We start from the raw sequence: 57671 nt of genomic DNA on the forward strand, positions 1-57671 counted from the left end.
TCCTGAGAGCCCTGAGATCGGTTACTTCACCTGCCACAACCGTTTTCCGGAAAACTTTTGGCAGCCAGCGCTGCAAAACCATGCCAATGGCGCTCAGACCGTCAAAGCGGTTTACATGTTGGCAAAAGATCCGTCTGATCATCACGAGTTCTTGGGTGGTTTCACTGGCCAGCGGGAGATGCGGGCAACCAGCCTTGGCCTTGAACTTGAAACAGCACGTGGTCAGGTCGTGGTTCTTAATCCGCGCGCCTACAGGTCCTTGATCGGGGACAAGGCCGCCGATGCTGTGTCAGGCGACCTTCCGCAAATCGCAGCGCTCGAAGTCGGCTGCAAAGGTTTGAAAACGCGCCAAATTGTGCCTGCAAATGATTTGTTTGGCCTGACGCTTATCTTAAGCCCGACTGACTGATTTTCACTTCTCAGACCGCCCCTGCCATGCAGAGGTGACTCTCACCAGCACCAGTCACGTCTTCGCGACAGCCCTTGTTGAAACTCTAAGTCGCAATATATCCGATTAAGAACGCGGTCGGTTTCGTCTCGCGATATGGATCTCGGAGCGTGTGTTTGTCATGATCAAGATGCGGTTTGAGGCTTTGGCGCCAAAGATTGCCATTGCCGCACTTTCGGCGATTGTGTTGGCTGGCTGCTCGCCGACCGCCAATACTGGCGGAAGCCCCAGTGGCTTTTCTAATGGAACGTATATTGAGCCGCCGCCCCGGCAAGTCGGACGCGGACAATCCGGTGGTGGGCGATAACACGCACTTATCGGTCCATTTCCCGTGCCGAAACTTGTAACGGTTACCTGATAGCTATCTACTCTGTGGCTGCTTGGTTCAGGAGTGATCGCATCTGTCAGATGAATTGAACGGATAGTATCTGATGAGACCTGAAAAACTTAAATATGCATCCCGGTTTCTCGTTCCGATGCTTTTAACCGGTGCTGTCTTGGTGGGATGTTCTCCAACCACAAACAGTGGTCAAAGCTCGACCGGAGAAGTCGGGACTTTCACGAATGGAAAATACAATGCCCCGCCGCCTCGATTTGTCGGTAGCGGGATGGGGGGCGGGCGCTGATCTCCGTAGGGCGGTCCGCTGTGCCCCTTGAAAACACGCTCAATTGACTTCAAATAATAGCTACCGGCTCAAGCTCAAGTTGAGTGATGAGATTTGTGCCTCTTGCCGGATGACTTGGATGGACGTTGTCTCATGAATGCTAATCGGTCGAAAAGGTCACTCCGTGTTCTTGCCCCGACGCTTCTGATCGGTGCGGCATTGGTTGGATGTTCCCCGACAACGGGCGGCGGAACTGGCGCAACGCCTGGCGAGCCTGGTACATATGTCGGCGGCAAATATATTGAGCCGCCGCCTCGGCGAGTCGGGCGCGGTGGTGGCCGCTGAGCCGAACATCATGCGAGAGGTGTTCCCAGTATGGACGCTTTCGTGTGCGTTGGCGTAAGCTGAGAAATTCCTTTGCCGGTTCATTCGATCGGCCTCTTTATTACAACGATTCTGCAGATACTCAGGTCTTCGCTCGGGTGGTTCGTTGAAAATACCCCAGCGGCTTCCGGACCTTGCGCACTGTGAAAGTTGAATAATCGCTTGTTGAAACGGGAACTCCTTTTATAGTGAATGGCAAATCACTGGTCTGGCCGGATCGGCCATCACGTGGGAGCCTACCCTTATGTTTTTTGAGCGTTTTAGCCTCAAAACCCGTTTCGCCGCTGCACCGATGTTAGCTGCTGCTGTCCTCGCAGGATGTTCTGATAACAGCGCAAATCAACAGGCTGAAGCACCACCGCCTCCGGCAGTGACTGTTGCGAAGATCGAAAAAACCGACATTCGACAGAGCGCGCGCTTTGTGGGTCAGGTCGCCGCTGTCGATCAGGTTGACCTGGTTGCCCGTGTGAGTGGGTTCCTTGAAAACAAGGCCGTGCCGGATGGGTCGGTCGTCAAAAAGGGCGATCAGCTTTTCACGATTGAGAAAGCGCAGTACGAGGCATCATTGTTGAAGGCCAAGGCAGATGTTGCCAGCGCCAAGGCTGATGCGGCGCTGAAGGCCGCTGACGAAAAGCGCGACAAGGATCTTTTTGAAAAAGGCCATGTTTCGGAAGCTGCTTACGAAGCGACACTGGCTCAGAAAGAGCAAGCCGAAGCCTTGGTCGAGGCCGCTGAATCCGCTCAGAAACAAGCCGAGCTAAACCTTAGCTATACGGATGTCTCTGCGCCATTCCCCGGCCAGATGGGCAAGACGACCTACAGTGTGGGCGAAGTGGTTGGACCCAACACCCAGCCGCTTGCCAAGCTCATTCGACTTGCACCGGTCTACGTGAATTTCTCCGTGAGCGAGTCTGAGTATCTCAATGCTGTAAAGAACCACGGCATCAACCCGTCTGACATTGATGCGAGCAAGTCTCCTGATATCAAGCTGATCCTGCCGAACGGTCAGCAATATGAGGAAGTTGGCAAAATCGTTTATATCGACAACGCAGTCGACCCAACCACCGGGACGATCGCTTTCCGCGGCCAGTTTGCCAACGAAGACATCCGCCTGCTGGCTGGGACCTATGTCACCGTCATTCTTGAGGCTCCCGAAACAGAAACAGCCCTTGTGGTGCCGCAATCTGCAATCCAGCGGGATCAGCAGGGCGATTTTGCGCTTCAGGTCGCCGACGACAAGACCGTGAAGCAGGTCTATCTGGATCTGGGTCAGCAGGTCGACACGAACTTCGTTGTTAAAAAGGGCCTCGATGAGGGCGCCGAAGTGATTGTCGAAGGGCTGCAGAAAGTCCGCCCGGGCGTTGAGGTCGATCCGGTTCTTGCCTCACAGCCGGCGGAGAGCAGCTAAATGTTTTCACGCTTTTTTATCTACCGGCCGAAGTTCGCGCTGGTCATTTCCATTGTGATTACGCTCGCCGGCTTGTTGGGATATGTGTCTCTGCCGGTTGAGCAGTTTCCAAATATTACCCCTCCGGTGGTGAATGTTGCTGCCACCTATACCGGCGCGAACGCCGAGGTTTTGGAAGAAACGGTTGCCGCGCCGATTGAGGCGCAGGTGAACGGCGTTGACGACATGATCTACATGCAGTCAACCAGCAACGACAGCGGCAATTATTCACTTAATGTCACCTTTGCCGTCGGAACAGACCCGGATATCGCTACGGTCAACGTGCAGAACCGGGTCAGCCAGGCGACCAGCCAATTGCCATCTGAAGTGACGCAAAACGGGGTCACAGTGCAAAAGGCCAGCACGAACATGCTGCTGGTTGTCACGCTTTATTCCCCGAATGGCACCTATGACGAGCTGTTTCTGTCGAACTACGCTTCGATTTACATGAAGGATTCGCTTGCGCGCGTGCAGGGTGTCGGCCGCGCGGATGTGATGACGGATTTTGCCTATGCGATGCGCATCTGGCTGGATCCGGATCGGCTTGCCAGCCTTGGCATGACACCGACAGATTTCATCAACGCGGTTCGTGATCAGAACATTCAGGTGGCAGCGGGCCAGATCGGGGCGCCGCCCGTGCCGGCGGGGCAGCAGTTCCAGTACACGATCAAGGCGGAAGGCCGTTTGGCGGAAGCCGAGCAATTCGAACAAATCGTGCTGCGGACCGGTTCCGATGGCGCGGTCGTGACGATCGGGGATGTGGCCCGCGTGGAGCGCGGCGCACAGTTCTACAATGCAAGCGGTCAGTTCAATGGTCAGCCATCGACGGTTCTGGCGATTTACCAGGCACCGGGCGCGAATGCGCTCGCCGTTGCAGATGCTGTGAAAGCACGTCTTGAGTCGCTCTCGGAAAACTTCCCGGAGGATGTTGAATATGGCGTGCCGTTCGACACCACGGATTTCGTGCAGCAGTCTTTGAACGACGTGATTTCTACCCTGTTCCTGACCTTCCTGCTGGTTGTGTCGGTTGTGTTTATCTTCTTGGGGAATTGGCGGGCGACGATCATCCCGACCGTAGCCATCCCGGTCTCTCTCATCGGAACATTTGGTGTTCTTCTGGCGCTCGGAATGTCGCTGAACACAATCTCCTTGTTCGCACTCGTTCTGGCGATCGGGATCGTGGTGGATGACGCGATCGTCGTCGTTGAGAACGTAGAACGCATCATTGCCGATGAGGGGCTTGGACCGAAGGAAGCTACCGCCAAAGCGATGTTGCAGATCACCGGACCGGTTGTTGCAACCACGCTTGTTCTGCTTGCAGTGTTCGTGCCGACTATTTTTATGCCCGGGATTACTGGACAGCTCTATTCGCAGTTCGCGGTCACCATCTCCGTTTCGGTGATCATATCCTCGATCAACGCTTTGACGCTGTCACCGGCGCTCTGTGGCCTGATCCTGAAGGCACGGTCCGGTCCGCCCAAGGGAATCATGGGCATCTTTGACCGCGGGATCATGTCAATCCGTGATGGCTACACAGCGATTGTGCGGCGCTTGGTGCGTGTTGCTGTCCTGTCGCTCGTGGTGGTCGCAGGTGCGGTGGCCATGATCATGACGCTCGGCAGTACCTTGCCGCAGGGCTTCTTGCCGCTGGAAGATCAGGGTTACCTGATGGTCGATGTTCAGCTGCCGGATGGCGCAGCACTTGGACGGACAGAGGGTGTCACCCAGCAAGTCGTGGATTTGGCGACCAAGACGCCTGGCGTTGAGAACATCGTCCTCGTGAACGGATACTCAATCCTCAACGGGGCCACCTCCTCGAATTCCGCTCTTGTTATTGCGACGATGACCGGGTGGGATGAGCGCCAGGAACCAGGTCTCGATATTAATTCGATTTTGGGCAAGTTCTGGGCGGAATTCTCAACAATTCCCGGCGCAAACATCATCGCATTTAACCCGCCGCCGATTCCGGGACTTGGAACCACCGGCGGTGTTCAGGCGATGCTGCAACAGACCGCGGGCGGTAGTCCGCAGGATCTGGCATCCGCCGTCGGCTCGATGGTCTATTCGGCCAACCAGAACCCGGCGATTGCACGGGCTTACTCAACCTTCCGTGCAAACGTTCCGCAGGTCTTTGTCGATCTTGATCGTGAGAAGGCCAAAACGCTTCAGGTGAACGTGTCGGATGTGTTTACAACGCTTCAGGCCTATCTTGGCTCGTTCTATATCAACGACTTCAACATTTTCGGCCGCGTCTACAAGGTCATGATCCAGGCGGAGGGACAGTTCCGCGACCGTGTGGATGACATTGGCAATCTCTATGTCCGCTCAGCCGACGGAACCATGGTGCCTTTGCGCAGTTTGGTGACAACGGAAAATGTGCTCGGGCCGCAGATCCTGACCCGCTACAATATGTTCCGCTCCGCGGCCCTTATGGCCGATCCAGCGCCCGGCGCTTCGACGGGTGTCGTGATAAATGCCGTTGAGCAAGCGGCAGTGGAAGCGATGCCTCCCGGGTATGCTTATGAATGGACGGGCACGGCGCTGCAGCAGCAAGGCTCTGGCTCGATCGTGATGTTCATTCTCCTGCTCTCGGTCATTTTCACCTATCTCTTCCTGGTGGCTCAGTATGAGAGTTGGACGATGCCCGTGGCGATCCTGATGTCGGTGACATTCGCGCTTCTTGGTGCGTTGGTGGCCGTGGCCGTGACCGGTGGGGATGTGAACCTCTATACCCAGATTGGTATGATCATGTTGATCGGTCTTGGGGCGAAGAATGCGATCCTGATCGTTGAGTTCGCGATCGAACAACGTGAAAGCGGCATGTCGATCAAGGACGCGGCCATTGAGGCGGCGCATTTGCGGTTCCGCGCCGTTATGATGACGGCTTTGTCGTTCCTTCTCGGGGTCGTTCCATTGATGACCGCATCGAGCGCAGGCGCGGCCAGTCAGAAAGCCATCGGCTTTGCCGTCTTTGGCGGGATGTTCTTCGCGACGACTATCGGCGTCATGCTCATTCCGGTTCTTTATGCAAGCCTCCAGAGCATGCGCGAGACGGTCAAAGGGTGGTTTGGGTCCAAGCCGCCGCAGGCGCCGTCTGAGGGCGGTGAGACAGGGGCTCAGCCGGCGTAAACAGCGCATCAAACAGTTATAATAACAAAAGGCTCCGGAGCGTTTCGGAGCCTTTTTATTTCAGACATTGGTGCGCGCCGCTTGCATCTGATCAACAACGCTCGGGATCAAATACTGATTCCTGCGTGTTGTCTTTTGAAAGGCCAGAATCATCTCTTTAGTGGAACCAGCTGACCGCGATTTTGGAACGCAACGCGGTCTGTGCCAGGATGCTGCGGAGGGAAGTTTTGTTGCGGGACCCCGAAAAGACTGGCGTCCGTATTAGATCCGTCTAAATGATTTGGCGCAGGAGGTTGAGACACCTCGGATTGCACTTTTAGCGGGATCTGATAATTACCGTTAAAGAAATTTGGTGAGCCGACAGGGGTTCGAACCCTGGACCTACTGATTAAAAGTCAGTTGCTCTACCAGCTGAGCTATCGGCTCTCACCAAAACCGACGTTTTATGGTGCCGCGTTTGCGCCGCATCTCGTCGGTGGCGCTGTGTTTATGCCGTCACCGAACACAATGCAAGAGGCAATTTTGATTTTTTCTACAGGACTGTAAAAAATGCGGGGAGGGGTGTGGGTAGAATGATCATTCCACGTCAAAACTGATTAGGGAAAGGTATCAGATAGGCTTGTAAAGTATATCGGTATTGATGGTGAACATACGCTGTTCTGTGTTTCGATGATTACATAATCACGACTTCATTTGATTCATATTTATGAAAATATTTTCTTTTCTACTGCGAAAACTGTCATCTAGCGGCGTGTTCTTTAGTGCTGTAGCTTGATGTCAACATTGAGAGGCTACATGTACACAAATAATAATGAGACGCAGATGAGCTCGATCGAGTTTGATTTCGTTAAAGGCCATATTGCGGCGACTATGACGTTGATTCATGCATTGATTGATCAAGGAGCGCTCGATCGGGAGCGTCTGGACAGTTTTTTTGCCGCTTTTGTAAAAGATCTACCAAATGACCGGGAAACGCTCAGCTTACGTTTGATTATTGATCAGTGGCGTGAGGGGCTTCGAAATGGCGAGTCAGAAGATTCTCTGAAGGGCCAGATATTTGCGGTGATCGACGGCGGACGCATCAACTGAGGCGGCGCACGCCGGGGGCCTGGTTTTAGCGGGCTCAATTCCTCCCCAAGCAAACAGTTTTGATGTCGCGTTTTGCGGTTCCATATGTAGCCGGGACGCGGCTCACACGACAAACATGGCCGGGAAATACAACCTCGGTGTCGAACGGCTGTTGCCTTATCTGGCCGCGGCTTCATCTCTTTGGTATGGGTGCAGTTACAGCATCAGTATTTGGAAGAGGTGAAGTGTGCTACGGTATCAGACACTGGCGCGTGCGTGTGCATTAGGCAAGAAGGTCATGGCCGTGATCGCGCAAATCCCGAGCAACCGCCGTTTCATTACCGTTGCAAGCTTTTGCTGTATTGCTTTGACCGCACCGGCCGCTGCAAAGGACCAAGTGTTTCTTACATTGGCCACAGGCGGAGTGACCGGTGTCTACCATCCGGCGGGCACAGCGATCTGCCGGGCCGTCAACAAAAGCCGGTCTGAGCACGGCGTGCGGTGTGCTGCTGAAGCTGGCCGCGGATCGGTTGGGAGCCTCAAACAACTTCGAGATCGCGATGTTGAATTCGCGATCGTTCAGGCCGATTGGCAACACCATGCTTATTTGGGAACGTCCGTATTTGCAGAATACGGTCCCATGGATGATTTGAGGGTTGTTGCCGGACTGCATACCGAAATGGCAGCCATCGTTGTACGAGCAGATTCTGGTTTCATGGAACTCTCTGACCTGAAAGGACAACGCATCAACATCGGTCCGGAGGGCTCAGGGTCTGCCGCGACCTGGGGGCAGTTATCGCAACACCTTCCCTGGTCGGAGGAAGATCGCACAGCGATTACCCAAGAAGATCTCTCCGGGCTGGGTGAAGCGCTGTGCTCAGGCGAAATCGACGCATATTTTGTTGTGATTGGTCATCCAGCGGGCGTAATTGAAGAAACACAAGAGGTGTGCCCGGTTCAGTTTATTGAGATCGGTACCGGCATCTCAGAGCAGATGGTGGCTGATGCTGCCTATTATCGCGCCGCCGAGATCCCTTCAGGAGCTTATGGAGAGCACAATGCGATTGAAACCATCGGGACGCGCGCATTGCTCGTCACTGTCGAGCAAATGCCTGCTCATGCTGTTTCAACCGTCCTAACATCTCTGGTGTCGGACATTGAGCGATTCAGAACGGTCCATCCAGCTCTCACAGATCTGGATGGAGCCCAACTTGTTGAAGCGAAAACGGAAGCACCGCTACATCTTGGCGCAGTGCAATTTTATCAAGATCAAGGCTATTTGCCCTGAAACGTCTGTACCCAAAGAACAAGCGGTTAACATAACCGCTCGCCAAATGGTGACCAGGGCGTGTTTGTGTCGGCAGCTTGAGCCGGATAAAAGACACCCATTGGAATAAGACCGCTTCGGCCCACAGGGAATATATTCTGGAATGATCCAAGACGTCACCATCATCGGCGCCCTCCTTGCCGGGGTCCTATCTTTCGTGTCTCCATGCGTTCTGCCGCTTGTGCCGCCCTATCTCGGATATCTCGCCGGGGTCTCACTGGATCAGTTGACGGGTGAAGACGACACTGACGAGGCTGCCTCGCGGCGTGTTTTCTTCAGCGCCCTGGTTTTTGTGCTCGGCTTCTCGACGGTCTTCGTTCTCCTCGGCGCCACCGCAAGCTTCCTGGGTCAATTCATACGTATGTATCTGGATTATCTTGGATATATCGCCGGGGCAGCCATCATCGTGATGGGTTTGCACTTCCTTGGCGTGTTCAAGATCGGTTTTCTTTACAAGGAGGCCCGCGTGCATGTGGACCAGAAACCCGCAGGCCCGATGGGCGCTTATGTCATTGGACTTGCGTTCGGATTTGGCTGGACACCTTGTGTTGGGCCTATCCTGGCTGCAATCCTGTTTGTTGCCGGCGCCAAGGATACGGTGCTGCAGGGAACGGTTCTTCTGACCGCCTATGCCATGGGCCTCGGGATTCCGTTTCTGATCGCGGCGTTGTTTGCCAAGCCCTTCCTGCGGTTCATGAAGCGCTTCCGCAAGCACATGGGCACCGTTGAAAAGGCCATGGGTGGCGTTCTCGTCCTGACAGGGATTATGTTCCTGACCGGGCAGATGGCCGTTTTTTCGTACTGGCTTCTGGAAACATTCCCGGCGTTCCAATACATCGGCTAACTGCCGAGGCGCGGTTGGACGGTGGCAGCTTTAGAAGGTCTGTTGCGGGAAGTCGGCCGCAGAGACCATCGGGGCTCCGTTATAGAGCGAAGGCTGACAGACGTTGGTCACGTCAAGAAGGTAATAACAAGCAGCTGCTGCATCTGCAGCGTTTCCAAACGGCCCAATCAGGAGTGAGACGCCGCCTTCAGCAGCGCGTTCCTTTATGAGCGGCCGAAGATCCTGCATGCGTTCGTCATTCTGTTCCCGGAAGTTCGACCAGGCATTTGCGGCTTCGGCAAGCGAAGCATAGTGGCCGACAATGGCACCGAAATCACTCCGCTTGAGCGTGCTTGATCCGCCGCCACGCAGAGTTCCGACGCCATCGGATGGAACAATGATCTTGGGCCGCAAACTTGTTCCTGCAGGAGTGCTGTCGAAGTCCTCTTGAGGCAGCAGGGTGTCTGCCTGCGGAATGGATCCCGTCGTTATCGGAGTTGTCTCTGCCGAAGGGAGTTGAACGATTTTTACCGGAGCTTGGGAGGCAATCGGCGGTTCATAGGCTGGTTTTGCTTGCCCGGAATGGATGGTTATCCTCCGGGAAGGCGGGCGCCGTTTACTTTGCTGGTCTGCAGGTTCTAGGGCTTCAAGCGCAGCGGTTTGGGTGTTCTTCGTCGCATGTGGTTTTGGCAGAGGAGCCATCGGACGTTTGATCTCCGACGCATCCGCAAGATCAGGAACACTTGGGTCCTTCATGAAGGATGCCGTTGTCGAAGGGGTCTGGGTTTCTTGCGCAGGGATCGCGGCTACTGGTCGCGACAGTTCCGCTTCAAGTGCAGCAATGCGGCGGGAATAGCCGTCATTCTGCTCGCTCATCGTGCTCAGTCGGCGGCGCAAGCGGGCAATCTGATCCTGCAATACAGAAATCTGGCTCTGATCCAACGTCGATGGTTCTGGAGATGCTGATTGCGCAGGCGTATGAAGCACTTCGACAGCGTTCGGGCTCGTGTAGGACCGGATGGATGCCGTGGATCCGACGTCTCCTGCTGGCGGCAGCGGCAAACCTGCGACCCGTGTTCCAGCTGGCGCAAAGCCGGATGTGGATGATCCGAATTTGTAAGACGCCATGCCAATGGAGCCCATCACAATCGCGGCGAAAGCCCAAGACAGCACACCGACACGCGATGGCGTGAAGGTGTCGCGGATGTTTTCCCGCACCGGTTTTTTGGCCCTGGCCGCCTGCAACTGTCCTGTTCCCCGATTCTCGCTTCGAATCCTTCGAAAGGTAGTTCATTTGGCGCTGAATATGGTTAATGAAACGGTAATATGCGCTGTAGGCCCTTCAGATCTTTCAATGTTCTGTGGATCGGGGCATATAGGGGCCAAAGTGACTGGGCGCGCCGCCCAAGTTGAGTGAATTGAGGCGTTTATGACATTGCGAAGCTGCCATTCCGTGGTGCTGGCTGCCGGGCTTGGGACCCGCATGAAATCGGACTTGCCAAAGGTGATGCATCCAGTTGGCGGCTTGCCGATTGTCGGCCATGTTTTAAAGGTCCTCAGCCAGACCGGCTCGAGCCGACTGTCTGTTGTGACTGGTCCCGACATGCCGGAACTTGAAAAACTCGTTGGCAAACTGGCCCCCGAAGCGCGGTGTTTTGTGCAAACGGATCGCCTTGGCACAGCCCATGCGGCACTTGCCGCTTCCACTGCTTTGGAGGATGCCGCCGACGATGTTTTGGTGCTTCTTGGAGATGCTCCGCTCGTCACGTCGGAAACAATCAGCAACGTCCGCCAATCGCTGTCTGAAGGTGCAGACCTGGTTGTGGTCGGATTTGAGGCTGAGAATCCGTTTGGGTACGGCCGGATGCTCATGAAAGACGGGCGGCTTTTGGCCATCCGGGAAGAAAAGGAAGCCAGCGATGAAGAGCGGAAAATTGCCTTCTGTAACTCCGGTATCATGGGCTTTGCTGGCCGTCATGCACTCGAATTGATGCGCGCGATTGGCAATGACAACGCGAAGGGTGAATTCTACCTGACCGATGCGGTTGAAGTCGCCAATGCCAAAGGTTTGAAGGTCGTCGCTGTTGCAGGTACGGAAGCGGAAACCCAAGGCATCAATACACGGTCCCAGCTTGCCGCCTGTGAGGCTGATTTTCAGGCACGAAAGCGCGCCGAAGTTCTGGAAAGCGGTGTTACGCTTCTTGCGCCCGAAACAGTCTTCTTGTCCCACGACACGGTCATTGAACCGGACGTCATCGTAGAGCAAAACGTTGTTTTTGGACCCGGTGTGACAGTCCGGTCCGGTGCACAGATCCGGGCGTTCAGTCATTTGGAAGGTGCCGAGGTCGGGAACAGCGCAGTTGTTGGACCTTACGCGCGTTTGCGCCCCGGCACGGTGCTTGGAAAAGATGTGCGGGTGGGCAATTTCGTTGAAGCCAAGAACGCAAAATTTGGAGACGGGGCCAAAGCCAATCATCTCAGCTATGTCGGTGATGCAAGCATCGGCGCGGCAACCAACATCGGGGCAGGGACAATCACCTGCAACTACGATGGCTTCTTGAAGCACCGGACCGAGATTGGGGCCGGCTCGTTTGTTGGTTCGAACTCTACCCTTGTTGCGCCAGTCACGCTTGGCGATGGCGCATTTGTTGCGGCGGGTAGCGTCATTACAAAGGACGTTGGCGCTGACGCAATGGCCTTCGGACGGACCCGCCAGCAATCCAAGGACGGGATGGCCAAGGTTCTCAGGGACAAGCTGAAAAAGGCGAAGGATCAGAAATCCTGACAAGCTGCCATTCCAACCGGGATTGTCACTTTCTGAAATAAGCTTTGATTTCAATTTGCCACGCCGCCTCGTCTAAACCGGGGCGGACGATTTGGTTTGGGTAATGTGAGGAACATAACTGCATGTGCGGGATTGTTGGCATTTTGGGCGGGGTTGCAGCGGCGCCGAGGCTTGTGGATTCGCTCAAGAGGCTGGAATACCGCGGTTATGATTCTGCCGGCGTTGCAACGCTCGTTGGCGGTGAACTTCAGCGCCGCCGTGCGGAAGGAAAGCTGCGTAACCTCGAAGCCGCGCTTGAAAAGACGCCGCTGGTAGGCTCCAGTGGCATTGGTCATACGCGTTGGGCGACGCACGGGGCACCGACGGTCGGCAACGCCCATCCGCATCAAGCAGGTAGCGTTGCGGTTGTCCATAACGGCATCATCGAAAATTATCTCGACTTGCGTGATGAGATCACCGCGGCCGGTGCGGTCCTTGACACGGAGACCGACACGGAAGTGGTTGCGCATCTTTTGAATTTCGAGATCGCAAAGGGCGTTTCGCCGAAGGACGCGGTGGCCGCAGTCCTTCCCCGTCTCAATGGAGCGTTCGCACTCGCCATTCTGTTTGCCGGTGAAGACGATCTTCTGATTGGTGCCCGCAAGGGATCCCCGCTGGCTGTTGGTCATGGCGACGGTGAAATGTTCCTCGGCTCTGACGCAATTGCCCTGTCGCCGTTTACCGACCGGATCACATATCTGGATGAGGGCGACTGGGCTGTCCTGACCCGGACGTCCTGCGAGATTTTTGATGCCGCCAATCAACCCGTGTCACGGCCGGAGGCGCGCTCATCTGTCACCGCTGCGCTGATGGACAAGGGCAATTACAAGCACTTCATGGCCAAGGAAATCCATGAGCAGCCGGAAGTGCTTGGTCATACCCTGTCCCGATATCTGGATTACGGCGCGCTGTCTGCCAAGGTGGCGGGCGCTGATAAAATGAAGTTCAAGGACTTGTCCCGTCTGGTCATTTCCGCCTGCGGTACAGCATATCTTGCCGGTCTTGTCTCAAAATACTGGTTTGAGAAATACGCAAGGCTGCCGGTCGACATCGATATTGCGAGCGAGTTCCGCTACCGCGAAACGCCGATGAGCGACAAGGACAGTGCGCTGTTCATTTCCCAATCCGGAGAGACCGCCGATACGCTTGCCTCGCTCCGGTATTGCAAGGAGCAGGGGGCTGCCATCGGCGCTGTCGTCAATGTGCCGGAAAGCACGATTGCCCGCGAAGCAGATGTGGTGTTTCAGACGATCGCGGGTCCCGAAATCGGCGTTGCTTCAACGAAGGCGTTCACTTGCCAGCTGGCTGTTTTGGCCGCACTTGCCCTGCAGGCCGGACGGGAACGCGGTGTCTTGTCTGCAGAAGACGAGAAAAGGCTTGTGGCGGAACTCACCGAAGTTCCTAGCCTTGCGCTAAAGGCGCTTGACAGCGAACAGGCGATCGAAAAACAGTCGCAACCGCTGTCCCAGGCGACGAACGCGCTGTATCTCGGCCGGTCGACCAGCTTCCCGCTTGCGCTCGAGGGGGCGCTGAAGCTGAAGGAACTCTCCTACATTCATGCGGAGGGATATGCGGCTGGTGAACTGAAGCACGGTCCCATCGCGTTGATCGACGAGAACATTCCGGTTTTCGTTATCGCGCCCTATGATCGGATTTTTGAGAAGACCGTCTCGAATATGCAGGAAGTCGCCGCCCGTGGTGGCCGCATTATTCTCATTACCGATGAAAAGGGCGCCGCAGAAAGTGGAAACGCTGCGCAGGACACAGTCATTCTACCGGAAATGTCGGATATCGTTGCGCCTATCATCTACGCCCTGCCGGTTCAGATGATTGCGTATCATACGGCCGTTTTCATGGGCACTGATGTCGATCAGCCGCGCAACCTTGCCAAGTCGGTCACGGTCGAATGACCATGCCGGATGCGGATAAGTCAGTCATCGTTCTGTTTGAGGAACAGCACCGCCAGGATGTCATCGCGCTTTGGAAAAAATGCGGTCTGGTGCGCGCTTGGAATGATCCGGAGAAGGACATTGACCGGTGTCTCAGTGTGGACGCCAGCCGTTTGTTTGTGTTGATCAAGGACCAGACAGTCATTGGCTCGGTGATGACCGGTTACGATGGCCATCGTGGCGCGGTTTATTATTTGAGTGTCGATCCCGCACACCAAGGCGGCGGATATGGACGCAAACTCATGCAGCAGTGCGAAGACTATCTGACCGGCCTTGGCTGCCCTAAGATCAATTTGTTCGTACGTAAAGACAACGACGCCGTGCACAGGTTCTATGGGGACATGGATTATGCGCTTGAAACGTCGGCAGCCTTCGGAAAGCGTCTGATTCCGGACGACTGATGCACGCCGATGGCTCGCGATGAGCGTTACATCGAGTCCGCGCCCTGGTCCTTGGGAGCTGGGCCAGACGGACGGGACACAACATAGATCGCGCATCCGATCATACCCACCGCGACTATAGCTGCGAGCCAGAGTTGTGGTGCAGTGCCCCAATAAAACAGAGCGTACCCAAAGCACATTCCAGCTATGGCATAGAGTTTGGCATTCAAGGGGATGGCGCCGTGTTCGCGCCAGGAAATGACCGGCGGTCCGAAGACTGGATGATCGAGGATCTTTTTTTCCAGCCGTGGGGAGGATCTTGCAAAACAAGCGGCTGCAAGAATGAAGAAAATCGTGCTGGGCAGAATCGGCAAGAACGCCCCAACGATGCCCACCGCGACGCAAGCCAGTCCGAGTATGATGAACGTGGTGCGGTGCAATCGTGCCTCCGATTCCGGCAGAAACTGCGGTCAAAGCCGAAAATTAATTCAAGCGCAGGATACCGCGCTGCGATAAAGATACTTATCTAGCTGGTGGCTGGATGCAAAATGGAAACTCACAAACGATGTTCAGGTTCCGCTCATGAGCAAGCACAAACATAATGCAGATGATGAGCATTTGGTAGCCCACCGCCCTAATGCCGCAACGCGTGTCCGGAACTATTTTCTGACAGGTCTCGTGATCACCGGCCCGATCGGCATCACGTTGTGGCTGACCTGGACGTTCATCAAGTGGGTCGACAGCTGGGTCAAACCCTTTGTCCCGCGGGTCTACAATCCGGAGACCTATCTGCCCTTCTCGATACCTGGTTTCGGTCTGATCGTTGCAGTGGTTGTTCTGACGATCGTGGGGTTCCTGGCAGCCAATTTCCTGGGCCGCAGTTTGATCTCTTTCGGCGAACGCCTCGTCGATAGAATGCCTCTTGTTCGCAATATTTACAGTGGCTTAAAACAAATATTTCAGACGGTACTTGATCAGCGTGGGACGAGTTTCAACAAGGCTGCCTTGATTGAATATCCACGGAAGGGCCTGTGGGCGATTGTGTTTATCTCCACAGACACCAAGGGCGAAGTCTCCTCACAGCTGAAGAACATGGCAGATACCGTCTCTGTTTTCCTGCCCACAACGCCAAACCCGACATCCGGTTTCTTGCTGTTCGTTCCCAAGGAAGATGTCATCGAACTGAACATGAGCGTTGAAGATGCTGCCAAGCTGGTCATTTCGGCCGGGCTTGTGAGCCCGGATTATCCCGAATATGTGGAAGACCTGGTGGTCGATCCGAAACAGGCGGAGCGTTTGAAAAAGGTCGAAAAAGTCTAAGAGACCAGTCTCTACGGCTATTCCGGAACAGACACCGGCCAACACTCCGAGAGCTTTCCAAGAGGTATGCCATTCGGCTAGGGTGAGGACCCGCTTTATGTTCCTCCCGGACAGTATCGAATGCCCTTTGTTGATGACCTGATTGCCTTCTCAGCGCAGCCTTCTGCCGGTTTGCCGGCATCGTCAGTCCAGTTGGCGAAGTTCTCCCTGCTGGATTGGTTGGTTTGCGGCAGGGCCGGGGTGGAAGAACCGGTGGCGCAAAAACTCCGCGCGTTTGGCACCAGCGAAGGGGGTGTTGCAGCGTCCTCTACATTTGGCGGTCCCAAGATGCCGCCAAGAATGGCCGCGCTCGTCAATGGCGCTGCAAGCCATGCGCTCGATTATGACGACACCCATTTCGCCCATGTGGGTCATCTGTCCGTCGGGATTTTTCCGGCAGCCTTGGCGGCCGCAGAAGAGGTCGATGCCAGCGCTGCAGATATGATCGCGGCCTTTACCATTGGTGCGGAGGTGGCGATCCGCATCGGTCTTGTTTTGGGCGCGCGCCACTACAACACCGGGTTTCATCAGACCGCGACCGCCGGAGCTTTTGGCGCAACGATTTCCGCCGGGCGCCTTTATGGCCTGTCACCGGAGCAGATGCGGGCGGCCATTGGCCTGTGCGCGACCCGCGCTTCCGGCCTGAAATCGCAGTTCGGCACCATGGGCAAGCCCTATAATGCGGGTATTGCCGTGTCCAACGGTGTGGAATGTGCGCAATTGGCAGCGCTCGGCCTGACGTCTTGCGATGACGGCTTGATGGGACCGCAAGGATTTGCGGAAACGCATCACGCCGGGTTGCCGCTGGAAACTGCGGACTGGGACGGCCTTGCGGGCGGAAAGCTGTTGTTTGCGGACAACAAATACAAACTTCATGCCTGTTGTCATGGATTGCATGCCATGATCGAGGCGGTGTTGTTGGCAAAGGAAACTGGCGTAACCTTTGACGATGTTACTGAATTTGTATTGAGAACCAATCCGCGGTGGCTGAAGGTTTGTGACATCAAGCAGCCGCGCACGGGGCTTGAGGTCAAGTTCAGTTACGCCTGGCTTGCCGGCATGACCCTGCGCGCTGATGCGACCGGCGCTCCTAGCCTCTATACAGATGACCTTTCTCAAGACGCGGAGCTCTCAGCTTTTGCGGAAAAGGTTTCGGTGATCGGTGATGATGCTCTGACTGATCTCCAAGCCGAAGGTGTTTTGACGCTGAAATCCGGTGAAACCCGTCCAGTCTCCTTTGATCTCGCAGCGCCGCTGCCAATGGAAACCCTGGAAGGCAAATTACGGTGCAAGGCGCAGGCTTGCCTCGGTCAAGAAGGCGCTGACATCTGGTCAATTCTGGACCAGTTGGACCAGATGAATGCGCGTGAGATAGGAAGACTTGTCTCCGGTTAACCCGCCCGCAGCAATTGGATCGCGGCATCGCGGCCGAAGAGATAGAGCAGGCAGCGCAGCGCCTCGCCGCGTTTTGATTTCAGTTCCGGATCCGTTTCAAGAATGAGCCGCGCATCGTCGCGGGCAACTTCCATCAAATCGGCATGGTCCTCCGCCCGGGCAATCCGGAAACCCGGTGTCCCCGATTGACGGGTGCCGAGAATTTCCCCGCCGCCGCGCAGACGCAGATCTTCTTCCGCGATCAGAAAGCCATCGTTGGTCTCGCGCATGATGTTGAGACGCGCACCGGCAGTTTCCCCGAGCGGCCCCTTGTAAAGCAACACACAAGAGGACGGCTTGTCGCCGCGACCGACCCGGCCGCGCAGCTGGTGAAGCTGGGCGAGACCAAAACGCTCGGCATGTTCGATGACGATGATCGTGGCATCTGGAACATCAACGCCGACCTCGATCACGGTAGTGGCGACGAGAACCCGGGTGCGGCCGGATTTGAAATCGTTCATCGCCGCGTCTTTTTCGTCCGCGCTCATCCGCCCATGCACCAGCGAGACCCGTTGGCCAAGCGCATGTTCCAAGACCCGGTGCCGGTCTTCCACGGCCGCCAGATCAATTTTTTCTGATTCCTCGACCAGCGGGCACACCCAATAGACCTTCTGGCCCTCCCGGGTCGCAGCGCCCACGCGTCCGATGATCTCATCGAGCCGGTCCAGTGATACGGACACGGTCTTGATCGGCTTTCGCCCAGCCGGCTTGCCGAGAAGTTTGGAGACATCCATGTCGCCGAAGCATGTCAGAACGAGTGTGCGCGGAATTGGGGTCGCTGTCATGACCAGCACATCGACGCCCCGTCCCTTTGAGGACAGCGCCAGACGCTGGTGCACACCGAACCGGTGCTGTTCGTCGACCACCACCATCCCGAGGTCCTTGAACGTCACTGAGCCTTGGAACAACGCGTGTGTGCCAACCACCAAGTCGATCTCGCCCGCATCCAGCTTTTCCTGAAGCAGGCGACGTTCCTTTTGCGTGTCCTTTCCGGTCATGAGCGCCAGCCGGATCCCGGCCTTCTCGCAAATCGGTGCCATGGACGCATAATGCTGACGGGCCAGGATTTCGGTCGGTGCCATGAGGCCGCCCTGGGCGCCGGTCTGGATCACTTGGGCCAAGGTTGCCAGCGCAACAACAGTTTTACCGGCTCCAACATCGCCCTGCAGAAGACGCAGCATGCGGGTGGGTTGGGCGAGATCCGCATTGATGTCCTTGATCGCCTCTTTCTGGCTGTCGGTCAGCTCAAAGGGCAGGGCGTTGATGACGGCCGCCTGCAATCTGCCGTCCGGTTTGCGTTCAATCCCCCCGAGCGTGCGCATGTTGGCCCGCACCAGCGCAAGCGCGAGCTGACTGGCGAGCAGTTCGTCATAGGCGACCCGCTGCATGTATGGGGATTGCGGCTCGACATCCTGCCGTTCTTTCGGGGCATGCAGGGTCTTTAGCGCTTCGGCGAAATCCGGCCATCCGGTTTGGTGGAGATACGGCTCATTCAGCCACTCCGGCAAATGCGGGATTTTTTCGCACGCCGCTTTCATGGCTTTTTGCAGCGTCTTGGAGGCAAGGCCAGCGGTTAGCGGATAGATCGGCTCGATCGGCGGCATTTGATCGGCTTCCTCCGGAGAGACCGAGTAATCCGGATGCACCATCTGAGGCCGGTCATTGAACCACTCCACCTTGCCGGAAACGATCCGGCGTTCGCCTTCCGGAAAGGTTTTTAGAAGCCAGTCCTGACGGGAATGGAAAAAGACGAAAGTGATCTGGCCTGACTCGTCATAGGCGGAAATGCGGTAAGGCGCCTTGGAATGCCGCGGCGGAGCAGAATGCCGCCCGATGGTGACATCCAGCGTGACAATGTCGCCGTTTTCCGAATAGGCGATTCCCGGTTTATGCCGCCGGTCGATCAGGCTGTGCGGAATGTGAAACAACAGATCGGCTACCGTCGCCTCCCGGTCCGGCTGACCGCCGACCAGTCCCGCGACCAGTTTGGCGATTTTCGGACCGATCCCGGGCAGCGTGGAGACGGGAGCAAACAGCGGATCAAGGACCGGGGGACGCATGGAAGGTGTCGTACCTTTGTCAGACGGCGGCGAAGCGGGCGGGCCCTGTTCTGCCATGAAGATTGGCCTCAGTGCAACAATTGGAACATTCTGTGAACTTGGCCGCTGACATCCCGCAAGTTGGGCGCTATATAGTCGCCAGTTTTCATTTGATCCGGTAAGGTGACAGGCCATGCGTCTGTCTTTTCTTCTGGTTCCAGATCCGAAGGTTATCCATGTCCGATCATCCGAGTGCGACCAATGACAATGAAACTGGCAGCCGGGATGCGCGGCGCAAGAAGATCCTGTTTCGTTGCTGGCACCGGGGCATGAAGGAAATGGATCTTCTGCTTGGCGGGTTTGCCAACGCCAAGATTGATGACCTCAATGAAGACGAGCTGCGTGAGCTGGAGCATCTTCTGACCGCGCACGATCAGGATCTTTATGCCTGGATGACGGGTCGCAAGCCGTTGCCGGCAGAATGGGACGGCCCGCTCTACCGCCGGATCATTGCCTATCATGAAGCCGCTGGACCGGCCGGCTTTGTAAAATAAGAATAAAAGGACGGTTTTCGTGTTCGACAGCCTGTTGAAGGACCAGGCCAATGTGACATTGGCTGGCGTGCCCGATGGTGCGGAAAGCTATGCGCTCGCGCGCTTGCTGGCAGAAACACCCGCCCATGGGCTGGCGCTGGTATTTGTCGCCCGGGACGCAACGCGCATGGCGATGATCAGCGAGGCGCTCGGGTACTTTGATCCAGCAGCCGAGATCATTCAGCTGCCGGCCTGGGACTGTCTGCCCTATGACCGTGTTTCACCCAATCCGGCGATCAGTGCACGCCGTCTTCTGGCGCTTGGCCAGCTCGCGCGCGGGATCGAGGAGGGGCGGAAAGTTCTTCTCGTCACCACCTTGAATGCTGCCGTTCAGCGGATCCCGGAACGGGCGTTCATGGCCGAGCAGACCTTGTCCATGGCACCGGGCAATCAGGTCGACATGGCCGCGATTTCCAAATGGCTGGAGATGAATGGATTCTCCCGCACGCCAACCGTGCGCGAAACCGGCGAATACGCGGTGCGCGGCGGTATTGTCGATCTTTTTGCGCCCGGTGAAGAAGAACCGGTCCGGCTTGATTTCTTTGGCGACACACTCGAATCAATCCGCTCTTTCAATCCGGAAACCCAGCGGACCTCCAAACAGCTGAAACGCCTCGATCTCGTCCCGATGAGCGAGGTGGTTCTGTCTGAGGAAAGCATCTCCCGGTTCCGCCGCTCCTATCTGGCAAGCTTTGGCGCCGCGAGCCGCGACGATGTGCTCTACCAGTCCATCAGTGACGGGCGCCGTTATGCGGGAATGGAACACTGGTTGCCTTTGTTTCATGACAAGCTGGAAACGCTGTTTGATTTCATTGGCGATACTCCGGTCGTGCTGGATGCCAGCAGCGCGGATGCCGTGCGTGAGCGGCTTGACCAGGTTGCTGAACACTACAAGGCCCGTGAGGAAGCCCGCGAGATGGGATCGGGTGCCGGCACAGTGCCTTACATGCCTGTGCCACCAGAAAAGCTGTATTTCACCCAGGACGAATGGATGGCAGCGCTTGCGGACCGGGCGACGGCAACGCTTGATCCGTTCACGCCGCCGCCGGGCAGCGGCAAGACGGTGATCGAACTTGGCGGCCGCCAGGGGCGGAGTTTTGCAGCAGAGCGGACGGCCGGTGACGTCAATATTTTTGACGCTCTGACGACCCATGTCCGAGAGCTTCAAAAAAGTGGCAAGCGCACTGTCATCGCCTGCTGGTCGGACGGGTCTCGGGACCGTCTCGGTCAGATCCTCGGTGATCACGGTCTCGGCGCGGTTCAAAATGTCGAGACGCTGGACGAAACTGAAAAGCTTCCAGCCAAAACCTCTGCACTGTGTGTTCTGGGCATCGAGCACGGGTTCGAACTCTCTGATATCGCACTTATCGGAGAGCAGGACATTCTGGGTGACCGGCTTGTGCGCAAATCCCGCCGCAAGTCCAAGGGCGCCAATGTCATCACCGAGGCGACCGGATTGTCGGAAGGTGATCTCGTGGTTCATGTGGAGCACGGTATCGGACGGTTCATCGGTCTCAAGACCGTTGAGGCGATCGGCGCGCCGCACGACTGCCTGGAATTGCAATATGCTGGCGGAGACAAGCTCTATCTGCCGGTTGAAAACATCGAGCTTCTGTCCCGCTACGGCTCTGAGGATCAGGAAGCGCAGCTCGACAAGCTCGGTGGTGGGGCTTGGCAGGCGCGCAAGGCCAAGCTCAAGAAACGCATCCTCGAGATCGCCGACGGGTTGATCAAGACGGCGGCGGAGCGGGCACTTAAGACGGCACCGGTGGTGGAAACGCCGGAAGGGGTCTACGACGAATTCGCCACCAAGTTCCCTTACGAGGAAACGGACGATCAGCTGAACGCCATTGACTCCGTCTTTGAGGATCTGGCCTCCGGGCGGCCGATGGATCGGCTTGTGTGCGGTGATGTCGGGTTCGGCAAGACGGAAGTGGCGCTGCGCGCCGCGTTCCTTGCCGCCATGTCCGGCCGGCAGGTCGCTGTTGTTGTGCCAACCACACTGCTTGCCCGGCAGCACTTCAAGACGTTTTCGGAGCGCTTTCACGGGCTGCCGATCAATGTCGCCCATGCCTCGCGCCTTGTGCCCACCAAACAGCTGACCCAGACCAAGAAGGGCATCGCCGATGGATCCGTCGACATCGTTGTCGGCACCCATGCACTGCTTGGAAAATCCATCCAGTTTCGTGATCTTGGACTGCTGATCATCGATGAAGAGCAGCACTTCGGGGTGAAGCACAAGGAACGGCTGAAGGAGCTGAAGTCGGACATCCACGTTCTGACCCTGTCCGCAACGCCGATCCCGCGCACCCTGCAGCTGGCTTTGACCGGCGTGCGGGAGCTGTCGCTGATCGCAACGCCGCCCGTAGACCGGCTGGCAGTCCGGACTTTCGTCTCTCCGTTCGATCCGCTGGTGGTCCGCGAAGCCTTGCTGCGGGAACACTATCGCGGCGGCCAGAGCTTTTACGTTTGTCCGCGTCTCTCGGACATTGCCGAGCGCAAGGACTTCCTGGAAGAAGCCGTCCCGGAGCTGAAGGTCGCTGTTGCGCATGGGCAAATGCCGCCGGGTGAGCTGGAAGACGTCATGAACGCCTTCTATGAGGGCAAATACAATGTTTTGCTATCGACGACGATCGTGGAATCCGGTCTTGATATTCCGACCGCAAACACGCTGATCGTGCACCGTGCCGACATGTTCGGGCTTGCCCAGCTTTACCAGCTGCGCGGTCGGGTTGGCCGGTCGAAAACGCGCGCCTATGCGCTCTTTACCGTTCCGGCGAACAAGACGCTGACGCCCACCGCCGAACGGCGCCTGAAAGTCCTGCAATCCCTGGAAACGCTCGGTGCCGGGTTCCAGCTGGCCAGCCATGATCTGGACATTCGTGGAGCGGGTAATCTTCTGGGCGATGAACAATCCGGGCACATCAAGGAGGTCGGCTTCGAGCTCTATCAGCAGATGCTGGAAGAGGCGGTTGCCAAGCTGAAAGACGGCGGCGCGGATTTCGGCGAGGAACAGTGGTCGCCGCAAATCAACATCGGAACGCCCGTCCTGATCCCGGAAGACTACGTCGGCGATTTGCAGCTGCGCTTGCAGCTTTACCGGCGTCTTGGTGATGTGACCGAAGCGCAAGAGATCGACGCCTTTGGCGCTGAACTGATCGACCGCTTCGGCCCGATGCCGGAAGAGGTCCAGCATCTCCTCAAGATCGTCTACATCAAGGGACTGTGCCGCAAGGCAAATGTCGAGAAAGTGGATGCTGGTCCGAAAGGCGTCGTTGTGTCCTTCCGCAACAGTGAGTTCGCGAACCCGGCAGGCCTTGTGTCCTACATCGCGGAGCAGGGTGTGCTTGCCAAGATCAGGCCGGATCAGAAAGTGGTTCTGACCCGCGACTGGGAAAACACCGACAAACGTTTAAAGGGCACAGCCACGATCCTGACCAAACTGGCACGCCTAGCAGCGGCTTGAGAAAACGGATATTGCGGCACTATGTCCGCAGCGTTCTTCTGAAGAGCTGATATGGTCGCAGCCTCAACAACTTCAAGCGGAGTTCGTCAGATGAGTGCCGCCGCCAGCCTTCCCTTGGACAGTCACCTTAACGCCTATCACGCCTCAAAAGACTTCATGGACGTCTACAGCGGGGATTTGACTGGACGCCCGGATCTTATCGAGTGCGATATCCGGGTTCTTGCCAAGCACATGACCACGATCGATATGCCCTGGGCGCAGGGTTTGTTGAAGCTTCGTGATCGGCTTGCGAAAACGGTAAATCTCAAGTCCACCGACGATTTGGCGAGCGAAGCACCGCTGAAACCGCTCAATGAAGTTGGGTCGGGAGACCGGATCGCGTTCTTCAAAGTCTATGAAGTGCGGGAGAACGAAATTCTTCTTGGCGAGGACGACTGGCATCAGGATTTCCGACTTTCAGTTTTTAGGCAGGTGAAACCAGACCCAAAGGTTTTCGTTTCAACGTGCTGCAAGCGGCACAATCTATTCGGCTATGCCTATCTCGCGGCTATCCTGCCGGCGCACAAGATGCTCGTGAAACAGAGCATTGACAACGCGTTGGATCGGCCGTTGGTGCACTGACCTAAGGCGATTTAAAGCCTGCTGCGTTATGAAACGTCGTCCCAACCTTCTTCGCCGATCAGTGGCACGAAAGTGACTTCGCCCAGTGTTTCGGATGAGAAATCCGTCTCGGACTGCCGCGTGATCCGCAACAGGTGTTGATGGTGGCGGGACGGACCGATTGGGATCACCAGCCGCCCCCCGATCGTAAGCTGGTTTTTGAGAGTGCCGGGCAGGGCCGGGCTGCCGGCTGCGACCATGATGGCGTCGAAGGGGGCTGCTTGCGGATATCCAAGGGTGCCGTCGCCGCAATGGATTTCGACTGTCGGATAACCTGCGCGGATCAGATTGGTCTTTGCAAACTCCGCAAGCTCAGACTTGCGTTCGATACCAATGACCTTCGCGCCCATCTCGGCCATCACGGCGGCTGCGTATCCCGAGCCCGTACCGATATCGAGAACGCGCGACCTTGCTTCGACTTTTAGGGGCTCACACATCAGAGCGACGACATATGGTTGAGAAATCGTCTGCCCCAATCCGATTGGAAGCGGGTGATCCTCATAGGCGCGGTGACGACTTTCAATCGGCACAAACAGATCCCTCGGGACCTTTAACATAGCCGCTAGGACCGCTGCATCAGATATGCCGCGCGAACGAATTTGCCGATCCACCATAGTCGCGCGTTCTTTGTGATCGTCTCTCATAGTTCCATTCTTCAGGAACCGGGGATGGTTGCAAGTTTAAGAACTGCATCAAGACTCTATTAAGTCTGAATCGCCATAGTAGCCGAACAAAGAGGCCACCAGTTTTAGCGTTCAAGGTCCCAAGAGTGCCCCGAGCAGCCACACGTCAGCGAAAACAATCCTTCCTGCGCCGTCTGATCACCCCTGCGCTTGCTATTGCAGCGCTAGGCTATTTCGGCTTTCATGCCATGAATGGTGAATTGGGTGTGGTCGGCCGTGCCATGATCGAGCGCCAGGTTGCCGAACTTGAGGGCGAATTGCAGCTTCTTGTCGCCGAGCGCCAGGAACTTGCAGCCCGGGTCGGTCTGCTGCGGCCGGAAAGCCTCGATCCGGACATGCTGGATGAGCGAGCCCGGCTCTACCTTAATCTGGTGCATCCAGATGAGCTGGTCGTGCTGAAACCGCAAGCTGTGGCGCAATAAACCAAAAATCAGTTGAATTCTGAGACTTAACCAATATTTGGTTATTCAAAAAATAATTCCAATAAATCATAGATATAGCACCTCATCGCACTGCGAGATTGCCATGTTGGATTGCCCTTTCATCCGGGATACGTTTCTGTAACCTGTCTTAGGGGAAACGTCACACCGAGTTGAGGGAAATGGCAGCAGCGAAAAAGACCAGCGCCGGCACCAGCCGGACCCGCAGTTCCGCCAAAAAGGCCGAACCTGCGATCGCCGAGTTCACCAAGGAAGAGGAACTTCACGCCTACCGCGAAATGCTTCTGATCCGCCGTTTTGAAGAAAAGGCCGGACAGCTTTACGGCATGGGCCTCATCGGTGGTTTCTGTCACCTTTACATCGGCCAGGAAGCGGTTGTCGTCGGCATGCAGATGGCCAAGATCGATGGCGATCAGATGATCACGGCCTACCGGGATCATGGTCACATGCTTGCGATGGATCTCGACCCGAAAGGCGTCATGGCCGAGCTCACCGGACGCCGCGGCGGCTTGTCGAAAGGCAAGGGCGGTTCCATGCACATGTTCTCCAAGGAAAAGCACTTCTATGGTGGCCACGGGATCGTCGGTGCGCAGGTGTCGCTTGGAACCGGTCTCGGCTTTGCCAACAAATACCGTGAAAACGGTAATGTCTGCATGACCTTCTTCGGTGACGGCGCCTCCAACCAGGGTCAGGTTTACGAGAGCTTCAACATGGCCGAGCTCTGGAAGCTGCCGGTCATTTACGTGATCGAGAACAACAAATACGGCATGGGCACCAGCGTTGAGCGCTCATCCTCCATGACAGACCTGTCGCAGCGCGGTGCGTCCTTCAATATTCCGGGCGAAAAAGTCGACGGCATGGATGTGCGCGCCGTGATGGCCGCCTCCAAAAAGGCGCTTGAATGGTGCCGTGACGGCAAAGGCCCGTACATCCTAGAAATGGTGACATACCGTTACCGCGGACACTCCATGTCTGATCCGGCGAAATACCGGTCGAAGGATGAAGTTCAAAAGATGCGGACCGAGCACGATCCGATCGAACAGGTCCGCAAGCGTCTGCTCGACAACAAGTGGGCCACCGAAGACGATCTCAAGGCGATCGACAAGGATATCCGTGCGCGCGTCGCGGAAGCCGCCGAATTTGCACAGACCGATCCGGAGCCGGACGCGTCTGAACTCTACACCGACATTTTGCTTTAAGGCCGGGGGACATTATGCCGATCGACATTTTGATGCCGGCGCTTTCGCCGACAATGGAAGAGGGGAAACTCGCCAAGTGGCTGAAGGCCGAGGGCGATACAGTTTCCGCAGGCGATGTGATCGCCGAAATCGAGACTGACAAGGCAACCATGGAAGTGGAAGCCGTGGATGAGGGCACACTTGGCAAGATCCTGGTTGCCGAGGGCACCGACAACGTCAAGGTGAACGAAAAGATCGCGATCCTGCTGGGCGAGGGTGAAGATGCCAGCGCCGCCGATGCTGCCGCGTCTGCACCTGCTGCGCTGTCACCGGCCGTTGCATCCGCGCCAACCCCACAGGCGCCGGCGCCAGAGACTGCCGAAGATCCGGAGATCCCGGCCGGCACGTCCATGAAGTCGTCGACAGTCCGCGAAGCGTTGCGCGATGCGATGGCGGAAGAAATGCGCCGCGACGGCGATGTTTTCGTCATGGGTGAGGAAGTTGCAGAGTACCAGGGCGCCTACAAGATCACCCAAGGCCTCCTCGACGAGTTCGGCGCAAAACGCGTCATCGATACCCCGATCACCGAACACGGCTTTGCTGGTTTGGGTGTCGGCGCGGCGATGGCAGGCCTCAAGCCGATCGTAGAGTTCATGACCTTCAACTTCGCCATGCAGGCGATTGACCAGATCATCAACTCCGCTGCCAAGACGCTCTATATGTCCGGTGGTCAGATGGGGGCGCCGATGGTGTTCCGGGGCCCGAACGGGGCAGCCGCCCGCGTTGGTGCGCAACACTCTCAGGACTACGCTTCGTGGTATGCGCATGTGCCGGGCTTGAAGGTGATCCAGCCGTATTCGGCAGCGGACGCCAAGGGCCTGCTTAAAGCGGCGATCCGTGATCCGAACCCGGTCATCTTCCTGGAAAACGAGATCCTTTACGGTCACTCGTTCGATATCCCGGATATGGATGATTTTGTCTTGCCGATCGGCAAAGCGAAGATTGAGCGCGGTGGCACGGACGTAACACTGGTGTCCTGGGGCATTGGCATGACGTACACCATGAAGGCCGCTGAAGAATTGGCGGGCATGGGTATCTCGGCCGAGGTGGTCAACCTCCGCACGATCCGCCCGCTTGATATCGACACAGTTCTTGCCTCGGTTCGCAAGACCGGACGGGTAGTGACTGTCGAGGAAGCCTTCCCGATGTGCTCTGTGTCTTCTGAGATTGCGTTCCAGGTTCAGGAAAAAGCGTTCGATTATCTCGATGCGCCGATCCTGCGCGTCACCGGCAAGGATGTTCCGATGCCGTATGCCGCAAATCTGGAAAAGCTGGCGCTTCCGAGCGTTGCCGAAGTCATCGACGCGGTCAAAGCCGTAACCTACACGGCCTAAGGCGGGGGAATCGGACATGCCAATTAACATCACCATGCCGGCTCTCTCTCCCACGATGGAAGAGGGCAACCTGGCCAAGTGGCTGGTCAAGGAAGGCGACACGGTTTCAGCCGGTGACGTCATCGCTGAAATCGAAACCGATAAGGCAACCATGGAAGTGGAAGCCGTGGACGAAGGAACGGTCGGCAAGATCGTCGTTGAAGCCGGAACGGAAGGCGTAAAGGTCAATGACCTGATCGCCGTTCTTTTGGAAGATGGCGAAGACGCAAACGCGATCGACACTTCGGGTGGCGCAGCCCCTGCAGCGCCAACTCCATCTCCGGCCCCTGCCGCAGATGGCGGGGCGAAGGAAGTCATCCCGGTTGGCGCTGAGGCTGCAACGGATCCTATCCCGGCTCCAAAGGCCGCTGACGGCGGACGCATTTTCGCCTCGCCATTGGCGCGCCGTTTGGCGCAGATCAATGGACTTGATCTAAAGGCTCTGTCGGGTTCCGGCCCGCATGGCCGGATCGTCAAGAAGGACATTGAAGCCGCTGTTGCAGCTGGAACCGGCAAGGCAGCAGCTGCACCAGCAGCCGCGGAAGCTCCGAAGGCAGCCGCTGCGCCAGCGGCAGGTCCGTCCTCGGATCAGGTTCTGAAGCTCTTCGAAGAAGGCTCCTACGAACTCGTTCCGCACGACGGCATGCGCAAGACCATTGCCAAGCGCCTCACCGAATCCAAACAGACCATACCGCATTTCTATGTGTCGGTGGACTGTCAGCTGGATGCGCTTCTGGCGCTGCGGTCCCAGTTGAATGGGGCAGCTGCAACCGACAAGGACGGCAAACCTTCCTATAAGCTGTCGGTCAACGACATGACCATCAAGGCCCTGGCCCTCGCGCTGCGGGACGTTCCGGACGCAAACGTGTCTTGGACCGATGACAACATGGTCAAGCACAAGCACGCTGACGTAGGGGTTGCCGTGTCGATCCCAGGTGGTTTGATCACGCCGATCGTTCGCCGGGCAGAAGAAAAGCCGCTGTCGGTCATCTCCAACGAGATGAAGGACATGGGCGCCCGAGCAAAGTCCAAGAAACTGCAGCCGCAGGAGTACCAGGGCGGCACGACGGCCGTGTCCAATATGGGTATGATGGGCGTCAAGAACTTCTCGGCTGTTGTCAATCCGCCGCATGCCACCATCCTGGCTGTCGGTGCTGGCGAACAGCGCCCGATCGTCAAGGACGGCGCATTGGCCATTGCAACCGTCATGACCGTCACGCTCTCCACCGATCACCGGTGTGTGGACGGGGCGCTCGGTGCCGAGTTGCTGGCAGCCTTCAAGGGCTACATTGAAAACCCGATGAGCATGCTCGTCTAAGACAGGCTCTCAAAAGCGCGGCGTCTCTGCCGCGCTTTTTTCAAGGTTTCTACTTTTCGCCGGGGAAAACACCATGGCTGATACCAATTATGACGTGATCATCATCGGCTCCGGGCCGGGTGGTTATGTGACCGCGATCCGGGCCGCGCAGCTCGGGCTGAAAACTGCGATCGTCGAGCGTGAACACCTCGGCGGCATCTGCCTCAACTGGGGCTGTATTCCGACCAAGGCGCTGCTGCGCTCTGCGGAAATGATGGACCATGCCAACCATGCCAAGAGCTTCGGCCTGACGCTGGAAGGCAAGATGACGGCGGACGTCAAAGACGTGGTCGCGCGTTCCCGCGGCGTGTCTGCACGGCTGAATGGCGGCGTCGGTTTCTTGATGAAGAAGAACAAGATCGATGTCATCTGGGGGGAGGCGAAACTCACCAAGCCGGGTGAGATCGTTGTCGGCAAGCCGTCCAAGCCGGCGGTCGAGCCGCAGCATCCGGCGCCGAAAGGCACGAAGGGTGAGGGGACTTATACCGCCAAGAACATCATCGTTGCGACCGGGGCCCGTCCGCGCGCTTTGCCGGGTATTGAGCCGGATGGCAAGCTAATCTGGACGTACTTCGAGGCGATGAAGCCAGAAAAGATGCCGAAGTCCATGGTCGTTATGGGATCTGGCGCCATCGGAATCGAATTCGCGTCCTTCTACCTTTCCATGGGTGTGGATGTGACCGTTGTTGAACTGATGCCGAATGTCATGCCGGTTGAGGACGATGAGATCTCCAAGTTTGCCCGCAAGATGCTTGAAAAGCGCGGCATGAAGATCATCACCGAAGCGAAGGTGTCCAAGGTCGACAAAGCGGCCGACAGCATCACTGCGCATGTGGAAACGAAGGATGGCAAAGTTCAGCAAATCACGGCAGACCGCCTGATTTCCGCAGTCGGTGTTCAGGGCAACATCGAGAACCTTGGACTTGAAACGCTTGGTGTCAAAACAGATCGCGGATGTATCGTCATCGACGGTTACGGCAAGACCAATGTTCCGGGCCTTTACGCTATTGGCGATGTCGCCGGTCCGCCGATGCTTGCGCACAAGGCAGAACATGAGGGCGTCGTCTGCATCGAAAAAATCGCGGGCCTACCGAACGTCCATCCGATGGACAAGGGCAAGATCCCGGGCTGTACTTACTGCAATCCGCAGGTTGCCTCCGTCGGCCTGACCGAAGCCAAAGCCAAGGAGCAAGGCCGCGACATCCGGGTTGGCCGGTACCAGTTCAATGCCAACGGCAAGGCCATCGCTCTTGGTGAAGACACCGGCATGATCAAGGTGATCTTTGACAAGAAGTCTGGCGAGCTGCTTGGGGCGCATATGGTTGGCGCGGAAGTCACCGAACTCATCCAGGGTTTCGTGGTTGCGATGAACCTGGAAACAACCGAAGAAGACCTGATGCACACCATCTTCCCGCATCCGACCTTGTCCGAGATGATGAAGGAAAGTGTGCTCGATGCCTATGGTCGCGTCCTGAACGCCTGATTGAAACTGCGCATTCATATCTGGACCCAGGCAGCGAAATGTTTAACGTGGCGCTGTCTGGGTTCAGGCATATAAGGAGCCGTTTGTTATGGATGTAAAAGCAATTTTGATTTGGGTTGCGATCGGGATTATCGCCGGTTGGCTGGCCAGTGTCGTCGTTGGCGGCGGAGGATTGATCCGGTATTTGATCACCGGTTTGATTGGCGCGTTTGTTGGTGGCTTTTTGTTCAAGCTTGTTGGCATCAACATTGATCTTGGCAATGCATATGTGAACGAGATCGTGGTCGCAGCCATCGGCGCGGTTGTTATTGTGCTGCTGGCGCGCTTGATCGCCTGATTATTTCTAAGGAGTGCCCGCAATGGGGCTGATTATCACAATCATTATCGGCCTGATTGCGGGCGCCGTCGCCCATAGGGTGTTGAACAGTCGGGGCGGTTTTCTGGGCAGTCTTGTTGTTGGCCTGGTCGGCGCTTTGATCGGCGGTGAGCTAGCCTCCATCCTCAATCTGAATGTCACCGGTGGCGTGCTCGATCGGTTGATCATCGCCGTGATCGGCGCGATCCTTTTTCTGTTCGTCTGGAAGAAGGTGTTCAAATAAACCATGGTGCGGCTCGCAGCAGACCATCGCCTCGCCACATATGGAACGCTCGCGCCAGGGCGGGTGAATCACCATCATGTCGAAAACGTTGAGGGAACCTGGACCACAGGGGTGATCCGGGGACGTTTGATCGAGGCCGGGTGGGGTGCTGACCTTGGGTATCCAGGGCTTGTTGTCGACCCGAACGGCGATAGCATCGAGGTCCATGTTTTGGTCTCAATTGACCTAATCAACCATTGGGACCGGCTGGACGCGTTTGAGGGAGCCGGGTATCAACGCGTTCCAATCGATGTCGAGACGCCTGAAGGACAAGTCTCGGCATCGATCTACGTGATTGCAACTGAGACAGAAGAATGAAGACCGAAGCGTTTGCTCGCATATCTGATTTTCCGATGACCGCTTCAGACAAGCTGCGCTATGCAGACACCGACCGGCAAGGCCATGTGAACAATGCGGTCTTCGCGACCTTTCTGGAAACTGGGCGGACCGAAGTCATCTACGGTGAAGCTTTAGCAGACACTGGAGCATCCTTTGTCATCGCAAGGTTGGAGCTGGATTTCCTGGCTGAAGTCAACTGGCCTGGCGAAGTGCAGATTGGAACTGTGGTGCAGGATGTCGGTAGGTCTTCCTTCAAACTGCATCAGAAAATCTTTCAGGACAGTAAGGCTGTTGCACAGGCTGTCACCGTCATCGTCCAGATGAACAATGAAAGCCGCCGGTCCCATCCGCTGACTGACCGCGCGAAGGACCGTCTCAATACGTTGACCAGCCCTGCGTCAACTTGCTAGCAGGCATGACAGTTTTGTGGCTTGATCTTTAACAGAAAGAACGACACTTAAGGCCCATGGTTACGATCGTCGACACGCTCAATCGCCCGCAAGACCCATCCGAAGCGCGTCCGCGCCACCCGGAAAAGGCACATCGCCCGGATAATCCCGTCCAGCGGAAGCCGAAATGGATCCGCGTCAAGGCGCCGACATCGCCCGTCTACAAAGAGACGCACAACACAGTCCGGCAGAATAACCTCGTGACTGTGTGTGAAGAGGCCGGCTGTCCCAACATTGGCGAGTGCTGGTCGAAGAAGCACGCGTCTTTCATGATTTTGGGTGACACCTGTACCCGCGCTTGCGCGTTCTGTAACGTGCGCACAGGGATGCCAGGACCGGTCGACCCGAAAGAGCCCCAGGGTGTTGCGGACGCTGTGGCGACGATGGGCCTGGAACACGTCGTGGTCACATCCGTCGACCGGGATGATTTGGACGATGGCGGCGCACGGCATTTCGCAGATGTCATTCAGGCCATCCGAAAGACATCTCCATCGACAACCGTCGAGGTTCTCACTCCAGATTTCCTGCGCAAGGATGGCGCCATGGAAATTGTTGTTGAAGCGCGCCCGGATGTCTTCAACCACAATCTTGAGACAGTTCCGTCCAAGTACTTAAAAGTCCGACCAGGGGCACGGTATTTCCATTCCATCCGCCTTCTTCAGAAGGTGAAGGAGTTGGATCCGGAAATGTTCACAAAGTCCGGCATCATGGTTGGTTTGGGTGAAGAGCGGAACGAAGTGCTCCAGTTGATGGACGACTTGCGCGCAGCGGATGTCGATTTCTTGACGATCGGTCAGTACCTGCAGCCATCGAAGAAGCACCATCCGGTGATGTCCTTCGTGACGCCGGAAGAATTCAAGGGCTATGAGCGGATCGCTTATGCCAAGGGGTTCCTGAAGGTTTCTGCAAGCCCACTGACACGCTCATCACACCACGCGGGCGAAGATTTCGCGGATCTGCGCGCCGCGCGCAAGGCAAAACTCGGCCACTAATGGCCCGCTTAAAGGATTTGGCAAGGCGATAGGACCACACTAACCCATGCCCAGTTTTTCATCTTCGCATAAGGTCAATCACAAGGCGGACGATATGTTCCGCCTCGTGGCAGATGTTGAGCAATATCCGAAGTTCGTTCCGCTTTGCCAGGCCCTGCAAGTGCGTGGTCGGAAGGAACTGCCGGACGGGCGCACCGTGCTGGTCGCCGACATGACCGTTGCCTATAAGATGTTCAAGGAAACTTTCACCAGCCGGGTGGAACTTCAGCCGGATAGCAAGACCATCTTGGTCGAGTATCTGGACGGCCCGTTCAAGCATCTAGAGAACAAGTGGACGTTCAAGGATGTGGACGATGGCCGGAGCACCGTCGGGTTTTACATCAATTACGAATTCCGCAGCCGAGCGCTCGGGTCGTTGATGGGGGCCATGTTCGATAAGGCGTTCCGGAAATTTTCAAACGCCTTCGAAACCCGCGCAGATCAGGTCTACGGCGGCTAGGCGTCAGTCCGGCCGCTATTGTTGATTTATTTGAACTGCTTGAATGCGTCGCGGATCGTATGAATCCGGCTTGCCCGCGTCTGGAAGGATCCTTCCGGCTCCCGAAGGGCTTCGATTTCCCGCTTCTCCAGGCCAAGGTCGTAAAGGCTGGCGAAGGCCGTGTTGTCGCTGCATAACACGTTGCGTTCTTCACCGAAATTTTCTTCCAGGATCAGTGTTCGACCGGCGGCAACTTCTTCCTCGGTCCAAACGACAGTGGTCGTGCTGACCCAGAACATGCGATCGCAATATTGCGCCTGGTAGTAGCCTTCTTTCGGACGTGTCAGAATTTCGTGAGAGCCGGTGAATGTGCCATCCGGATATTGGGACCGAATGTAGTAGTCGCTTTGCGCAAAACTGGAACCGGCCAGAGTGATCGCTGGCAAAAACGTCAGGATTGCTATGCATTGAGCGCGTGTCATCGGCAAATGTCCTGTACAGCTTTCGGTTCTCGTCTTTAAGTCACGATCCTTTTTTACTGCAATTGTCTTGCGCGAGCCTTACCAATGGATTTCGAGCCTATTCAGTGGCGTGGTAAGAGCCTTTTGCCTTGTCGCCAGAGCCGAATGATTTGCTAATTGCAGCGAAGCGGCTGATCGGGTTCACCAGCGGACCGTCTTCCTGAATGATCAGGCGTGGATCTTCATTGATCCCAAGATCAGCAAGGGTGACTTGTTCCTCCGGATTGGCACAAATCGGCCGCCAGCCTTTGCCGCGATTGTACTCGACGCGCAGCTCATATCCGCGGTCAACTTCAAGCTGGGTCCAGGCAACAGTTGCGTACCTCACCCAATAGGATCTTTGGCAATAGGTCACCTCAACCAGACCTTCGGCCATGCGGTTGTAGATTTGATGGGACCCGCGGAAGATGCGATGACCGTCTCGGGAGATGATGTAGGTATCACCCGGTTCAAGTTGGTCAGCATAGGTCTGGGTCGGTGCAGTGCACGCGAGTGCCAGCGCGGCGGCCATTACTGTCTTCTGGATCATCATATCCGGTCCTTATTCGCGAACTCATTTCGCGAAAGCAAAGCTGCTCAACGTCTTGAATAACCCAAATCCTTCAAGAACAAATTTCTGAAGGGGTTCGAAATTGTCTAAAGTTTTAATGAAATAAACTCTGCGGCATGCGCTGCGGCCAGAATGTAAATCAGCGCGTATGGTAGCTTTTGTATCGGCTGTCAGCCTTGCTCTTGTTAAAGATACCGCTGATCGCGCTCAAGCGGCTGACAGGTTTGTCGTCACTTTGTGATTGCTGCAGGAATTCTCTCGGCTGCATATCGATGCCAAGATCAGCAAGGGCAACCTGATCCTGCGGGCGCTGACAGATCGGGCGCCATCCACGGCCAAAATTGTACTCGATCTGAACTGTCCGGCCGAGTTCGGTCTCAAACTGAGTCCACGCAACGGAGTGGCTGCGCACATAGTACTCGCGATTGCAGTAACTGACTTGTTTCAAACCGCTGGAATACTCCAGGTAGAGTTTGTGGCTTCCAACGAACGTGCCTTGTTGATCCCGAGATATAAAATAGAAGTCGCCAGGCTGGGGAATTCCACCTGCCTGAGCACTGACTGGAACCAACAATGTGATCGCCGCGAGAAGGGCGTTTCTGAGCGTCATGGCACGAATGTTTTGTTTGCAACGACTGCAACCTACATTTGCCGGGCCTGGTCGTAAAACGCCTTTCTTGGCCAGTGTAAACCACCGGTTACCAAGCGGCGGACGGTTTTATAGGTGTTTTATTTGCATTGCACAATTGGCCCTAATCACGCCAGCAGGACGCTTGGTCATGTGCTTTCGACAGCGATTAAACAGGTACTCATTGCGAGGCAAAAAATTTCGACTGAGCAGCTAGTCCAGAGCGTCTAGCAGAGCGGTGAGGGCGGTCTGGACCGTTTCTAGTCGGATCGAGGTCCTGCCATTGTCGGCAAACCAGCAATGCAAATGCCTCGTCGGTTTATTCTTCACTGCAACAGCAATATGAACGGTGCCGACTGGTTTTTCGTCGCTGCCTCCACCCGGTCCGGCAATTCCTGTGACGGACACTGCGATGTCGGCTTTGGACTTGGCGAGCGCACCTTCGGCCATGGCTATGGCGACGTCTTTGCTAACAGCGCCGACCTTCGCAATCAGTTGTGCCGGCACACCGAGCATGTCCGTTTTGGCTTCGTTGGAATAGGTCACGAACCCGCGGTCTACGACGGCTGAAGAGCCTGCAATATCGGTCAAGCTCCCGGCAATAAGCCCGCCGGTGCACGATTCTGCTGTTGCCACCATCATGTTCCGCGCCTTCATGGCATCGAGGACGGAGGCTGCGAGGGTGCCAAGGTCAGAGAGGTTTGCAGGGTGTTTGCCGGACATGTTGATATTACTCATCTTCTTTGAGCGGCAGGCGGACAGTTACGCTGGCAAGCGCTGCGATGCCTTCTTTCCGGCCGGTAAACCCGAGTTTTTCCGATGTTGTCGCCTTGACCGAGACCCGTGCACTGGGAATGTCGCAGATGGTTGCGATCGAGTCCCGGATGGTTTCGCGATGCGGTCCGATCTTTGGAGCCTCGCAGACGATGGTGACGTCTATATGGGCGATCCGGCCGCCAAGGTCTTTGACACGTCGGACCGCGTCGATCTGAAACTGGTCCGAGTCAGCGCCTTTCCACTTTGGGTCGCTGGGCGGAAAATGCTGACCAATATCACCGTCGCCAATCGCTCCAAGGGTGGCGTCTGTAATCGCATGCAGAACCACGTCCGCATCCGAGTGGCCTTTTAAGGATTGGGTATGAGGTATAGCCACGCCGCCAAGAACTACCTCTGTTCCGGCCTCAAATGCATGCACATCATATCCGATGCCGGTCCGGACATCTTGAAGGCTTGCCAGAGACGGTTTTTGATGGGTTGAGGCAGTCATGGTCCACGTCTTTGCTAGAGTTTGTGCCCGGCTGAGGTCGGCCGGCGTTGTTATCTTGAAGTTCGCCGGATCGCCATTGCTCAGTGCGATCTCAAGGCCAGCCCATTCTGCAAGACTGGTATCATCGGTAAAGTCATCGAGACCAGCAGCTGCCGCGGCCCGATGCGCAGAAAGGATCTTGGCGAAGGGGAAACCCTGCGGCGTTTGTGCCGCATGAAGATTGCTGCGGTCGATGGTTTCCAACCTGTCAGCGCCTTGTGGCTGGCGTTTTAAAGTGTCAACGACGGGAACAGCGGGAAGAACGCCGTCTTGACCTTCTTCTAATGCTTCGATGACGCCGTCCAATACGTCGGTGCTCAGGAAGGGGCGAGCTGCATCATGTATAAGGACAAAATCCGGGTCGGCTTTTTCCAAGGCTTTCAAACCGTTCAAGGCAGACTTCTGCCGTGTTTTTCCGCCAACCACCGCCGACAAGAGCTTTGAGGATACTTTCTGAGGCAAGGACTCCAGGGCATTGATATACGCGTCGCCGTCGTCTGCGTGGATCACCGTAAGAATAGTTGAGATTGCGGGATGATTCCCGAGTGCTTTCAATGTATGGGAGAGGATCGAAGCGTCGGCGATTTGCCGGTACTGCTTCGGAGTGGTGCTGCCGTCTTGCGCCATTCGGCTGCCGCGTCCGGCGGCGACAACAAGAGCGGCGGTTTTCGGCATGGTGATGGATCTCCAAAGGGCAGTTGCCTCGTCACGAGATCGTCTTTAACCAAATCAATGGCCTGACCGCAATTTATCCCTTGTTGCCATCTGTGAAATGTCTAGTATATAGGCAGAATGAGAAATGCACAGACAATGAGCATTTGTGAAAGCGCGTCGCGACCTGGCATGAAGTCTATCAAGATCGGCCCCCACTCCCTGAAAAATCGCGCAGTCCTAGCGCCGATGTCTGGCGTGAGCGATTTGCCGTTCCGTCGTCTAGCGGCCCGGTTCGGCGCCGGCATGGTGGTCAGCGAAATGGTTGCCAGCGAATCCTTCGTCAAAGGTGATGCGGAAACCCAGATGCGCGCCGAAGCGCAGGATGGGGGGCTGCATGTCGTTCAACTGGCCGGCCGGGAAGCGCGTTGGATGGGCGAAGCAGCCAGAGTTATCGCAGGTCTGGGCGCCGATATCATCGATATCAATATGGGCTGTCCCGCGAAAAAGGTGACCTCCGGTTACTCCGGTTCGGCCTTGATGCGCGATCTCGATCATGCCTTGACCTTGATTGAAGCAGCAGTTGAAGCCGTTGATGTTCCGGTAACGCTCAAGATGCGGCTTGGTTGGGACGACACCTCGATCAATGCACCTGAGCTTGCGCGCCGGGCGGAAGCTGCTGGTGTGCAACTGATCACGGTGCATGGCCGGACACGCTGTCAGTTTTATAAAGGCACGGCAGATTGGGACGCGATTTCGGCCGTCAAATCTGAAATATCGGTACCGCTCATCGCCAATGGGGATTGCACGGGTATTGAAAGCGCTGAAGCGATGTTGGCGGCATCTGGTGCCGATGCGGTCATGATCGGGCGCGGGGCATATGGCCGGCCGTGGCTGCCGGGCCTCGTTGGACACTACCTTGAAACGGGCGAGATCCTGTCAACTCCACAAGGCAATGCGTTTGGCGATCTGGTGATTGAGCATTACGAGGCAATTCTGGACCTTTATGGTGTTTTGCCAGGCGTGCGGATCGCACGAAAACACCTCGGCTGGTACCTCGATACGTCCATTGAACAGGGCGGATTGGACATGCCAGGTGCACTCAAAAAGACAATGATGACATCGAACCAGCCGGATGAGGTTGTCCGGATTGCGTCCGATTGGTTTTCTTCCTGCAATACACGGACGGCAGCGTGACGGATCGAGATACTCCAAAGGGACGGACCGAAGCCCTGGCCAGCGATGGTCCAACCATCCTCGATGCACTCCCACACCCGGTCCTGCTTGTTGCCCCAGATGGGGTAATTGAATCGGCCAATATGGCGGCGGAGTTTTTCATGCGGTCCAGCATCTCCGTGCTGCGCCGGCATCCAATCAATGAGTTCATTCCGTTCGGAAGTCCGCTTCTGACACTGATTGACCAGGTTCGTGAGCGCGGTGCCGCTGTCAACGAGTACAAGGTCGATATCGGGTCACCGCGCATCGGCGCACCGAAGATTGTCGACATCAATGCAGCGCCAGTCGCGAACCGGCCCGGTGCTGTGGTGCTGATGTTTCAAGAGCGCACCATGGCGGAAAAAATCGACCGTCAACTAACGTCGCGTGGCGCAGCGCGCACGGTCACAGGCTTGGCCGCCATGCTTGCGCATGAGATCAAGAACCCGTTGTCCGGGATTCGCGGTGCCGCCCAGTTGCTTGAACAATCAGCTCCCGATGAAGACCGGGCTTTGACCCGGTTGATCACGGATGAAACCGACCGGATCGTGAAACTGGTCGACCGGATGGAAGTGTTTTCCGACGAGCGGCCGATCGAGCGCGACCCCGTCAACATCCATGTGGTCCTGGATCATGTGAAGCGATTGTCCGACAGCGGCTTTGCACGGGACAACAGGATTATTGAGAATTATGATCCGTCGTTGCCGCCGGTCTATGCCAACAAGGATCAGTTGATCCAGGTGTTCCTGAATCTGATCAAGAATGCCAGTGAGGCGATTGGAGACGATCCGGATGGCGAAATCCGGATTTCGACTGCATTCCGGCCCGGTGTCCGCCTGTCCGTACCTGGCACGGAAGACAAGGTCAGCCTGCCGCTCGAGTTTTGCGTCCAGGACAATGGTCCGGGCGTTCCTGTAGATTTGCTGCCGCATCTGTTTGAGCCATTTATCACAACAAAAACAAACGGTTCCGGACTGGGTCTCGCGCTCGTTGCCAAGATCATCGGCGATCATGGCGGTGTCATCGAATGTGACAGCCAGCGCGGAAAAACCGTCTTCCGGATTTTGATGCCAGCGTATTCAACCACCGATTCCGGGCCTGGGGCCGGAGCAGTATAAGGGCTGACTGACCATGCCGACTGGCACGATTTTGGTTGCCGATGATGATGCCGCCATCCGCACCGTGCTTAACCAGGCCCTGTCGCGGGCTGGATATACGGTGCGTTTGACGTCGAATGCGTCCACGCTCTGGCGCTGGGTTTCAGCCGGCGACGGAGATCTGGTGATCACCGATGTGGTGATGCCGGATGAGAACATCTTTGATGTCCTGCCGCGCATCAAGAAGATGCGCCCGGAACTGCCTGTTTTGGTTATGAGCGCGCAAAACACGTTCATGACCGCAATCAAGGCATCGGAAAAGGGCGCCTATGAATATCTGCCCAAACCGTTTGACCTGAAAGAACTGACCGGCATCGTCCAGCGTGCGCTGGAAGAGCCAAAGAAACGTCCTGTGGCCGACCTTGAGGAAAGCGGTGAGGGAATGCCGCTTGTCGGCCGTTCGCCGGCAATGCAGGAGATTTACCGCGTTCTGGCTCGTCTGATGCAGACTGATTTGACAGTCATGATCAATGGCGAATCTGGAACGGGCAAGGAGTTGGTGGCGCGCGCGCTGCATGACTATGGCAAACGGCGCAACGGCCCTTTTGTCGCGATAAACATGGCGGCCATCCCGCGGGATCTGATCGAGGCCGAGTTGTTCGGGCATGAGAAAGGCGCATTCACGGGCGCACAGAACAGGAGCTCTGGCCGGTTCGAGCAGGCAGATGGCGGAACGCTTTTCCTGGATGAGATCGGTGATATGCCCATGGAGGCGCAGACCCGACTTCTCCGCGTCCTGCAGCAAGGCGAATACACCACTGTCGGTGGTCGAACCCCGATCAAAACCGATGTCCGTATCGTTGCGGCCACCAACAAGGATTTACGGCATCTCATCAATCAGGGACTATTCCGTGAAGATCTGTATTTCCGGCTGAACGTTGTACCGATCCGGCTCCCACCGCTGCGCGAACGGGTTGAGGACATTCCGGACCTTGTGCGGCACTTCTTTTCCATGGCGGAAAAGGAAGGTCTTCCGGCCAAGCAGGTCGATCAGAGCGCGATGAACCTGATGCGCCGGTACCGTTGGCCGGGCAACGTGCGGGAACTGGAAAACCTCGTTCGCAGGTTGGCGGCGCTCTATCCGCAGGATGTTATCGGCGAGGCAATGCTTGATCATGAGCTGAGCCAACCGTCCACGAATCCGCTCGAAGATGAGACGTCCGAAACCGTTGATCTTGGCGGTTCCGTTGAAAAGTACTTGTCCGGATATTTCGAAACGTTCGGCGACGCGCTGCCCCCCCCTGGTCTCTACCATCGCATTTTACGGGAGGTGGAGTACCCTCTGATCAGCGCGGCGCTTGCGGCAACGCGAGGAAACCAGATCAAGGCGGCGGAGCTTTTGGGCGTGAACCGCAACACGTTGCGCAAGAAAATTCGGGATTTGGATATACAGGTTATGCGCTCCACACGGTGACGCTGGAACAAAATTCAGCGCCACTTTTCACTTGAATTTGTCAGTGGACGATTTTGCCTTGTCGCAATTTCGCAACATTGTGTGGTAAGTCTGCCGCATTCGCAGATCGTGTTATTCTGCGCCGAATTTTTGCAGGCAAATACCAGGGGCCGAATGATACTGGAATCCGCGCAACATCCCGTAGCGCAATCCGGCAGCGCCAGTAAGTTCTGGCGGCGCGCCGGTCTTGCAGTCATGATCCTGGCGCTCATTTCCATCGGGGTCACATTTTTCATCCTGATGGGTCTGACGTCCCTCGACCCGACACGCGACGTCATCGTCACGGCCATGGCGATCAACGGCCTTTGGGCCGTAATCCTGTTGGCGCTCATCGGCTATGAAATCATCAAACTGCTTCAGGCCCGCCGGCGTGGCCGGGCGGCCGCCCGTCTTCACGTGCGGGTAGTGGCTTTGTTCAGTGTCGTTGCAGCCGTTCCAGCGATCCTGATGGCCATTCTGGCGGCTGTGACGCTTGATCGTGGGCTCGACCGTTGGTTTGAGGACCGAACACGCACCATCATCGACAACGCCTTGACGGTGGCGCAGGCCTATTTGCAGGAACACGCAAGGGTTCTGCGGGGCGATCTCATTGCAATGCGGACCGATCTGGACCGAGCAAAGCCGGTCTACGACTTTGAGCCGACCCGGTTTGATCAGTTTTTCCGCACACAGGTCTCCTTGCGCGGCATTCTGGCGGCCTACATCATCAACCGCGAAGGCGACGTGGTGACCAGGGTTGTTCTAGACCCCAACGCTGATATCCCGCTGCCACCTGCAGATAGCATTTTCAAGGCGCAATCCGGTGACCCAATTCTAATCGCGCCGGGGATTTCGAACCTTGTCGGCGGCGTGATGAACCTCTCCGCCTACGATGGCTTTGTTCTCTATGCGGTACGCCGCCTGGATCCGCGTGTCGTGGAGTACATGGGCCTTGCCGAGAGCGGCGCGCTTCAATACCAGCAAATGGAAAACAGCCGGTTCGGCGTTCAGGTCGCCTTTGCGCTGGTCTATCTTGGCGTCGCTCTGGTCCTCTTGCTTTCCGCGATCTGGATCGGCTTCGGATTTGCAAATCAGCTGGTTTCGCCAATCCGGAGCCTCATCTCTGCAGCAGACGAAGTGGCGAGCGGGAACCTGTCCGTCACCGTGCCAACGGAAAAAGCCGGCGGCGACCTTGCCAATCTTGGGCAAAGCTTCAACAAAATGACCGGTCAGCTGGTCGGTCAAAGAGATGCGCTTCTTGCGGCCAACGAGCAGATAGATCGGAGGCGGCGCTTCAACGAAGCTGTCCTCTCTGGGGTTTCGACCGGCGTTATCGGGGTGGACGATGAGGGATCGATCATCCTGGTCAACCGGTCCGCCGAAGAGCTCCTGCAAGTTGAAGAAATTCGTATCCTGAACAAGCCGTTACCAGACGTTTTGCCGGAGTTGACGGACTACCTTTCAGATGTTCTGGCCTTGCAAGGCGACAAGATGCCAGAAACCCAGATTGAAATCACGCGCGGGGGACGACTGCGGACAATCAATGTGCGCACGACGAGCGAGCAATCAACCCGCCGGGAACACGGCTTTGTTGTGACGCTGGACGACATTACCGATCTTGTGTCCGCGCAACGCAACTCGGCCTGGGCGGATGTTGCCCGCCGGATTGCGCATGAGATCAAGAATCCTTTGACACCGATCCAGTTGTCTGCCGAGCGGATCCGGCGGCGTTATGGCAAACGGATCGAAGAGGACCGCGAAGTCTTTGACCAATGCATTGATACAATCGTGCGCCAGGTCGGCGACATCGGGCAGATGGTCGATGAATTCTCCTCCTTTGCGCGCATGCGCAAACCGAAAAAAACCATGAGCGATTTGCGGGAATCCGTTCGAAATGCTGCTTTCATGCAATCCGTGGCGAACCCGGACATATCGGTAACAGCCGACTTGCCTGAGAGCCCTGTTTTGGCGACGTATGACGAGCGGCTGGTCGGTCAGGCGTTCACAAATGTAATCAAGAACGCCACAGAAGCGGTCGCTGCCCGGACGGGTGACGATTTGCCCAAGGGATCGGTGTCCGTTCACGTCAAATGTGATCCGGAAGACGATCCGGAGCGGGTAATTGTTGATGTAGTCGACAACGGCATCGGCCTGCCGGAAGAAAACAGATCGCGGCTCTTGGAGCCATATATGACGACACGTGAGAAGGGGACAGGACTGGGACTTGCCATCGTGCGCAAGATTCTTGAAGACCATGGAGGGGGCATTGAATTGCTGGATGCGCCGAAGGCCAATCCAGGCGACACCGGAACGCTTGTCCGGTTGACGCTCTCCATGAAGCCGTCTGAAGCCCTTGAAACAGACCAAACCGAAGAAGAAGCAGTGACTGCCCATGGCGCATGACATTCTGGTTGTAGACGACGAAACCGATATCCGTGAGATGATTGCCGGCATTCTGGACGATGACGGATACGGCACCCGCACGGCGCATGACTCAGACAGCGCGATTGCCGCCGTGAAAGAGCGCAAGCCGTCGCTAGTCATCCTGGATATCTGGTTGATGGGAAGCCGGTTGGACGGTCTGGCGCTTTTGGATCAGTTCAAGGAAACTGATCCGGATATGCCCGTTGTGATCATTTCCGGCCACGGCAACATCGAAACGGCTGTTTCCGCGATCAAGCGTGGGGCCTATGACTACATCGAAAAACCTTTCAAGGCTGATCGGCTGGTCCACATTGTCGAAAGAGCGCTGGAAGCATCCAGTCTTCGCCGCGAAGTGCGCGACTTGCGCCAAAGAAGCGGGGAGACCAGCGACATTGTTGGCTATTCTTCAGCTGCCAATGGTCTCCGGCAAACCATCGAAAAAATTGCAGGAACGAACAGCCGAATTCTGATTTCCGGGCCATCGGGGTCCGGCAAAGAACGTGCAGCGCGGATGATCCATGATCTTTCACCGCGTGCGAAAAGTCCGTTTGTTGTCTTGAACGCGGCCACCATCACACCGTCCCGAATGGAAGAGGAGCTTTTCGGGATCGAGGATGAGAGCGGGAACCTGCGTAAAATTGGTGCTTTGGAAGAGGCACACGGCGGTACGCTGTATCTCGACGAAGTTGCCGACATGCCGGCGGAAACACAGGGCAAGATCCTTAGGGTATTGGTGGAGCAGAGTTTTTCGCGTGTTGGCGGGACCGGTAAGGTACAGGTCGACATCCGGATCCTGTCATCGACCTCAAAGAATCTGGAAGAACACATTGCAACGGGCTTGTTCCGGCAAGATCTCTATCACCGCCTGAGCGTGGTGCCTCTCCGCGTGCCGGGGCTCGCCGAGCGCCGGGAAGACATCCCGGTGCTTGTAAGCCACTTTATGGAGCAGATCTCTTCGGCGTCCGGCATTCCGCTGCGTCCGATTGGAGACGATGCCATGGCAGTCCTTCAAACACACGATTGGCCAGGAAATGTCCGTCAGTTGCGGAACAACGTCGAGCGACTGTTGATTCTGAGCCGGGGCGAACCGGACAGCACCATTACCGCGGACCTTCTGCCCGCCGAAATCGGTGAAACCCTTCCGAGCCTGCCGTCGTCCGGCACTGGTGAACACTTGATGTCCGTTCCGCTGCGTGAGGCGCGGGAAATCTTTGAACGCGAGTATCTTCAAGCCCAAATCAAGAGATTTGACGGCAACATCTCGCGCACGGCGGAATTTGTCGGTATGGAACGGTCAGCGCTTCACCGCAAGCTGAAGACGTTGGGAATGACCTGACGCGCCAGCGTGCTTGTGAGAGCCAAATAAGAAGAGCCGGGAAGGGGTTTCCATGAAAATCGTGATTTGCGGCGCCGGACAGGTCGGCTACGGGATCGCCGAACGGCTGGCTGCGGAACAGAACGATGTTTCCGTTATTGATTCCTCGCCCAAACTGATTGATGCGATCGGCGATCAACTGGATGTTCGCGGTTTTGTCGGACACGGGGCTCACCCGGATGTTCTAGCCCAGGCCGGAGCGGAAGAGGCCGATATGATCGTTGCCGTCACCTTGTATGACGAGGTGAACATGGTCGCGTGTCAGGTGGCCCATTCCCTCTTCAATGTGCCGACAAAGGTCGCGCGTATCCGCGCGCAATCCTATCTTCAGGGCCGTTGGCGCAATCTATTTTCCCGCGAAAACATGCCGATTGACGTGATCATTTCACCTGAAATCGAAGTCGGTGAAATGGTGCTTCGGCGTTTGGCTCTTCCAGGGGCTGTAGAAACCGTCCGTTTTGCCGACGACAATGTCGTTGTGGTCGGGATCATGTGTGAAGACGACTGCCCGGTCGTAGATACGCCGCTTCATCAGCTGACAGAACTGTTCCCGGATCTCGGGGCTGTTGTTGTTGGGCTTTACCGGAATAACAAACTGTTCGTGCCGAAAAGCAGCGATTCCATCTACACAGGCGATCTTGCTTATGTTGTCGCGAAACGGGATCAGGTACGCCGCACACTTAGCATTTTCGGGCATGAAGAGCCGGAAGCCGGCAAGGTTGTGATTGCAGGCGGCGGCAATATCGGCCTTTATGTTGCAAAGGCCTTGGAACAACGTCAGGCCGGTACAAAGATCAAGCTGATCGAAGCATCCCGTGAACGTGCCATTTCAGTTGCGGACGATCTCAAGCGATCGGTCATTTTGCATGGCAGTGCGCTGGATCTGACAATTTTGAACGAAGCCGATGCCGGTGATGCGGACACAATGGTTGCTCTCACGAATGAAGATGAGGTCAATATTCTGTCGTCCGTTATGGCCAAAAAACTTGGCTGTAAACGGTCATTGTCGCTCTTGAATAACCCGAGTTATCCGGCGTTCACCAATGCACTTGGCATTGATGCCTTCATCAATCCACGCGCCGTAACGATTTCCAAGATCCTTCAGCATGTACGCCGCGGCCGGATCCGGGGTGTCCACACATTGCAAAACGGCGCTGCCGAAATTGTAGAGGCAGAAGCGCTCGACACTTCGCCACTGGTCGGGCGGCCGTTGCGCATGATCGACTTGCCGTCCGGCATTCGGATCGGAGCGGTGTTCCGGGATGGCGAGGTTCTGACACCGAATGGAGATCTGCAGATCCAGGCGAAAGACAGGATCGTAATCTTTGCAGTTGCCAGCAGGGTCCGGCAGGTTGAGCAGATGTTCCGCGTCAGTCTTGATTTCTTTTAAGTCAGTATGACGTTTTTCTGATCTTGCATTTGGCTGACCAAACGGTCAAAACAGTAGCAATACCAATTGGTTCAAAAAGAACCTGCCGGGATCAGGAGAATTCATGAGCCGTATTGCCTATGTGAATGGTCAATATGTCCAGCATTCGGAAGCTGCAGTCCATATTGAAGATCGCGGTTACCAGTTTGCAGATGGCGTCTATGAGGTTTGCGAGGTTTGGAACAACCAGATCGTTGACATGCCGCGCCATCTGGAGCGCCTCGGCCGGTCCTTGAGCGAGTTGTCCATTGATTGGCCTATGAGCCGGCCGGCAGTCGAATTTGTACTGCGCCAGGTGGTGCGCCGGAACAAGGTGCGCAATGGGCTTGTGTACATCCAGGTGACACGCGGCGTTTCAAAACGTGACCATTTTTTCCCGCCGGCAAATGTCGCGCCTTCAATTGTGGTGACGGCACGCTCTTCCAACCCGGCTGCGGTGAACGCGCAAGCCGAGGCCGGGATTGCGGTATTCAGTTACCCGGAAAACCGTTGGCCGCGGGTGGATATCAAGACTGTGGCCCTGCTGCCGAATGTTCTCGCCAAGCAGAGCGCGAAGGAAAAGGGCGGCAAAGAGGCCTGGTATGTGGACGCGGACGGCAATGTGACCGAAGGCGGCTCGACCAATGCCTGGATTGTAACAAAAGATGGCAAGTTGATCACGCGGCCGGCAGAGAGCGGTATCTTGCGTGGGATCACACGCACAGCGATTTTGGACCTCGTTGAGCGCGAAGGGTTGTCTTTCGAAGAACGGCCTTTCAGCCTCGAAGAGGCCTATGATGCCAAGGAAGCGTTTGTTACCGCTGCGACAAATATCGCAATGCCTGTTGTACGAATTGATGACAAGGTAATCGGGAATGGGCATCCCGGATCGGTTGCAACCCGATTGCGCGAACTGTTCCATACTGCTACTGATTTGAAGGTGGTGTGAATCGTAGCCCGCTTTGATGCCGGGCTGGGGATACTTGAGGGTCAGGGCAGATGACCCACTGATAGATGGGCAATAAAAAAGCGGGCAGGCTGGGTACACCATAATCTGAGAGGATTTGTGCTTGGAACAGTCAGCCAGGAGAAAACCGGGTGCCTGGCCGCATCCGGACCAAATAGGATAAAAGAACACATGGCTGAGCGCGCACAAAACCTACAAGACACATTCCTCAATCACGTTCGCAAACAAAAAACACCGCTCACAATTTTCTTGATCAACGGGGTCAAGCTGCAGGGAGTTGTGACGTGGTTCGACAATTTCTGCGTTCTGCTGCGCCGCGACGGTCATTCGCAGCTGGTTTACAAACATGCCATTTCCACAATTATGCCAAACGGACCTGTTCAATTGTTCGATCAGGCTGAGGAAAACGCGGAAAAGGCAAGCTGATTGAAACCGAAGTCTCGCGAAGACGACTTTTCGAAATCCAATGGTTCAGAAGAACCGGGTCAGAAATCTCTTAGACAAAAAGACACTGGGGTAGATCGTCTGCCCCAGCGCTTTCGTGCGATGATCCTAGAACCGGTCATCCAGCTGCGTTCTGAAAACTCCCAGGCAGACCTCAGATCCAACCGGAGCCCGGAAGCCCGGCTTGACGAAGCGATTGGCCTCAGCGCGGCCATCAACTTGGATATCGTCCATTCTGGCGTGGTGCGGATAAACAATCCCAAGCCTGCGACGCTGTTCGGCGAAGGTAAGGTTGCGGAACTTGCCGGCATTGTTGCCAGTGAGGATCTGGATCTGGTTGTTATCGACCACCCGTTGTCTCCGGTTCAGCAAAGAAACCTGGAACGCCGCCTGAAGACCAAGGTGATCGACAGGACAGGTTTGATTCTGGAGATCTTCGGTGACCGCGCACGGACCAAAGAAGGCAAGCTTCAAGTCGATCTGGCGCATCTGACCTGGCAGAAAAGTCGGTTGGTCCGGTCCTGGACGCACCTTGAACGACAAAGGGGCGGCGCCGGGTTCATGGGCGGTCCAGGGGAAACCCAAATCGAGGCCGACCGCCGTCAGATCCAAGAACGGATCATTGCGCTGCAGAAGCAGCTTGAAAGCGTGCGCCGAACCCGGGAACTGCACCGAAAGAAACGGAAGAAGATCCCGCAACCGGTTGTCGCCCTGGTGGGTTATACGAACGCGGGAAAGTCCACGCTTTTCAATCGTCTGACTGAGTCCGAAGTGTTTGCCAAAGATCTTCTCTTTGCAACGCTGGATCCAACGCTGCGCAAAATCACGTTGCCGCATGGGCGGGAGATTATCCTGTCAGATACGGTTGGCTTTATCTCGGACCTGCCGACGCATCTGGTAGCTGCTTTCCGTGCGACCCTTGAAGAGGTGCTGGAAGCGGATTTGATCCTCCATGTGCGTGATATTTCGCACCCTGACACGGACGCGCAAGCCGAAGACGTCCAAAAGACCTTGGAAGAACTTGGGGTCGATGCGCTGACTGGCGCACCGATCATTGAGGTCTGGAACAAGATCGATCTCCTCGACAAGGACTACCGGGCGAAACTCCTCTTAGAAGAACAAGGTGAGGGTCCCGTCGCCCTGTCTGCTGTGACCGGTGAGGGCATTGATCATCTGAGTGCCCGCGTTGACAGTTTCATGGCGCGGCATGACGATATCCTGTCGGTCCGTATACCAGTTGCAGAAGGCGCATTGATTGCAAAGCTTTACCAGATGGCTGAGGTCCTCGAGCGTACCGACGGCGAAGAATACGTGACCGCGGAAGTCCGGGTCTCGGACAAGCAACGTGGACCGTTCCGGGATCTCTTCGGCAAGTTTGCAATTGATCCATCTGAATAACGGACCGATACACGCCGTTCGGGCTTCTGATACCGGAACAGCGCCAACCTTTCGAATTGACGGGTTCATTTTTTAATTGACCGGGACGGTACACGTCCTGGTTTGATGGCAGGTGTTTGCGTTCCTGCCGCCGTATTTCCTGTTTCCGGTCTCAGTGCCGCCGAAATTCCGGCCATTTCGCTAACTATCAGTCTTAGAACAATAAAACTGGTCCAAAACGGATCGCTGGCACTCTGTTTTTTCGAGTTGGGGGCATATTTGAGAGCGGTTCAACGCACTCAGACATGCGGCACGGGAATTCGGGGAAACCACCTGAAGCTTAGACAAGCATAACAATGCTATTCATGGTGGGAGCAACTGATGCGACTTATCTATCCACATGTCGGATTTCTTCTTTTTATTGCTGTCGTTTACAGCGCACTTCTCAGCGGTGTTCCAGCTGAAAACCTGATACCAGCTACCTTTGGAGTTGGTGCATTTGTGGCCATGACAGTGTGTATGGTGCTGGCCGCGCGAATAAGGATCGTTGACGGACTTCTGGGTGGTCCCGGGCGATCTTACCAAGTGCACAGGATCTTTGCCCATTGGGCATGGATCATGACCCTTGCTCATTGGATCCTGGCGGAACCGCGCGGAGAAAGCATTGTGCCCGGCTGGGAAGAGTTTGGTACCCGCGCCGGGACGTTTGCGGGGATTTATCTCATGATCCTGGTGTTGTACGGGCTCATCCCCGCGATTCCCTATCATGTCTGGCGCTGGACCCATTATGCAATGGGCCCGATTTATCTCGTCACGGTCGCTCACGTCTTCCTATCGGCCATCCCTGTCGAAGATTTCAGTGTGCATTGGTGGGTGCTGGCGGTCTTGTCTGTGGTTGGCATTGCTGCGATGGCGCGTGTCATCGCGCACCATTTGCACCGGCCTCGCCGAATGCAAGTAAGTGCTTTGAAGCACAACCATGACAGCATCGATATCCGGCTTGAACCGCGAGATGGCCGGGGGCCGGTCGCATGGTGTCCGGGCCAGCACGCGAGCCTCTCCTGCACCAAACGAGGCCTTCGGGAACCGCACCCGTTCACAATTGCATCGGCGCCAAGTCAGAACGGTATGCGTTTCGTTATCTTCGACCGTGGAGATTATACAAAGAAGCTGCAAACGCAGCTCAAGGTTGGCGACGAGGTGCTGTTGAACAGGATTGCGGGTGACTTTGCCCCACAAACCGATCCAAAACGGATCTACAGGCAGATTTGGGTTGCGGGCGGAGCAGGGATTACCCCGTTTCTGGCAGCGCTTGGCGCAATGTCACCTGACCACGGGCCGCGGATTGACTTGTTTTATATTTACAGGTCCATGAACCATGCGGTCGATCCCAATTATCTGGCGGCAATGGCCAAACGGTTGCCTCAACTGGTGGTGCATTTTCTCGGCGATGCGGAAGGCGCCCGGTTCAACATGGAGACCTTCGATGCCCATTTGCCGCCTGGTTGGCAATCATCCGAGCTCTTTGCGTGCGGTCCGGATCCACTGCTGACAATTGCATGCCGATCCTATCGCGCGGCCGGTGGCCAACTGCCGATCCATACGGAGGTCTTTGATTTCCGCAATCCCATACGGACATGGCGGCAGGTCTTCGGCCTCGGACCCAAACGCACCATCCAGCAGCGCCCCCCGTCAGAGGACGCTCATCCGATCGGTCCGAAAACCATCGGGGCACCAGCCGGAATGCAACCCGCCTGGCCACAGCGCAGACCTCAACTGGCACCTGAACCAAGAGCGATACCGTCGCCCGTGGCAAGTTGATGATCAAAGGCTAGGAATTGGCGTTGGTTCGTGGAGGACTAGCGCCAATTCAATTGGGTAAACACTCAGTGTCTAGTTCTGTTTGGCCGGGGGGTGATAGGCGCAACAGGTAAGCTGGTTCCGGCTGAATTTCGGCAAAACAGTATTGAGGCGCACTCTTCGCGAGACGTTATCCCTTTCACCGGAAAAGGCCAGCACCAACGGTTTGCGAAACAAAATATATTTGTTGGCAACCAGCCCGGTGATACCCATTTTTTCGCTGATGCGGAGCATGACTGATGGATCGGTCACGGCGACCTCTATCCGACCGGCTGCAAGCATACGAACAAGATCTTGTTCAGTGTCCACGCCCGTCGCCGTGGTGGCGTGGTGTTCGACCTCTTCTTGAATTTCAATCGGGTAGACAAAGCTCCGGACATACCCGACCGGGTAGTTTTCAAAGAGATCGTGCGTGTTGTGCCAAGACACACTGCTGTCCTGACGATGAACAACTCCAACCTGAGACATCATGATGGGCCGGGAGCCTTTAAAACCTTCGATGATTTCTTCTGGCCAGGCCGGAAAATAGCCGATGTACTGGCCGCTTTTCGCAAGCGCCTTGGCACGGGGGAACGACATGTAATCGATTTCGAGGGTCACACCGATCTCGGCTAAAGACGCGCGGAGAACGGCAACAGCGCTGCCACCATTCTTTTCCTGCGGGCTTGAATAGGGCGGCCAATCCAATGCTGAAATGCGCCACGTCTCAGCATGCGCTGAAAACGCAGCTGTGAGGGTCGCCATTGCAAACAGCGCAAAAGCTTTGAGGAGGGCCATGAAAGTCTGGTGCTTCCGATCGTGTTTTGCAGAAGTGTGAGAGATTCTGACCTTAAGTAAACCGTGGCAAAACACGTATGGTCAGTTTTTGCCAGTCTCAAAACAGGATCAGGTTGCAGCTGGGTCCTGTTTCTTTGCAGCTTGCCACGCCGTTTCCATTTCTTCGAGGCTCATTGCGTCCAGTGTGGCTCCATTTGCCTCTGCAACGCCCTCGATTGCTGCAAATCTTCGGCGGAATTTCCGGTTAGTCCGGCGCAAGGCTTCTTCCGGGTCGATATCGAGGTGCCGGGCGAGGTTTGCCAGGGCAAAAAACGTATCGCCCAACTCGTCTGTGATCCGGTCCTTGTCAGGATCAGATTTGGAGAGTTCCTCGTCCAGCTCATGGGTCTCTTCCCGGATCTTGTCCAGAACCAGCCGGGCATCGTTCCAGTCGAAACCGACCTTGGATGCCCGGCGCTGGAGCTTGTCCGCCTCTTGAAGGGCAGGGAAGGCCGTTGGCACGTCGTCGAGAAATCCTTTGTTCGGCTCGGCAAGCCCCTGGGCTTCCCGTTCAGCACGTTTTTCGGCCCGTTCTTCCGATTTGATCCGCTCCCAAATTCCCTTGACGAGTTCGGGTTTTTCACCGGTTTCATCGCCAAAGACATGCGGATGCCGACGGATCATCTTTTTGGTGATGCCCTCCACCACATCGGGAAACGAAAAATGATCCTCTTCCTCTGCCATCCGCGCGTGGTAGACCACCTGCAAAAGAAGATCGCCCAGCTCTTCGCGCAGCTCCAGCATGTCGTCTTTAGCGATCGCGTCGGCGACCTCATACGCTTCTTCCAGAGTGTAGGGCGCAATCGTCGCGAAGTTCTGTTCCAGATCCCAGGGGCACCCGGTTCCGGGCGTGCGCAGGGCAGCCATGATTTCGATAAGGCGGGAGATGTCTCGGCTGGGTTTCATTGGAGGCCTTGGCAGATAATTGTTGCGCACGAAGATGCCACTCTTGGCAGGTTCCAAGGTGAGTTTCAATCCGCCTGACAGGCTGCGCAGAAGTATGCCTTGCGTGTGTCGATTTCGACCTGCGTGATATCACCCGCACAGGTGGGGCAACTCCGTTTCCCGAAGATATTGACCCGCTCGCGATACCGGCCCCGACCGGGGGCAGCCTCATCGACAGTTATGATCGCGTTGCGTTTGACGCCGATCTCGAGCAAATGCACGGCATCGGCCCAGAGGCGCTCAAAGTCATCTTTTGAGAGGTCTTTTCCAGGCCGGTCAGGATGAATGCCTTGGCGCCACAAAATTTCACTGCGGTAGATGTTGCCGATACCGGCCACAACGGATTGGTTCATCAGGAGCTTGCCGATGGGTGACCGGCTCTTGGAGATCCGGGAGTAGACCCGCTCAGGATCTGCATCTGCGCGAAGAATGTCGGGGCCAATCCGCGATGTCAGCTTGGCCAGATCATCCGGATCGAGGATCTCACACGCCGTTGGTCCGTTGATATCGATGAGATGTGTGTCGCCAATCATCCGGATACGGACCGCGCCCCGCGGTTCGGGCTCAGGGAGTTTCCTTTTTCGGATACGGCCGAACAGTCCGAGATGGACGTGAAGAAAGGTTTCCCGTTCAAAGCTGTAGATCAGGTGTTTGCCATAGGCTTCGACATCTTTGCAAAGGCGTCCGTTGAGCCAGGCGGCACCATCTTCGAACCGCCCTTGCGGTGAAGAAATGGCTAAATAGCGATTTTTAAGGATTTTCCGGTGGTCACTGGCGGCACGATGGATCGTATGGCCTTCTGGCATTGGCGAATGGCTCTTGGAAATGCGGGTGGGATGAAGGGCTTCAATTTGAAGTCCTCCAAACCATAGGGCGCGTTTCCGATCAGACCAGTCCTAAAGGTCACCCTCCGGACGCGTTACCCGCGGATTGAGGGATGCCAGAAGGTTACCGCGCGCTCCAGAAGCGCAACCAGGCCATAAAACAAAGAGCCGGCCAACGCTGCGACAGCAATTTCTGCCCAGACCATATCGACATTCATTCGCCCGACTTCTGTGGAAATCCGGAAGCCCATGCCGACTATCGGGGTGCCGAAGAATTCCGCCACGATAGCCCCGATCAGAGCGAGCGTGGAGTTGATCTTGAGCGCATTGAAAATGAACGGCATGGCCATGGGCAAACGCAGCTTGAACAAGGTCTGCCAGTAGTTGGAGGCGTAGGTCCGCATCAGATCCCGTTGCATGGAATCAGATGCGGCGAGACCAGAGACCGTATTCACCAGCATCGGGAAGAAGGTCATGATGATCACGACGGCCGCCTTGGATGGCCAATCGAAGCCGAACCACATCACCATAATCGGGGCGACACCGATGATTGGCAGCGCGGAAACCAGATTGCCGATTGGCAAAAGCCCCCGGCGGAGGAAGGGTACCCGGTCGACCAGGATCGCGATCAGGAAACCTGCTCCGCATCCAAGCGCGTAACCGACGAGCACTGCCTTCAAGAAGGTCTGCTGGAAGTCGGCCCAAAGGGTGGGGACAGACGTCGTCATCCGCAGCCAGATCTCGGACGGCGCTGGCAGCAAGACCTTGGGAACACCTGCGCCGGTTACGATCAGCTCCCAAAGGATCAAGAGCGTGATGCCAAAGATCGCTGGGATGGCCAGGTTCACAATTCGGGTGGTGAGCAGCGACCGGCTTTTCCAGATCGCCAAACGTTCCACGAACAACCAAAAGGCCGCCCAGGTTGCAGCTGTCAGCGCCCAGAACCCGAGTGCGGCGTCCCCTTCGTGGCGGCCCGCCGCGCTGATTAAAAGCGAAGCAGCGAGGGCCGCGACAATGCCCAATGCTAAGTCGCCAATCCAGTTGCGCATGAAGCCAAGCTCATAACGAACGCCAAGGATCGCCAGAAGCACGAGGCTCAAGGCAAGTTGTGGTGCCTCCAGAATGCCGATATCCGGTTTGAAGGCGGCGCTGAAAAGCCCGACAAGAACCATGGCGACGACAAACCAGGCGAGTAGTGCCGGCATGTCGAACCGGCGTTTTGAGACCGTTTGTGCACTCATCTCGCCATCCCCATGCGCTTCAAAGTGAGTTTTTCAAGGGCGCCGATCAGGGCCACCAGGCTTCCGGCCAGGAAGGCGGCCATCAAAAGCGCGGACCAGATCTGGATGGTTTGACCATAGTACGAGCCCGCGAGAAGGCGTGCGCCAAGTCCGGCGACGGCTCCAGTCGGTAATTCCCCAACGATCGCGCCCACCAGAGACGCCGCCATGCCGATCTTCATGGATGTGAAGAGGTAGGGAGCCGCGTAAGGCAAGCGCAGTTTCCAAAACGCTTGAAGACGCGTTGCAGAATAGGTGTGCATCAGATCCATATGAATGACTTCCGGAGAGCGCAGGCCTTTCACCATTCCGACGGTGACCGGAAAGAAGGACAGATAGGTCGAAATCATCGCCTTCGGCAGCAATCCGGAGATGCCGACCGCATTCAAAACCACAATGATCATCGGCGCGATGGCGAGGATCGGAATGGTTTGCGAGGAAATCACCCATGGCATCATAGACTTGTCGAGAACGCGGCTGTGTACGATCCCGACAGCAAGCAGGATTCCGAGCAATGTCCCGATCAGAAACCCGAGAAGGGTCGACGACAATGTAATGCCGGAATGGTAGATGAGGGACCGCTTGGACGTGATCTTCTTTTCGACCGTTGTGTTCCAGATCTCAGCGATGACCTGATGCGGTGCCGGCAGAACGGGGCGCTCCTGGGCCAACGTATCTGTGACCAACTGGCTCATTGGCACGTCGGTCTGATTGGCCCGCTCATACATGTCCTGCTGAAACGGCGTGTTCAAGGCAACAGCTGCGACGTACCAGATTGCAAAGATCGCGAGAACGACCACCAGGACCGGTCCGAGAGTGCCGGACATCAGACCAGCAAACGGATTTGTGCTGCGCGGGGCGGTGAGGGCTGTGTCAGACATAAGCTGCTCCCTCAGTCTTCATAGGAGTGACCGGCCTTCAGGCCTTCGCGGACACGGTGGGCGATCTTCAAAAACTCCGGAGTCTCGCGAATGTCGAGATTACGGTCGCGCGGCAAGTCGCTTTCGATCACATCGTAAATCCGGCCGGGCCGCGGACACAGGACGACGATCTTGGTCGACAGGAACACAGCTTCCGGAATGGAGTGGGTGACGAAAACGACGGTCTTATTGGTTTTCGCCCAAAGCTGCAGCAGCTGCTCGTTGAGGTGATCGCGCACAATTTCATCGAGCGCGCCAAAGGGTTCATCCATCAGCAGGAGGTCGGGTTCCACAGCCAAGGCACGGGCAATTGATGCCCGCTGCTGCATTCCGCCGGAGAGCTGCCATGGGTATTTCTTTTCAAATCCGGCGAGGTTCACCAGCTCCATGTTTTTCTGGATGCGCTGCTGCTGTTCTTCGCGTGAAAGGCCCATGATCTCCAGTGGCAGGGCAACGTTTTTTGCAATCGTCCGCCAGGGATAAAGGGCTGCCGCCTGAAAGACATATCCATAGGCGCGATTGAGCCGTGCCTCTTCCGGAGAAACGCCATTGACGGTGATGGATCCAGCCGTTGGCCGCTCCAGATCGGCAATTACGCGCAGCAGGGTGGTCTTGCCGCAGCCGGATGGACCGATGAAGGAGACGAAGTCACCCTCCTCGATTTTCAGGTCAATGTCGGACAGCGCATGGACCGGGCCATCGTTGGTTTCAAAGGTGAGCGACAAATTGTCGATATCGATCACCCGGTTCGCCTGTGAGCTCATGGCGTCTTCCAGTCCATCTTCAATTTCAGCGGCAGTCAGCATTTTCTTCTTTTTCCTACAGGCGACGGTCGCGGGGCAATGCCCGGCAAGAGCTCAGGCCGCGAAATATGGATCGCGGTCTGAGCTTGTTTCAAATCAGACGCCGCTGGCTGGAATGCCGGTGCGTTCGACCTTGCGTGGTGCGGTCAGTTCCTTCCAGGTGCTAAGCGCCTTGTTGACCGCCTGGAACGGCTCGCGCTTGACGAATTCACCATGGCCCTGCTGCGGGTTGACCGTCCCGTCTTTGACCGCGACGCGTCCACGGGTCAACGTGTAGCGCGGCAGGCCTTTGACATGCTTGCCTTCAAAGACGTTGTAGTCGATGGCAGACTGCTGGCTGGCAGCGGAAATTGTTTTCTCTTTTTCCGGGTCCCAAACCACAATATCTGCGTCCGCGCCAACCAAAATTGCTCCTTTTTTCGGATAGATATTCAGGATCTTTGCAATATTGGTTGAAGTGACGGCGACGAACTCGTTCGGTGTCAAACGGCCCGTGCCGACACCGTATGTCCAGAGCATCGGCATGCGGTCTTCGAGGCCGCCGGTGCCATTCGGGATCTGGGTGAAGTCACCAACACCGGTGCGCTTCTGATCAGTCGTGAAGGCGCAGTGGTCGGTTGCAACAACTTGAAGAGACCCGGAGGCGAGCCCCGCCCACAGGCTGTCCTGGTGTTTCTTGTCGCGGAAGGGCGGCGACATCACCCGGCGGGCGGCATGGTCCCAGTCGGGATGCTTGTACTCGCTGTCATCAAGGGTCAGGTGCTGGATGAGCGGTTCGCCATAAGCCCGGATGCCGTTTTGGCGGGCGCGGCGGATCGCTTCATGGGCCTGCTCCGACGATGTGTGCACGATGTAGACCGGGACGCCGGCCATGTCTGCGATCATGATGGCGCGGTTTGTGGCCTCGCCCTCGACTTCCGGCGGGCGGGAATAGGCATGCGCTTCCGGACCGTTGTTGCCTTCTGACAGAAGTTTTTGCTGCAGCGTTGCGACAACGTCACCGTTTTCGGCGTGCACCAGCGGCAGGGCACCAAGTTCCGCACAGCGTTGGAAAGATGCGAACATCTCGTCATCGTTCACCATCAAGGCGCCTTTGTAGGCCATGAAGTGCTTGAAGGTGTTGATGCCTTTTTCGCGGACAACAGTCTCCATCTCGTTGAAGACCTGCTCGCCCCACCAGGTGATCGCCATGTGGAAGGAGTAGTCGCAGTGGGCCATCGTCGACTTGTTGTCCCACATCTGAATGGCTTCCAGGAGACCTTGACCGGGCGAGGGCAGGGCGAAGTCCACCACCATTGTCGTGCCGCCCGAAAGCGCCGCACGGGTGCCGGAATCAAAGTTGTCAGAAGAGAATGTGCCCATG

51 protein-coding genes and 1 tRNA gene (2 of these 52 cut by a window edge) are annotated in these 57671 nt (G+C 56.4%); 35 read left to right on the plus strand and 17 right to left on the minus strand.

Annotated elements, in window-relative coordinates:
- The 3 genes from RBB44_RS16295 to RBB44_RS16305 all read left to right on the plus strand — a co-directional run.
- Nucleotides 1–409, plus strand: partial view of a VOC family protein gene (locus RBB44_RS16295; protein WP_306148715.1) — the 3' portion only. The gene continues 416 nt to the left of window position 1, outside the view; only the last 409 of its 825 coding nucleotides appear in the window; its start codon lies off the left edge, out of view; the stop codon is at nt 407–409.
- A 1272-nt stretch (nt 410–1681) separates the two neighbouring features.
- Nucleotides 1682–2845: an efflux RND transporter periplasmic adaptor subunit gene (locus RBB44_RS16300; protein ID WP_306148716.1), complete on the plus strand. Its 1164-nt coding sequence runs from the start codon at nt 1682–1684 to the stop codon at nt 2843–2845.
- Entirely contained in the window at nt 2846–6013 is a 3168-nt protein-coding gene (locus tag RBB44_RS16305) for an efflux RND transporter permease subunit (RefSeq protein WP_133947287.1), read from the plus strand.
- A 350-nt stretch (nt 6014–6363) separates the two neighbouring features.
- On the opposite strand, the gene RBB44_RS16310 is transcribed toward RBB44_RS16305, so the two are convergent.
- A tRNA-Lys gene (locus tag RBB44_RS16310) sits at nt 6364–6439 on the minus strand.
- A gap of 396 nt (nt 6440–6835) precedes the next feature.
- Here RBB44_RS16310 and RBB44_RS16315 point away from each other — a divergent pair.
- The 3 genes from RBB44_RS16315 to RBB44_RS16325 all read left to right on the plus strand — a co-directional run bounded on the left by RBB44_RS16315 (nt 6836) and on the right by RBB44_RS16325 (nt 9252).
- The gene (locus RBB44_RS16315; RefSeq protein WP_133947289.1) at nt 6836–7102 is read left to right on the plus strand and encodes a hypothetical protein; all 267 of its coding nucleotides are present in this window, start codon (nt 6836–6838) and stop codon (nt 7100–7102) included.
- Between the two features lie 226 nt (nt 7103–7328).
- Complete coding sequence (locus tag RBB44_RS16320) at nt 7329–8369, plus strand: TAXI family TRAP transporter solute-binding subunit (protein WP_306148717.1); 1041 nt, start codon at nt 7329–7331, stop codon at nt 8367–8369.
- A 142-nt stretch (nt 8370–8511) separates the two neighbouring features.
- The gene (locus tag RBB44_RS16325) at nt 8512–9252 is read left to right on the plus strand and encodes a cytochrome c biogenesis CcdA family protein (RefSeq protein ID WP_306148718.1); all 741 of its coding nucleotides are present in this window, start codon (nt 8512–8514) and stop codon (nt 9250–9252) included.
- 30 nt (nt 9253–9282) lie between these two features.
- Here the strand turns inward: RBB44_RS16325 and RBB44_RS16330 are convergent, their stop codons facing one another.
- A complete protein-coding gene (locus RBB44_RS16330; RefSeq protein WP_306148719.1) occupies nt 9283–10476 on the minus strand; it encodes a hypothetical protein in 1194 nt (397 codons plus the stop codon).
- A gap of 184 nt (nt 10477–10660) precedes the next feature.
- Here RBB44_RS16330 and glmU point away from each other — a divergent pair, with 184 nt between their 5' ends.
- From glmU to RBB44_RS16345, 3 genes are all read left to right on the plus strand, one after another.
- Nucleotides 10661–12016 carry a bifunctional UDP-N-acetylglucosamine diphosphorylase/glucosamine-1-phosphate N-acetyltransferase GlmU gene (glmU, locus tag RBB44_RS16335; RefSeq protein WP_306148720.1) on the plus strand — a complete coding sequence of 452 codons (1356 nt, stop codon included), beginning with the start codon at nt 10661–10663 and terminating at the stop codon, nt 12014–12016.
- A gap of 122 nt (nt 12017–12138) precedes the next feature.
- On the plus strand, nt 12139–13965 hold the full coding sequence (gene glmS, locus RBB44_RS16340) for a glutamine--fructose-6-phosphate transaminase (isomerizing) (protein ID WP_306148721.1): 1827 nt from the start codon (nt 12139–12141) through the stop codon (nt 13963–13965).
- A 2-nt stretch (nt 13966–13967) separates the two neighbouring features.
- Entirely contained in the window at nt 13968–14405 is a 438-nt protein-coding gene (locus tag RBB44_RS16345) for a GNAT family acetyltransferase (protein ID WP_306148722.1), read from the plus strand.
- Nucleotides 14406–14431: 26 nt separating this feature from the next.
- On the opposite strand, the gene RBB44_RS16350 is transcribed toward RBB44_RS16345, so the two are convergent.
- A complete protein-coding gene (locus RBB44_RS16350) occupies nt 14432–14824 on the minus strand; it encodes a YbaN family protein (protein WP_286189874.1) in 393 nt (130 codons plus the stop codon).
- Nucleotides 14825–14966: 142 nt separating this feature from the next.
- On the opposite strand from RBB44_RS16350, the gene RBB44_RS16355 reads away from it, so the two are divergent.
- The gene (locus tag RBB44_RS16355) at nt 14967–15704 is read left to right on the plus strand and encodes a DUF502 domain-containing protein (RefSeq protein WP_208326669.1); all 738 of its coding nucleotides are present in this window, start codon (nt 14967–14969) and stop codon (nt 15702–15704) included.
- A 120-nt stretch (nt 15705–15824) separates the two neighbouring features.
- Entirely contained in the window at nt 15825–17138 is a 1314-nt protein-coding gene (locus RBB44_RS16360; RefSeq protein ID WP_306148723.1) for an MmgE/PrpD family protein, read from the plus strand.
- Here RBB44_RS16360 and recG read toward each other — a convergent pair.
- On the minus strand, nt 17135–19237 hold the full coding sequence (gene recG / locus RBB44_RS16365; protein ID WP_306148783.1) for an ATP-dependent DNA helicase RecG: 2103 nt from the start codon (nt 19235–19237) through the stop codon (nt 17135–17137). The two genes, RBB44_RS16360 and recG, sit on opposite strands and share 4 nt — an antisense overlap.
- 215 nt (nt 19238–19452) lie before the next feature.
- Between recG and RBB44_RS16370 the strand changes: the two genes are divergently transcribed.
- The 3 genes from RBB44_RS16370 to RBB44_RS16380 all read left to right on the plus strand — a co-directional run bounded on the left by RBB44_RS16370 (nt 19453) and on the right by RBB44_RS16380 (nt 23896).
- Entirely contained in the window at nt 19453–19770 is a 318-nt protein-coding gene (locus tag RBB44_RS16370; protein ID WP_306148724.1) for a succinate dehydrogenase assembly factor 2, read from the plus strand.
- 19 nt (nt 19771–19789) lie between these two features.
- Complete coding sequence (gene mfd, locus RBB44_RS16375) at nt 19790–23275, plus strand: transcription-repair coupling factor (RefSeq protein ID WP_306148725.1); 3486 nt, start codon at nt 19790–19792, stop codon at nt 23273–23275.
- 90 nt (nt 23276–23365) lie between these two features.
- Nucleotides 23366–23896: a DUF2867 domain-containing protein gene (locus RBB44_RS16380; protein ID WP_306148726.1), complete on the plus strand. Its 531-nt coding sequence runs from the start codon at nt 23366–23368 to the stop codon at nt 23894–23896.
- Nucleotides 23897–23922: 26 nt separating this feature from the next.
- Here RBB44_RS16380 and RBB44_RS16385 read toward each other — a convergent pair whose 3' ends face one another.
- Nucleotides 23923–24579, minus strand: coding sequence for a protein-L-isoaspartate(D-aspartate) O-methyltransferase (locus RBB44_RS16385; RefSeq protein ID WP_306148727.1), 657 nt, complete (start codon nt 24577–24579; stop codon nt 23923–23925).
- 125 nt (nt 24580–24704) lie between these two features.
- Between RBB44_RS16385 and RBB44_RS16390 the strand changes: the two genes are divergently transcribed.
- From RBB44_RS16390 to RBB44_RS16440, 11 genes are all read left to right on the plus strand, one after another.
- Nucleotides 24705–25040 (plus strand): septum formation initiator family protein, encoded by a 336-nt coding sequence (locus tag RBB44_RS16390; RefSeq protein ID WP_306148728.1) that lies wholly within the window; start codon nt 24705–24707, stop codon nt 25038–25040.
- Nucleotides 25041–25219: 179 nt separating this feature from the next.
- Nucleotides 25220–26257 (plus strand): pyruvate dehydrogenase (acetyl-transferring) E1 component subunit alpha, encoded by a 1038-nt coding sequence (gene pdhA, locus RBB44_RS16395; RefSeq protein WP_209175528.1) that lies wholly within the window; start codon nt 25220–25222, stop codon nt 26255–26257.
- 14 nt (nt 26258–26271) lie between these two features.
- Entirely contained in the window at nt 26272–27630 is a 1359-nt protein-coding gene (locus RBB44_RS16400) for a pyruvate dehydrogenase complex E1 component subunit beta (RefSeq protein ID WP_306148729.1), read from the plus strand.
- 55 nt (nt 27631–27685) lie between these two features.
- The gene (locus RBB44_RS16405; protein WP_371932273.1) at nt 27686–28987 is read left to right on the plus strand and encodes a pyruvate dehydrogenase complex dihydrolipoamide acetyltransferase; all 1302 of its coding nucleotides are present in this window, start codon (nt 27686–27688) and stop codon (nt 28985–28987) included.
- Nucleotides 28988–29060: 73 nt separating this feature from the next.
- A complete protein-coding gene (lpdA, locus tag RBB44_RS16410; protein ID WP_306148731.1) occupies nt 29061–30509 on the plus strand; it encodes a dihydrolipoyl dehydrogenase in 1449 nt (482 codons plus the stop codon).
- A gap of 88 nt (nt 30510–30597) precedes the next feature.
- Nucleotides 30598–30846 (plus strand): GlsB/YeaQ/YmgE family stress response membrane protein, encoded by a 249-nt coding sequence (locus RBB44_RS16415; RefSeq protein WP_133947323.1) that lies wholly within the window; start codon nt 30598–30600, stop codon nt 30844–30846.
- Between the two features lie 22 nt (nt 30847–30868).
- Nucleotides 30869–31108, plus strand: coding sequence for a GlsB/YeaQ/YmgE family stress response membrane protein (locus tag RBB44_RS16420; RefSeq protein WP_133947325.1), 240 nt, complete (start codon nt 30869–30871; stop codon nt 31106–31108).
- Between the two features lie 3 nt (nt 31109–31111).
- Nucleotides 31112–31465, plus strand: a complete 354-nt coding sequence (locus RBB44_RS16425) for a gamma-glutamylcyclotransferase (RefSeq protein ID WP_306148732.1) — start codon at nt 31112–31114, stop codon at nt 31463–31465.
- Entirely contained in the window at nt 31462–31896 is a 435-nt protein-coding gene (locus RBB44_RS16430) for a thioesterase family protein (protein ID WP_133947329.1), read from the plus strand. The genes RBB44_RS16425 and RBB44_RS16430 overlap by 4 nt, the downstream gene beginning before the upstream one ends.
- Nucleotides 31897–31952: 56 nt before the next feature.
- Nucleotides 31953–32927 (plus strand): lipoyl synthase, encoded by a 975-nt coding sequence (lipA, locus tag RBB44_RS16435; RefSeq protein ID WP_133947331.1) that lies wholly within the window; start codon nt 31953–31955, stop codon nt 32925–32927.
- A gap of 46 nt (nt 32928–32973) precedes the next feature.
- Complete coding sequence (locus RBB44_RS16440; RefSeq protein ID WP_133947333.1) at nt 32974–33426, plus strand: type II toxin-antitoxin system RatA family toxin; 453 nt, start codon at nt 32974–32976, stop codon at nt 33424–33426.
- Between the two features lie 26 nt (nt 33427–33452).
- On the opposite strand, the gene RBB44_RS16445 is transcribed toward RBB44_RS16440, so the two are convergent.
- From RBB44_RS16445 to RBB44_RS16465, 5 genes are all read right to left on the minus strand, one after another.
- Nucleotides 33453–33887 (minus strand): hypothetical protein, encoded by a 435-nt coding sequence (locus RBB44_RS16445; protein WP_133947335.1) that lies wholly within the window; start codon nt 33885–33887, stop codon nt 33453–33455.
- Nucleotides 33888–33984: 97 nt separating this feature from the next.
- Nucleotides 33985–34458: a hypothetical protein gene (locus tag RBB44_RS16450; protein WP_209175549.1), complete on the minus strand. Its 474-nt coding sequence runs from the start codon at nt 34456–34458 to the stop codon at nt 33985–33987.
- 157 nt (nt 34459–34615) lie between these two features.
- Entirely contained in the window at nt 34616–35086 is a 471-nt protein-coding gene (locus RBB44_RS16455; protein WP_306148734.1) for a hypothetical protein, read from the minus strand.
- A 231-nt stretch (nt 35087–35317) separates the two neighbouring features.
- Entirely contained in the window at nt 35318–35827 is a 510-nt protein-coding gene (locus RBB44_RS16460; RefSeq protein ID WP_306148735.1) for a CinA family protein, read from the minus strand.
- A 7-nt stretch (nt 35828–35834) separates the two neighbouring features.
- A complete protein-coding gene (locus RBB44_RS16465) occupies nt 35835–37085 on the minus strand; it encodes a bifunctional 2-C-methyl-D-erythritol 4-phosphate cytidylyltransferase/2-C-methyl-D-erythritol 2,4-cyclodiphosphate synthase (protein ID WP_306148736.1) in 1251 nt (416 codons plus the stop codon).
- Nucleotides 37086–37253: 168 nt separating this feature from the next.
- On the opposite strand from RBB44_RS16465, the gene dusB reads away from it, so the two are divergent.
- The 10 genes from dusB to RBB44_RS16515 all read left to right on the plus strand — a co-directional run bounded on the left by dusB (nt 37254) and on the right by RBB44_RS16515 (nt 50681).
- The gene (gene dusB, locus RBB44_RS16470; protein ID WP_306148737.1) at nt 37254–38258 is read left to right on the plus strand and encodes a tRNA dihydrouridine synthase DusB; all 1005 of its coding nucleotides are present in this window, start codon (nt 37254–37256) and stop codon (nt 38256–38258) included.
- Complete coding sequence (locus RBB44_RS16475; protein WP_306148738.1) at nt 38255–39394, plus strand: nitrogen regulation protein NR(II); 1140 nt, start codon at nt 38255–38257, stop codon at nt 39392–39394. Before dusB ends, RBB44_RS16475 begins: the two co-directional genes overlap by 4 nt.
- A 13-nt stretch (nt 39395–39407) precedes the next feature.
- On the plus strand, nt 39408–40847 hold the full coding sequence (gene ntrC / locus RBB44_RS16480; RefSeq protein WP_209175558.1) for a nitrogen regulation protein NR(I): 1440 nt from the start codon (nt 39408–39410) through the stop codon (nt 40845–40847).
- Between the two features lie 153 nt (nt 40848–41000).
- Complete coding sequence (locus RBB44_RS16485) at nt 41001–43268, plus strand: PAS domain-containing sensor histidine kinase (protein WP_306148739.1); 2268 nt, start codon at nt 41001–41003, stop codon at nt 43266–43268.
- Entirely contained in the window at nt 43258–44625 is a 1368-nt protein-coding gene (locus RBB44_RS16490; protein WP_306148740.1) for a sigma-54 dependent transcriptional regulator, read from the plus strand. The genes RBB44_RS16485 and RBB44_RS16490 overlap by 11 nt, the downstream gene beginning before the upstream one ends.
- A gap of 52 nt (nt 44626–44677) precedes the next feature.
- On the plus strand, nt 44678–46054 hold the full coding sequence (gene trkA, locus RBB44_RS16495; RefSeq protein ID WP_133947349.1) for a Trk system potassium transporter TrkA: 1377 nt from the start codon (nt 44678–44680) through the stop codon (nt 46052–46054).
- A 103-nt stretch (nt 46055–46157) separates the two neighbouring features.
- On the plus strand, nt 46158–47021 hold the full coding sequence (locus RBB44_RS16500; protein ID WP_306148741.1) for a D-amino-acid transaminase: 864 nt from the start codon (nt 46158–46160) through the stop codon (nt 47019–47021).
- Nucleotides 47022–47210: 189 nt separating this feature from the next.
- Nucleotides 47211–47465, plus strand: a complete 255-nt coding sequence (hfq, locus tag RBB44_RS16505; RefSeq protein ID WP_006934516.1) for an RNA chaperone Hfq — start codon at nt 47211–47213, stop codon at nt 47463–47465.
- 120 nt (nt 47466–47585) lie between these two features.
- The gene (gene hflX, locus RBB44_RS16510) at nt 47586–48881 is read left to right on the plus strand and encodes a GTPase HflX (RefSeq protein ID WP_306148784.1); all 1296 of its coding nucleotides are present in this window, start codon (nt 47586–47588) and stop codon (nt 48879–48881) included.
- A 360-nt stretch (nt 48882–49241) separates the two neighbouring features.
- Nucleotides 49242–50681 carry a ferric reductase-like transmembrane domain-containing protein gene (locus RBB44_RS16515; protein ID WP_306148742.1) on the plus strand — a complete coding sequence of 480 codons (1440 nt, stop codon included), beginning with the start codon at nt 49242–49244 and terminating at the stop codon, nt 50679–50681.
- Nucleotides 50682–50753: 72 nt separating this feature from the next.
- Here the strand turns inward: RBB44_RS16515 and RBB44_RS16520 are convergent, their stop codons facing one another.
- From RBB44_RS16520 to hydA, 7 genes are all read right to left on the minus strand, one after another.
- Entirely contained in the window at nt 50754–51497 is a 744-nt protein-coding gene (locus RBB44_RS16520; protein WP_306148743.1) for an ABC transporter substrate-binding protein, read from the minus strand.
- 108 nt (nt 51498–51605) lie between these two features.
- Nucleotides 51606–52442, minus strand: coding sequence for a nucleoside triphosphate pyrophosphohydrolase (gene mazG, locus RBB44_RS16525; protein WP_306148744.1), 837 nt, complete (start codon nt 52440–52442; stop codon nt 51606–51608).
- Nucleotides 52443–52507: 65 nt separating this feature from the next.
- Entirely contained in the window at nt 52508–53287 is a 780-nt protein-coding gene (locus RBB44_RS16530) for an Fpg/Nei family DNA glycosylase (RefSeq protein WP_306148745.1), read from the minus strand.
- A gap of 113 nt (nt 53288–53400) precedes the next feature.
- The gene (locus RBB44_RS16535; RefSeq protein WP_306148746.1) at nt 53401–54546 is read right to left on the minus strand and encodes an ABC transporter permease; all 1146 of its coding nucleotides are present in this window, start codon (nt 54544–54546) and stop codon (nt 53401–53403) included.
- On the minus strand, nt 54543–55466 hold the full coding sequence (locus RBB44_RS16540) for an ABC transporter permease (RefSeq protein WP_371932271.1): 924 nt from the start codon (nt 55464–55466) through the stop codon (nt 54543–54545). The genes RBB44_RS16535 and RBB44_RS16540 overlap by 4 nt, the downstream gene beginning before the upstream one ends.
- Nucleotides 55467–55477: 11 nt before the next feature.
- The gene (locus RBB44_RS16545; protein WP_133947767.1) at nt 55478–56269 is read right to left on the minus strand and encodes an ABC transporter ATP-binding protein; all 792 of its coding nucleotides are present in this window, start codon (nt 56267–56269) and stop codon (nt 55478–55480) included.
- A gap of 135 nt (nt 56270–56404) precedes the next feature.
- Nucleotides 56405–57671 carry the 3' portion of a dihydropyrimidinase gene (hydA, locus tag RBB44_RS16550; RefSeq protein ID WP_306148747.1) on the minus strand. 191 nt of this gene lie beyond the right edge of the window, so the window shows 1267 of its 1458 coding nt (coding positions 192–1458); its start codon lies beyond the right edge, outside the window; its stop codon occupies nt 56405–56407.

Source organism: Roseibium sp. MMSF_3247, assembly GCF_030733765.1.
Lineage (GTDB): Bacteria > Pseudomonadota > Alphaproteobacteria > Rhizobiales > Stappiaceae > Roseibium.

Bases quoted from the DNA above. Each gene is read 5' to 3' on its own strand.
- RBB44_RS16300 (WP_306148716.1), top strand. From the start codon at position 1,682: ATGTTTTTTGAGCGTTTTAGCCTCAAAACCCGTTTCGCCGCTGCACCG.
- RBB44_RS16305 (WP_133947287.1), top strand. From the start codon at position 2,846: ATGTTTTCACGCTTTTTTATCTACCGGCCGAAGTTCGCGCTGGTCATT.
- RBB44_RS16315 (WP_133947289.1), top strand. From the start codon at position 6,836: ATGAGCTCGATCGAGTTTGATTTCGTTAAAGGCCATATTGCGGCGACT.
- RBB44_RS16325 (WP_306148718.1), top strand. From the start codon at position 8,512: ATGATCCAAGACGTCACCATCATCGGCGCCCTCCTTGCCGGGGTCCTA.
- glmU (WP_306148720.1), top strand. From the start codon at position 10,661: ATGACATTGCGAAGCTGCCATTCCGTGGTGCTGGCTGCCGGGCTTGGG.
- glmS (WP_306148721.1), top strand. From the start codon at position 12,139: ATGTGCGGGATTGTTGGCATTTTGGGCGGGGTTGCAGCGGCGCCGAGG.
- RBB44_RS16345 (WP_306148722.1), top strand. From the start codon at position 13,968: ATGCCGGATGCGGATAAGTCAGTCATCGTTCTGTTTGAGGAACAGCAC.
- RBB44_RS16355 (WP_208326669.1), top strand. From the start codon at position 14,967: ATGAGCAAGCACAAACATAATGCAGATGATGAGCATTTGGTAGCCCAC.
- RBB44_RS16360 (WP_306148723.1), top strand. From the start codon at position 15,825: ATGCCCTTTGTTGATGACCTGATTGCCTTCTCAGCGCAGCCTTCTGCC.
- recG (WP_306148783.1), bottom strand. From the start codon at position 19,237: ATGCGTCCCCCGGTCCTTGATCCGCTGTTTGCTCCCGTCTCCACGCTG.
- RBB44_RS16370 (WP_306148724.1), top strand. From the start codon at position 19,453: ATGTCCGATCATCCGAGTGCGACCAATGACAATGAAACTGGCAGCCGG.
- RBB44_RS16380 (WP_306148726.1), top strand. From the start codon at position 23,366: ATGAGTGCCGCCGCCAGCCTTCCCTTGGACAGTCACCTTAACGCCTAT.
- RBB44_RS16385 (WP_306148727.1), bottom strand. From the start codon at position 24,579: ATGAGAGACGATCACAAAGAACGCGCGACTATGGTGGATCGGCAAATT.
- pdhA (WP_209175528.1), top strand. From the start codon at position 25,220: ATGGCAGCAGCGAAAAAGACCAGCGCCGGCACCAGCCGGACCCGCAGT.
- RBB44_RS16400 (WP_306148729.1), top strand. From the start codon at position 26,272: ATGCCGATCGACATTTTGATGCCGGCGCTTTCGCCGACAATGGAAGAG.
- RBB44_RS16405 (WP_371932273.1), top strand. From the start codon at position 27,686: ATGGAAGAGGGCAACCTGGCCAAGTGGCTGGTCAAGGAAGGCGACACG.
- lpdA (WP_306148731.1), top strand. From the start codon at position 29,061: ATGGCTGATACCAATTATGACGTGATCATCATCGGCTCCGGGCCGGGT.
- RBB44_RS16415 (WP_133947323.1), top strand. From the start codon at position 30,598: ATGGATGTAAAAGCAATTTTGATTTGGGTTGCGATCGGGATTATCGCC.
- RBB44_RS16420 (WP_133947325.1), top strand. From the start codon at position 30,869: ATGGGGCTGATTATCACAATCATTATCGGCCTGATTGCGGGCGCCGTC.
- RBB44_RS16425 (WP_306148732.1), top strand. From the start codon at position 31,112: ATGGTGCGGCTCGCAGCAGACCATCGCCTCGCCACATATGGAACGCTC.
- RBB44_RS16430 (WP_133947329.1), top strand. From the start codon at position 31,462: ATGAAGACCGAAGCGTTTGCTCGCATATCTGATTTTCCGATGACCGCT.
- lipA (WP_133947331.1), top strand. From the start codon at position 31,953: ATGGTTACGATCGTCGACACGCTCAATCGCCCGCAAGACCCATCCGAA.
- RBB44_RS16440 (WP_133947333.1), top strand. From the start codon at position 32,974: ATGCCCAGTTTTTCATCTTCGCATAAGGTCAATCACAAGGCGGACGAT.
- RBB44_RS16445 (WP_133947335.1), bottom strand. From the start codon at position 33,887: ATGACACGCGCTCAATGCATAGCAATCCTGACGTTTTTGCCAGCGATC.
- RBB44_RS16450 (WP_209175549.1), bottom strand. From the start codon at position 34,458: ATGATGATCCAGAAGACAGTAATGGCCGCCGCGCTGGCACTCGCGTGC.
- RBB44_RS16455 (WP_306148734.1), bottom strand. From the start codon at position 35,086: ATGACGCTCAGAAACGCCCTTCTCGCGGCGATCACATTGTTGGTTCCA.
- RBB44_RS16460 (WP_306148735.1), bottom strand. From the start codon at position 35,827: ATGTCCGGCAAACACCCTGCAAACCTCTCTGACCTTGGCACCCTCGCA.
- RBB44_RS16465 (WP_306148736.1), bottom strand. From the start codon at position 37,085: ATGCCGAAAACCGCCGCTCTTGTTGTCGCCGCCGGACGCGGCAGCCGA.
- dusB (WP_306148737.1), top strand. From the start codon at position 37,254: ATGAAGTCTATCAAGATCGGCCCCCACTCCCTGAAAAATCGCGCAGTC.
- ntrC (WP_209175558.1), top strand. From the start codon at position 39,408: ATGCCGACTGGCACGATTTTGGTTGCCGATGATGATGCCGCCATCCGC.
- RBB44_RS16485 (WP_306148739.1), top strand. From the start codon at position 41,001: ATGATACTGGAATCCGCGCAACATCCCGTAGCGCAATCCGGCAGCGCC.
- RBB44_RS16490 (WP_306148740.1), top strand. From the start codon at position 43,258: ATGGCGCATGACATTCTGGTTGTAGACGACGAAACCGATATCCGTGAG.
- trkA (WP_133947349.1), top strand. From the start codon at position 44,678: ATGAAAATCGTGATTTGCGGCGCCGGACAGGTCGGCTACGGGATCGCC.
- RBB44_RS16500 (WP_306148741.1), top strand. From the start codon at position 46,158: ATGAGCCGTATTGCCTATGTGAATGGTCAATATGTCCAGCATTCGGAA.
- hfq (WP_006934516.1), top strand. From the start codon at position 47,211: ATGGCTGAGCGCGCACAAAACCTACAAGACACATTCCTCAATCACGTT.
- hflX (WP_306148784.1), top strand. From the start codon at position 47,586: ATGATCCTAGAACCGGTCATCCAGCTGCGTTCTGAAAACTCCCAGGCA.
- RBB44_RS16515 (WP_306148742.1), top strand. From the start codon at position 49,242: ATGCGACTTATCTATCCACATGTCGGATTTCTTCTTTTTATTGCTGTC.
- RBB44_RS16520 (WP_306148743.1), bottom strand. From the start codon at position 51,497: ATGGCCCTCCTCAAAGCTTTTGCGCTGTTTGCAATGGCGACCCTCACA.
- mazG (WP_306148744.1), bottom strand. From the start codon at position 52,442: ATGAAACCCAGCCGAGACATCTCCCGCCTTATCGAAATCATGGCTGCC.
- RBB44_RS16530 (WP_306148745.1), bottom strand. From the start codon at position 53,287: ATGCCAGAAGGCCATACGATCCATCGTGCCGCCAGTGACCACCGGAAA.
- RBB44_RS16535 (WP_306148746.1), bottom strand. From the start codon at position 54,546: ATGAGTGCACAAACGGTCTCAAAACGCCGGTTCGACATGCCGGCACTA.
- RBB44_RS16540 (WP_371932271.1), bottom strand. From the start codon at position 55,466: ATGTCTGACACAGCCCTCACCGCCCCGCGCAGCACAAATCCGTTTGCT.
- RBB44_RS16545 (WP_133947767.1), bottom strand. From the start codon at position 56,269: ATGAGCTCACAGGCGAACCGGGTGATCGATATCGACAATTTGTCGCTC.